Annotated in this window: 51 protein-coding genes and 2 pseudogenes (2 of these 53 only partly in view); 29 read left to right on the top strand and 24 right to left on the bottom strand. The window is 62.2% G+C overall.

From position 1 onward, the window contains the following. The 4 genes in view from VGR99_RS08825 to VGR99_RS08810 are tightly spaced (at most 13 nt apart) and all read left to right on the top strand, a layout consistent with a single transcriptional unit that may run on beyond the window. On the top strand, window positions 1-987 hold the 3' portion of the coding sequence (locus VGR99_RS08825) for a glycosyltransferase family 4 protein (RefSeq protein WP_326897953.1). Its footprint begins 153 nt before the window's first position; only the last 987 of its 1,140 coding nucleotides appear in the window; its start codon lies beyond the left edge, outside the window; the stop codon is at window positions 985-987. After that, entirely contained in the window at window positions 953-2,191 is a 1,239-nt protein-coding gene (locus VGR99_RS08820) for an acyltransferase (RefSeq protein ID WP_326897952.1), read from the top strand. Before VGR99_RS08825 ends, VGR99_RS08820 begins: the two co-directional genes overlap by 35 nt. Window positions 2,192-2,204: 13 nt before the next feature. Beyond that, entirely contained in the window at window positions 2,205-3,320 is a 1,116-nt protein-coding gene (locus VGR99_RS08815; protein ID WP_326897951.1) for an acyltransferase, read from the top strand. Window positions 3,321-3,324: 4 nt separating this feature from the next. Beyond that, window positions 3,325-5,394, top strand: coding sequence for an acyltransferase family protein (locus VGR99_RS08810; protein WP_326897950.1), 2,070 nt, complete (start codon window positions 3,325-3,327; stop codon window positions 5,392-5,394). Between the two features lie 6 nt (window positions 5,395-5,400). Here the strand turns inward: VGR99_RS08810 and VGR99_RS08805 are convergent, their stop codons facing one another. Next, window positions 5,401-5,820 carry a hypothetical protein gene (locus VGR99_RS08805; protein ID WP_326897949.1) on the bottom strand — a complete coding sequence of 140 codons (420 nt, stop codon included), beginning with the start codon at window positions 5,818-5,820 and terminating at the stop codon, window positions 5,401-5,403. Window positions 5,821-6,016: 196 nt separating this feature from the next. Between VGR99_RS08805 and VGR99_RS08800 the strand changes: the two genes are divergently transcribed. From VGR99_RS08800 to VGR99_RS08765, 8 genes and pseudogenes are all read left to right on the top strand, one after another. Continuing rightward, a complete protein-coding gene (locus VGR99_RS08800) occupies window positions 6,017-7,342 on the top strand; it encodes an O-antigen ligase family protein (protein WP_326897948.1) in 1,326 nt (441 codons plus the stop codon). A gap of 7 nt (window positions 7,343-7,349) precedes the next feature. Beyond that, window positions 7,350-8,708, top strand: a complete 1,359-nt coding sequence (locus VGR99_RS08795; RefSeq protein ID WP_326897947.1) for a hypothetical protein — start codon at window positions 7,350-7,352, stop codon at window positions 8,706-8,708. Further along, the gene (locus tag VGR99_RS08790; protein ID WP_326897946.1) at window positions 8,705-9,721 is read left to right on the top strand and encodes a glycosyltransferase family 2 protein; all 1,017 of its coding nucleotides are present in this window, start codon (window positions 8,705-8,707) and stop codon (window positions 9,719-9,721) included. The genes VGR99_RS08795 and VGR99_RS08790 overlap by 4 nt, the downstream gene beginning before the upstream one ends. A gap of 46 nt (window positions 9,722-9,767) precedes the next feature. Further along, a complete protein-coding gene (locus tag VGR99_RS08785; protein WP_326897945.1) occupies window positions 9,768-10,841 on the top strand; it encodes a glycosyltransferase family 4 protein in 1,074 nt (357 codons plus the stop codon). Further along, window positions 10,841-12,763, top strand: a complete 1,923-nt coding sequence (locus VGR99_RS08780) for an acyltransferase family protein (RefSeq protein WP_326897944.1) — start codon at window positions 10,841-10,843, stop codon at window positions 12,761-12,763. The genes VGR99_RS08785 and VGR99_RS08780 overlap by 1 nt, the downstream gene beginning before the upstream one ends. A gap of 145 nt (window positions 12,764-12,908) precedes the next feature. Continuing rightward, on the top strand, window positions 12,909-13,166 hold the full coding sequence (locus VGR99_RS08775; protein WP_326897943.1) for a hypothetical protein: 258 nt from the start codon (window positions 12,909-12,911) through the stop codon (window positions 13,164-13,166). Between the two features lie 192 nt (window positions 13,167-13,358). Next, window positions 13,359-17,510 carry an Ig-like domain-containing protein gene (locus VGR99_RS08770; RefSeq protein ID WP_326897942.1) on the top strand — a complete coding sequence of 1,384 codons (4,152 nt, stop codon included), beginning with the start codon at window positions 13,359-13,361 and terminating at the stop codon, window positions 17,508-17,510. Window positions 17,511-17,597: 87 nt separating this feature from the next. Further along, a pseudogene (locus tag VGR99_RS08765) lies at window positions 17,598-18,523 on the top strand (IS630 family transposase). Between the two features lie 401 nt (window positions 18,524-18,924). Here the strand turns inward: VGR99_RS08765 and VGR99_RS08760 are convergent. After that, complete coding sequence (locus tag VGR99_RS08760; RefSeq protein ID WP_414645100.1) at window positions 18,925-20,133, bottom strand: polysaccharide biosynthesis/export family protein; 1,209 nt, start codon at window positions 20,131-20,133, stop codon at window positions 18,925-18,927. 187 nt (window positions 20,134-20,320) lie between these two features. Then, window positions 20,321-21,835 carry an undecaprenyl-phosphate glucose phosphotransferase gene (locus VGR99_RS08755; protein ID WP_326897940.1) on the bottom strand — a complete coding sequence of 505 codons (1,515 nt, stop codon included), beginning with the start codon at window positions 21,833-21,835 and terminating at the stop codon, window positions 20,321-20,323. 180 nt (window positions 21,836-22,015) lie between these two features. Between VGR99_RS08755 and VGR99_RS08750 the strand changes: the two genes are divergently transcribed. The 3 genes from VGR99_RS08750 (at window position 22,016) to VGR99_RS08740 (ending at window position 24,376) form a co-directional block, all read left to right on the top strand. Continuing rightward, the gene (locus tag VGR99_RS08750; protein WP_326897939.1) at window positions 22,016-22,570 is read left to right on the top strand and encodes a hypothetical protein; all 555 of its coding nucleotides are present in this window, start codon (window positions 22,016-22,018) and stop codon (window positions 22,568-22,570) included. A 92-nt stretch (window positions 22,571-22,662) separates the two neighbouring features. After that, window positions 22,663-22,965, top strand: a complete 303-nt coding sequence (locus VGR99_RS08745) for a hypothetical protein (protein ID WP_326897938.1) — start codon at window positions 22,663-22,665, stop codon at window positions 22,963-22,965. A gap of 172 nt (window positions 22,966-23,137) precedes the next feature. Next, window positions 23,138-24,376 carry a hypothetical protein gene (locus VGR99_RS08740; protein ID WP_326897937.1) on the top strand — a complete coding sequence of 413 codons (1,239 nt, stop codon included), beginning with the start codon at window positions 23,138-23,140 and terminating at the stop codon, window positions 24,374-24,376. Window positions 24,377-24,378: 2 nt separating this feature from the next. Here VGR99_RS08740 and VGR99_RS08735 read toward each other — a convergent pair whose 3' ends face one another. After that, complete coding sequence (locus VGR99_RS08735; RefSeq protein WP_326897936.1) at window positions 24,379-24,984, bottom strand: transglutaminase-like cysteine peptidase; 606 nt, start codon at window positions 24,982-24,984, stop codon at window positions 24,379-24,381. 193 nt (window positions 24,985-25,177) lie between these two features. Here VGR99_RS08735 and VGR99_RS08730 point away from each other — a divergent pair, with 193 nt between their 5' ends. The 3 genes from VGR99_RS08730 (at window position 25,178) to VGR99_RS08720 (ending at window position 26,978) form a co-directional block, all read left to right on the top strand. Next, window positions 25,178-25,918, top strand: coding sequence for a metallophosphoesterase family protein (locus tag VGR99_RS08730; protein WP_326897975.1), 741 nt, complete (start codon window positions 25,178-25,180; stop codon window positions 25,916-25,918). A gap of 42 nt (window positions 25,919-25,960) precedes the next feature. Beyond that, complete coding sequence (locus tag VGR99_RS08725) at window positions 25,961-26,581, top strand: hypothetical protein (protein WP_326897935.1); 621 nt, start codon at window positions 25,961-25,963, stop codon at window positions 26,579-26,581. A gap of 274 nt (window positions 26,582-26,855) precedes the next feature. Next, window positions 26,856-26,978 (top strand): hypothetical protein, encoded by a 123-nt coding sequence (locus VGR99_RS08720; RefSeq protein WP_326897934.1) that lies wholly within the window; start codon window positions 26,856-26,858, stop codon window positions 26,976-26,978. A gap of 143 nt (window positions 26,979-27,121) precedes the next feature. Here VGR99_RS08720 and VGR99_RS08715 read toward each other — a convergent pair whose 3' ends face one another. From VGR99_RS08715 to rfbC, 3 genes are all read right to left on the bottom strand, one after another. After that, window positions 27,122-27,541 (bottom strand): hypothetical protein, encoded by a 420-nt coding sequence (locus VGR99_RS08715; RefSeq protein WP_326897974.1) that lies wholly within the window; start codon window positions 27,539-27,541, stop codon window positions 27,122-27,124. A gap of 131 nt (window positions 27,542-27,672) precedes the next feature. After that, the gene (rfbD, locus tag VGR99_RS08710) at window positions 27,673-28,569 is read right to left on the bottom strand and encodes a dTDP-4-dehydrorhamnose reductase (RefSeq protein ID WP_326897933.1); all 897 of its coding nucleotides are present in this window, start codon (window positions 28,567-28,569) and stop codon (window positions 27,673-27,675) included. Between the two features lies 1 nt (window position 28,570). After that, entirely contained in the window at window positions 28,571-29,125 is a 555-nt protein-coding gene (gene rfbC, locus VGR99_RS08705; protein ID WP_326897932.1) for a dTDP-4-dehydrorhamnose 3,5-epimerase, read from the bottom strand. 101 nt (window positions 29,126-29,226) lie between these two features. Between rfbC and VGR99_RS08700 the strand changes: the two are divergent. Both VGR99_RS08700 and rfbB read left to right on the top strand, forming a co-directional pair. Beyond that, a pseudogene (locus tag VGR99_RS08700) lies at window positions 29,227-29,712 on the top strand (sugar nucleotidyltransferase); the annotation flags it as partial. A gap of 12 nt (window positions 29,713-29,724) precedes the next feature. Continuing rightward, a complete protein-coding gene (gene rfbB / locus VGR99_RS08695; RefSeq protein WP_326897931.1) occupies window positions 29,725-30,789 on the top strand; it encodes a dTDP-glucose 4,6-dehydratase in 1,065 nt (354 codons plus the stop codon). A gap of 597 nt (window positions 30,790-31,386) precedes the next feature. Here rfbB and VGR99_RS08690 read toward each other — a convergent pair. Continuing rightward, window positions 31,387-31,656 carry a hypothetical protein gene (locus tag VGR99_RS08690; protein ID WP_326897930.1) on the bottom strand — a complete coding sequence of 90 codons (270 nt, stop codon included), beginning with the start codon at window positions 31,654-31,656 and terminating at the stop codon, window positions 31,387-31,389. Between the two features lie 640 nt (window positions 31,657-32,296). Further along, entirely contained in the window at window positions 32,297-32,452 is a 156-nt protein-coding gene (locus VGR99_RS08685; RefSeq protein WP_326897929.1) for a hypothetical protein, read from the bottom strand. Window positions 32,453-33,400: 948 nt separating this feature from the next. On the opposite strand from VGR99_RS08685, the gene VGR99_RS08680 reads away from it, so the two are divergent. Together VGR99_RS08680 and VGR99_RS08675 are read left to right on the top strand one after the other, a co-directional pair. Then, window positions 33,401-33,574 (top strand): hypothetical protein, encoded by a 174-nt coding sequence (locus tag VGR99_RS08680; RefSeq protein WP_326897928.1) that lies wholly within the window; start codon window positions 33,401-33,403, stop codon window positions 33,572-33,574. Between the two features lie 310 nt (window positions 33,575-33,884). Further along, window positions 33,885-34,250 (top strand): VanZ family protein, encoded by a 366-nt coding sequence (locus VGR99_RS08675; RefSeq protein ID WP_326897927.1) that lies wholly within the window; start codon window positions 33,885-33,887, stop codon window positions 34,248-34,250. 110 nt (window positions 34,251-34,360) lie between these two features. On the opposite strand, the gene VGR99_RS08670 is transcribed toward VGR99_RS08675, so the two are convergent. The 12 genes from VGR99_RS08670 to VGR99_RS08615 form a co-directional block, all read right to left on the bottom strand. After that, window positions 34,361-34,645: a hypothetical protein gene (locus VGR99_RS08670; protein WP_326897926.1), complete on the bottom strand. Its 285-nt coding sequence runs from the start codon at window positions 34,643-34,645 to the stop codon at window positions 34,361-34,363. Window positions 34,646-34,771: 126 nt separating this feature from the next. Further along, window positions 34,772-35,218 (bottom strand): GrlR family regulatory protein, encoded by a 447-nt coding sequence (locus VGR99_RS08665; protein ID WP_326897925.1) that lies wholly within the window; start codon window positions 35,216-35,218, stop codon window positions 34,772-34,774. A 142-nt stretch (window positions 35,219-35,360) separates the two neighbouring features. Then, window positions 35,361-37,088, bottom strand: coding sequence for a chemotaxis protein (locus VGR99_RS08660; RefSeq protein ID WP_326897924.1), 1,728 nt, complete (start codon window positions 37,086-37,088; stop codon window positions 35,361-35,363). A gap of 6 nt (window positions 37,089-37,094) precedes the next feature. Further along, a complete protein-coding gene (locus VGR99_RS08655) occupies window positions 37,095-38,186 on the bottom strand; it encodes a chemotaxis response regulator protein-glutamate methylesterase (RefSeq protein WP_326897923.1) in 1,092 nt (363 codons plus the stop codon). 15 nt (window positions 38,187-38,201) lie between these two features. Next, window positions 38,202-39,056, bottom strand: coding sequence for a CheR family methyltransferase (locus VGR99_RS08650; protein WP_326897922.1), 855 nt, complete (start codon window positions 39,054-39,056; stop codon window positions 38,202-38,204). 138 nt (window positions 39,057-39,194) lie between these two features. Then, the gene (locus VGR99_RS08645) at window positions 39,195-40,997 is read right to left on the bottom strand and encodes a methyl-accepting chemotaxis protein (RefSeq protein WP_326897921.1); all 1,803 of its coding nucleotides are present in this window, start codon (window positions 40,995-40,997) and stop codon (window positions 39,195-39,197) included. Window positions 40,998-41,052: 55 nt separating this feature from the next. Further along, window positions 41,053-41,541: a chemotaxis protein CheW gene (locus VGR99_RS08640; RefSeq protein ID WP_326897920.1), complete on the bottom strand. Its 489-nt coding sequence runs from the start codon at window positions 41,539-41,541 to the stop codon at window positions 41,053-41,055. A gap of 66 nt (window positions 41,542-41,607) precedes the next feature. Continuing rightward, the gene (locus VGR99_RS08635; protein WP_326897919.1) at window positions 41,608-43,308 is read right to left on the bottom strand and encodes a methyl-accepting chemotaxis protein; all 1,701 of its coding nucleotides are present in this window, start codon (window positions 43,306-43,308) and stop codon (window positions 41,608-41,610) included. A 36-nt stretch (window positions 43,309-43,344) separates the two neighbouring features. Beyond that, a complete protein-coding gene (locus VGR99_RS08630) occupies window positions 43,345-43,806 on the bottom strand; it encodes a chemotaxis protein CheW (protein WP_326897918.1) in 462 nt (153 codons plus the stop codon). Further along, window positions 43,806-45,917 (bottom strand): chemotaxis protein CheA, encoded by a 2,112-nt coding sequence (locus VGR99_RS08625; protein WP_326897917.1) that lies wholly within the window; start codon window positions 45,915-45,917, stop codon window positions 43,806-43,808. The genes VGR99_RS08630 and VGR99_RS08625 overlap by 1 nt, the downstream gene beginning before the upstream one ends. Then, entirely contained in the window at window positions 45,914-46,279 is a 366-nt protein-coding gene (locus VGR99_RS08620) for a response regulator (protein WP_027562191.1), read from the bottom strand. Before VGR99_RS08620 ends, VGR99_RS08625 begins: the two co-directional genes overlap by 4 nt. Beyond that, a complete protein-coding gene (locus VGR99_RS08615) occupies window positions 46,279-46,602 on the bottom strand; it encodes an STAS domain-containing protein (protein ID WP_326897973.1) in 324 nt (107 codons plus the stop codon). Before VGR99_RS08615 ends, VGR99_RS08620 begins: the two co-directional genes overlap by 1 nt. A 287-nt stretch (window positions 46,603-46,889) precedes the next feature. On the opposite strand from VGR99_RS08615, the gene VGR99_RS08610 reads away from it, so the two are divergent. The 3 genes from VGR99_RS08610 (at window position 46,890) to VGR99_RS08600 (ending at window position 51,054) form a co-directional block, all read left to right on the top strand. Further along, on the top strand, window positions 46,890-48,029 hold the full coding sequence (locus VGR99_RS08610) for an HD domain-containing phosphohydrolase (protein ID WP_326897916.1): 1,140 nt from the start codon (window positions 46,890-46,892) through the stop codon (window positions 48,027-48,029). A 183-nt stretch (window positions 48,030-48,212) separates the two neighbouring features. Next, window positions 48,213-48,884 (top strand): hypothetical protein, encoded by a 672-nt coding sequence (locus VGR99_RS08605; protein ID WP_326897915.1) that lies wholly within the window; start codon window positions 48,213-48,215, stop codon window positions 48,882-48,884. 19 nt (window positions 48,885-48,903) lie between these two features. Next, on the top strand, window positions 48,904-51,054 hold the full coding sequence (locus VGR99_RS08600) for an adenylate/guanylate cyclase domain-containing protein (RefSeq protein ID WP_326897914.1): 2,151 nt from the start codon (window positions 48,904-48,906) through the stop codon (window positions 51,052-51,054). Between the two features lie 30 nt (window positions 51,055-51,084). On the opposite strand, the gene pobA is transcribed toward VGR99_RS08600, so the two are convergent. Beyond that, on the bottom strand, window positions 51,085-52,257 hold the full coding sequence (pobA, locus tag VGR99_RS08595) for a 4-hydroxybenzoate 3-monooxygenase (protein WP_326897913.1): 1,173 nt from the start codon (window positions 52,255-52,257) through the stop codon (window positions 51,085-51,087). A gap of 50 nt (window positions 52,258-52,307) precedes the next feature. Between pobA and VGR99_RS08590 the strand changes: the two genes are divergently transcribed. Together VGR99_RS08590 and VGR99_RS08585 are read left to right on the top strand one after the other, a co-directional pair. Continuing rightward, entirely contained in the window at window positions 52,308-53,213 is a 906-nt protein-coding gene (locus VGR99_RS08590) for a helix-turn-helix domain-containing protein (RefSeq protein WP_326897912.1), read from the top strand. 354 nt (window positions 53,214-53,567) lie between these two features. Then, the gene (locus VGR99_RS08585) at window positions 53,568-54,179 is read left to right on the top strand and encodes an NYN domain-containing protein (RefSeq protein WP_326897911.1); all 612 of its coding nucleotides are present in this window, start codon (window positions 53,568-53,570) and stop codon (window positions 54,177-54,179) included. A 24-nt stretch (window positions 54,180-54,203) separates the two neighbouring features. Here the strand turns inward: VGR99_RS08585 and pcaG are convergent, their stop codons facing one another. Together pcaG and pcaH are read right to left on the bottom strand one after the other, a co-directional pair. Continuing rightward, window positions 54,204-54,830: a protocatechuate 3,4-dioxygenase subunit alpha gene (pcaG, locus tag VGR99_RS08580; RefSeq protein WP_326897910.1), complete on the bottom strand. Its 627-nt coding sequence runs from the start codon at window positions 54,828-54,830 to the stop codon at window positions 54,204-54,206. A gap of 5 nt (window positions 54,831-54,835) precedes the next feature. Then, window positions 54,836-55,624, bottom strand: a complete 789-nt coding sequence (gene pcaH / locus VGR99_RS08575; RefSeq protein ID WP_326897909.1) for a protocatechuate 3,4-dioxygenase subunit beta — start codon at window positions 55,622-55,624, stop codon at window positions 54,836-54,838. A gap of 99 nt (window positions 55,625-55,723) precedes the next feature. On the opposite strand from pcaH, the gene VGR99_RS08570 reads away from it, so the two are divergent. Both VGR99_RS08570 and pncB read left to right on the top strand, forming a co-directional pair. Next, window positions 55,724-56,644: a LysR family transcriptional regulator gene (locus tag VGR99_RS08570; RefSeq protein WP_326897908.1), complete on the top strand. Its 921-nt coding sequence runs from the start codon at window positions 55,724-55,726 to the stop codon at window positions 56,642-56,644. Between the two features lie 218 nt (window positions 56,645-56,862). Then, window positions 56,863-57,671, top strand: the 5' portion of a protein-coding gene (pncB, locus tag VGR99_RS08565) for a nicotinate phosphoribosyltransferase (protein ID WP_326897907.1). The gene runs 496 nt beyond the window's last position; the window shows 809 of its 1,305 coding nt (coding positions 1-809); its start codon is at window positions 56,863-56,865; the stop codon falls past the right edge of the window.

Here is a 57,671-nt window from a genome sequence, read left to right as displayed (position 1 = left end):
TCTCCCCATCTGCCCTGGCAATACGTCATCTCCCACCGGCCGACGGCGATCGGCGCGCAGATCAAGATGCTGATATCGCTGGTGACCATGCTGCGCAAGAATGCGCCGGACATGATTTTCACGGCGATGCCGGCGGCCAATGTCCTTGCTCCGATCGCGGCAAGGCTCGCGGGCGCATCGACGCGAATAGTCATCTCGCATCACTCTCCCGTGGGCACTCACAGCCGGATACTCAACACAATCGACGGCTGGGTCGGCTCGTGGCCGAACGTACAGACGGTCGTGACCGTCTCGGATGCAGTCGGAGCATCGCTTAGCGGCAAGCCGAGCGCCTATGTCGCCAAGCGGCGAACCATCCACAACGCGCTCCCGCCGGAGATCGAAACGCTGCTCACGACGCTTTCCACCGTACGCGAGCGCAAGGTGGCGCGCGGACGGCGCGTCGTGGCAACGGGACGCCTGTTTCCACAAAAGAATTATCCCGTGCTAGTGCGTGCAGCCGCGTACATGCCGGACGTCAAGATCGTCATTGTCGGCACCGGTCCCGAGGAGGCCATGCTGAAGTCGCTCGCAGCCGAGCTCGGTGTGACGGACCGCATCGATTTTGTCGGGCATCGCTCCCGAAAGGAAGCGCTCGAATTGCTCTCGGAAGGCGATGTCTTCGTGCAGCCGAGCTGGTTCGAAGGACACAGCCTCGGATTGATCGAGGCCGCGAAGCTACAATTGCCATTGGTCGTTTCCAACGTTCCCGTTCAGATCGAGGGCATCACTGCCGCGGACGGAACGGCGTGCGGCATTGCCGTCGATCCCAGCGACGACAAGGCACTCGCCCGGGAGATCCTGCGACTGCTCGACGAGCCGGCTCATTATTCGGCGTGGACCGATCGCGCACGCCATCTCGCTAACGCGATCACTTATGAAGGCATGATTTTAAAGTACGAGGAGTTAGTACATGACGATAGCGATCAGGGGGGTAAGACCGGCTGACGCCGCCGCGTCCAAGCCCAGAACGACAATTCTTTCGGTTCAAGTGATGCGCGGCCTGGCTGCGGTAGCAGTTGCGATATTTCACGCACAGGTAATTCTGGCACGCTCCGAATACGGCAGTTTCACCGTCCTGCCAAGCATCGCCACAAAGGGCTGGCTCGGCGTGAACTTCTTCTTCGTCCTCAGCGGCTTCATCATCATGTTTGCACACGCAAACGATGTGGGCCGACCGGATCGCATAGCCAATTACGTCTGGAAGAGATTCTCCCGGGTCTATCCTGTCTATTGGATATTCCTGACCTTCTTCCTGGCCGCCGCGTATCGGGGAATAGGCCATCCCAATTTCTCATGGGATCACGCCAACATTTTGACTGCGTATGCGCTCATGAAGCTTAGCGATCAGTTCAGCCTTCCGCTCCAGGTTGCATGGACGCTGTTCTACGAAGTGACGTTCTACGCGGTGTTCATCGTGCTGTTGGTGAACCGCACGGTCGGCATCGCGGTGCTGTCGGCGTGGATGCTCTGCGTCACGTTCAGCAGTCTGGTTCTCGGAAACGTCGAATGGGGGCTCCTGAACATCTGGAATGCCTATTTTGTGGTCGGCATGCTCACTTATCTGCTCTATCGCAAGATGGGCGGACGCTGGGCGCTACCGCTCCTGATCATGGGCACGCTGTTGCTGCTCGTGATGCTTCGCGGCTATATCGAGGACATGGGGTACGCACAGATGCATCCGTGGATGATGATCTCGATTGCGCTACCGTTCGCAATGATCCTACTTGGGTGCGTTCTGGCGGAGCAGCGCTATGGCTGGAAGCCTCCGCGCTTGCTGCTTAATCTCGGAGACGCGACCTATGCCATCTATTTGGTACATTCTCCCGCTATCACGATGCTCGCTTTGCTGAACTACAAGTTCACAGCAGGGGTGATACCGCCGATGGCGCTGTTTGTATTCACGTGCGTGGGTTCCGTCGCCGCCGGCGTCCTGGCGCACGTCTTCGTGGAACGCCCGATTCTCGGGTTCTTGAAGGGCCTCGAGACGCGCGACGTCGGCACGAAGGTTGCAGCAATGGGCAGATGGCTGGGCGCAGCGGCGGTCCAGTCCGCTCGAGGCCTCGCGCAGAGCCGTTACATCGCGCGCGGGCATCATGTCGAACTTGGAACCGCCGGCATATCCCGTTCCGACTTGATCAAGCCGGCGTGACAGGAGTGGAATTTTGACGCCAGAAGAGTCTGCCGGAAGTGACAAACCGTTGCATCCGGCAAGGAAGTCGCTCCAGTCCGTACAGGTCATGCGCGGGCTGGCGGCTGTCGCCGTTGCAATTTATCATACGCATCTGATCCTGACGCAACCCGAACATGGCAGTGTCAGCCTGTTCGGCGCCGTGGCTTCGAAGGGATGGCTGGGCGTCAACTTCTTCTTCGTCCTGAGCGGGTTCATCATCATGTTTGCTCACGTCAAGGACGTGGGCAAACCCGCCAGACTCGGAAACTATCTATGGAAGAGATTTGTACGGGTTTATCCGGTCTACTGGATATTCCTCACTCTCTTCCTGATCGCCGCCTACCGCGGCATCGGACATCCCAGCTTCTCGTGGAATGCGGCAAACCTGCTCTCGGCCTATGCGCTCGTTGAACTCGCCGAGCCGCTCAGCCTGCCGCTGCAAGTGGCATGGACGCTGTTCTATGAAATGGCGTTCTATGCCGTTTTCTGCACGCTGATCCTGAACAGGCTGCTGGGCACCGTGGTGCTCGTCGCCTGGGCCGTTTCGATTCTGGTCAACAGCCTCGTCCTGGGCCACGAGCCAGGATTGCTCCAGATGTGGAACGACATGTGGTGCGCCTATTTTCTCATCGGCGTCTGCACCTATTTCGCGTTTACCGTCATGGACGAAGGGTGGGGCGCGCCGCTGCTGACCCTGGGTCTGGCGCTTCTGGTCCTGACTGCCTCGACCCTGGCCGGTGGCCGGATCGGCGCCACCCAGAAGGATCCGCTTGTCCTGCTGGCACTTGCGGCGCCCTTTGCCCTGATCTTGCTGGGCGGCGCCCTGGGCGAGCGGAAGCATAACTGGAGCTTCTCGCCGATCCTGCTCAAGATCGGCGACGCGACCTATTCCATCTATCTGGTGCACTCACCCGTGATCACTGTCGTCGCGCTGCTCAATGCTCGCTTTACGTCGCACTGGATACCCTCGATTCCACTTTTTCTGTCGACCGCAATCATCTCAGTCATCGCCGGTGTGCTCGCCCACATTTTCGTCGAGAAACCGGTGCTTCGTGCTCTGCGAGACCTTCGCGCTGGCCGTCGCGCCTTGAGCCAGGCCGCAGAGTAGGATCATGAGCGCAAAAGCAAGATATTTTCCCGGCATCGACGGGCTCCGGGCCGTCGCCGTCCTCTCGGTGCTTCTCTATCACCTGCACGAAAGCTTTCTGCCGGGTGGCTATTTCGGCGTCGACATCTTCTTCGTCATCTCGGGCTTCGTCGTCACTGGATCGGTCGCCGGGGCGCGGTTCGACAGCTTGTTCCAATTCCAGGGGTATTTCTACGCGCGACGCATTGTGCGCATCATGCCGGCGCTGGCGTTCTGCCTGGTCGTCACCGCCGTTGTGGGAACGCTGTTCATTCCCTCGTCGTGGCTAAGCAACATGCTGGCCAAGACCGGTCTCGCCGCCTTCTTCGGCGGCAGCAATATCGTGCTTGCGCTGAACAACGACGAGTATTTCTCACCCAGGGCGGCCTTCAACCCGTTCGTCCATACATGGTCTCTCGGGGTCGAAGAGCAATTCTATCTCCTGTTTCCGATCCTGATCTACTTCTTCCATCACGAGCGGCCCGGTGCCAGGTCAACGCGCGCGGTCGCGGTGATATCGGCCCTCTCGGTCATTTCGTTCGCCTTGTGCGGACTAATGACGTGGTATCGCTGGGAGTACGCGTTCTACCTCATCCCGGCGCGCTTCTGGGAGTTGGGCGCCGGCGTCGTGCTATATTTGTCGATGAACGCGTGGGCGCCGCACATCAGGGCGCTGAGCCCGCAGAAATACAATTTCGGGTTTATCACCGGATTGCTGCTGGTCGCCGTTTCTTTCGCAATTCCGGCCACGATATTCTCGCCGTTTCCGGCGGCCCTCGTTCCCGTTGCTGGCACGGCCTGCCTGATTGCGTTCATCGTAGCGCAACCCGAGCGTGCATTGGCGGTGCGGTTTGCCAAGCCTGCTCCCGTCTTCGTCGGAAAGATCTCCTATTCGCTCTACCTGTGGCACTGGCCGACCTTCGTCCTATTTCGTTGGACGGTCGGACTGGACCAGATCCAGACCTGTCTCGCGGCCGTCGCGATCGCCGTGGCTCTGGCGGTCGCCTCCTACGAGATCATCGAGCAACCCGCACGAAAATTTCAATGGCAAAGGCGCCTGTCCGTCGCGAAGTTCATTCCCGCCTCGCTTGCCGTCGTTCTGGTGATCACGGGAGCGACGGCCGCGGTATTCAAGTATAAATCGAAGCTGACGCTCAGCGTCACCGGCAATACCGACGTCTGGTATCCGCTGGCCCGCAAGAGCGTGGTCTCCGCGAAGGACTGCAGGATCGTTCGATCCGACGTCGTAGAAGGCGGCGTCCCGCTGACGGTCTGGAAACCGACCGAGTGTCAAGGAGCGACCTCGACCGGCATCGTCTATGTCGTTGGCGACTCCCATGCCAGCGCCTACACCACGATGGTACGTCAATTCGCGCTCGATACCGGCACCGCCGTCAAGGTCTACTCACACGAGGGCTGCGCCTTCATTCCGCTGGACCGGCCGATCGCCGAACACGACAGCGGTTGCAGGAAGTCTCATCAGGCAATCGCGCAATATCTGAAGGATGCGATCAAGCCGCACGACCTCGTCTTCCTTCCCAGCCTGCGGCTCCCGCGGTTCGGCAATCAGTGGGGCGATATCGATGGTGAGAGCAAGCCATCCACCCCGGCTGCCCAGAACCGGGCAGCGGTCGTGGCGGAAGCGATGCAGCTCCTGGCTCCGATTACCCAACTCGGCGCGCGCGTTGAATTCGAGGCGCCCAAGCCGATCTTCCGCAGCCCTCCATTCCGTTGTTCCGATTGGTTCAACCGGGACAATGCCGTCTGCGCGCCAGGCTTCAATATGAGCCGTCAGGATCTCGAGAAGCTGCGGACACCGATTCTGGCTGCGATGACCGAGCTCGCCGCCAAGAATTCGAAGATATCGGTCTGGGATCCCTTCCCGTTGCTGTGCCCTGATCAGACCTGCACATCTTTCCGCGACGGAAAGCCGCTATTCTTCGATGCGGATCATCTCAGCGGCTTCGGCAACGACCTGTTGTATGGAAACTTTTCCAAGAACACGCTTGCCTTGATGGGCTCGACCCAGAGCGCCAACGCGGAACCCTCGAAGTAGGAACTATCAATGCGCTACCGGCTCCCAGCGGCGCTCCCGGGTCGGCGCATCGCTGACCTGAACCGTGGCTTCGATCGTCGTCTCCCCGGGGACACGGAGTGCGCTTCCCTTCACCAGCAACTGGAAGGTGTCGGATTCCTTCGAAGGGCCGGCAATGTAGTGAAATGACGGACCATTGATCGCGATGCGGCCGAATTTCGGCTGACTCATGACTACAACTTGATCAATGAGAAGAGTCGACCAACGCAGTCCCTGGACGCATTCCGCGCCAGGGCGCAGTTCAATGGCCCAGTTTACAACGTCCGAGCGAAGCCGGATCGGCTCCGGACGGAGGATGCAGGTGCCACCCGCCTGCGCAGGTGCCCGACCGGTAAGCATTATGAACAGGATGACCAGGAGAACGAAGCGAGCAGTCTGGCTGGGCATGGTAAAGGCCACTTGGCGGAGCCCCCCAAAGGCAACGCGTAAACTGTAGCGGCAACCATATTAGTGCCGACATTGCACCGCAACAAACATCGCGGTAGTATCGATTAAAGCTGCCCGCCTTACGCACGGTTGCGACGATCAGGCGGCCTTCGCTTTCAATATTGCCAGTCCACACGCGAACCAACCTCCGGCAGGAATGACCATTCAATCCGTACGAAGCGCTTCGATTGCTCTTCACCGCAGACCTGCGCCGCCCTCGGTGCCGATCGCCAGCCTGACGATGTACACGCTGCTCGGTTTGATGGTGGCCGGTCCATACCTGACGCTGAAGACTCTCCCCTACACGGGTGAGGGAAGCGTTCTCAGACAACTTGCCTTCAGCGGTGTCTATGTCGCGGCCATGGTCGCGGCGCGCGTCGCGGCCAATCCGCGCCGCCTCTTCCCGCTCCCGTTGAGCCTCGGACTGACGCTGCTGTGGTTTTGGTTGAGCCTGACCTGGGCGGTCGATCCCGACATCGCCATGCGCCGCCTCCTGCTCACGACGATGATCGTGCTCACCGTCTTCAGCATGGTCGACATATTGGGTTATGCGAGGACCATTCTCATCTTCCGGGAGATGATGATTGTGATTCTCATCATCAATTTCCTGTCCGTCATTCTGTTGCCGTCGGTCGGTATTCACCAGCAGCTGGACGTCGAGGGATTTGGTCTCGATCCGGAACTGGTCGGAAACTGGAAGGGAGTTCTGACGCAGAAGAACTTCGCGGGCGCGGTCTGTGCGCTCACCATCACGGTATTCCTGTTTGACGCTCGTTCGATCAAGACCTGGGTTCGCTGGGCTGTCATCCTGGGCAGCGCGTTTTTCCTGTACAAGACGCATGCAAAAACCTCGATGGGCATGATCATCATGTCCCTTGCAGCCGGGTGGGCGTTCCAGGCCTACAATCCGAGATTTCGACCGCTGCTCCTGCCGGCCTTGCTGGGTACGCTCCTGGTGATCGTCGGCTTGGCGATTGCATATTGGAGCAACATCCAAGCGATATTCAGCCGACCGGACGCATTTACGGGACGTGTGCATATCTGGTCGACGCTGCTCGCGTATTGGAAAGACCATTGGCTCCTGGGCTCGGGTTATGGATCGTTCTGGAATATCGGCGGCAACAGAAGTCCCCTGTACCATTATGTCAGAGAGACCGACTGGGTCGCGCTCGTCGCGATCGGACACAACGGCTTCATCGACCTGCTCTGCCAGACCGGACTTCCGGGACTCGTCCTGGTGATCCTGTCGACTGTGATCATTCCGCTCGCAAACCTGGGGGGCGGATCAATCCCCCGCAGCCAGCGCGGCCTGCTCGCATGCTTCTTGATCTTCTGCGTCGGTCACAATCTTACGGAAACGAGCGTGCTGGATCGTGACTCCATCGTGGGAATCCTCCTGATGTTCACGATCGCATTGATTCTGGCCTCCGCACGCGCCGCGCAGCCCGCCCCCGGGGCTGCGGCGCCCAGCCTGCATGGTTGATCGACTTTTGAGCGAGGGCAGCAGACAACACTCCGGACTTGAAAAGGCGCTCCGGTACGGCCTGGCAGCGGTCGGACCGATCGCGACGGCCGGCAGCCAGTTCATTCTTTCGCTGCAGCTTCTGCATGTGCTCGACATCAAGTCGTTCGGCAGTTTCGCCTTCCTGCTGGTCACGTCCCAGTTCAGCAGCGGGGTCTGGAGCGCATTGTTCTGCGCGCCGCTTCCCGTGCTGGTCACACAGGGCTCCGCGGAGCAACGGCAAACGATGTTGCGTTGCCTTTTCGCGACCAACCTCGTGCTTGCAGCGGCTGCGTTCTTGGTATTCTGGGCCCTGGGCGAGGCGCTTGGCGTCGCGCATGGTGCGGCCGCGCTGTTCGCCGGATATGGCGCTTTCGCGCTCCTGCGCTGGTTCGGCCGGGCCTACGCATACGTTACCGGACGGCAGATCAGGGCGACCATGTCGGATCTGCTGTACAGCCTCGCGCTGCTCGCGGGCCTCGGGGCCATCTACCTCACGAAATCGTCCGACCTTTATCTGCCGAACGCAGCGCTTATGGTCAGCGCCATATTGAGCCTGATTCCATTTGGAAGCTCCTATCTGGTCCAGCAATTCGTCAAACTCTCCTTCCGCGACATTCCCCACTATCGCGAAGTCTGGCGCCGGCATTCGAGCTGGTCGCTGACCGGCGTGGTGACCACAGAGGCCACGGCCAATGCGCACGCCTATATCGTCACCTTCTTTCTCGGTCCGACTGCGTTCGCTCCCTTGTCGGCGAGCGCATTGCTGATCCGTCCGATCAGCGTCGTCATGAATGCGCTGACCGACTTCGAACGTCCGCAGATGGCGCGTCAGCTCGACGCCGGCCGCTTCGACGGTGCGTTGCATTCTCTGCGCACTTTCCGCGTTGCCATGATCGGAATCTGGGCGTTGACCGCACTGGCCGCCGCAACTCTCATCGCGTTCGCTCCGCGCCTGGTCTTTCCGGAGCGCTATGCGATCAACTACCTGGCCGTCGCGACCACGTTGTGGATGGCAGTCGCGGGCATGCGATCGTTGCGAACCGCCGACAGCGTCCTGCTCCAGGCGGGCGGCGTATTTCGGCAGCTCGCCTACGCGAGCATGATCTCGTCAGGCGTATCGGTGCTTGCGGTCGTCGCACTGCTGGTCTGGGGCGGGCCTCTCTGGTCGATCGCGGGAATTCTGATCGGCGAGGCGGTTTATGCCGCCTGGATCTGGCGCGAGGCAGCTATCTGGCGACGTCGCCAGCTCGCCGCCAGCTCCGATTCCGCCGCCCCGATCGCAACTTCGTCCGATGCCGCTCGAACACAACAACGCGACCGTGTCGAGGAGGAGCAGGCTTCATGAAGGTCTCCGTCGGCATCAAGGCCCTGAATGAGGAAAGCCACATCGCCGCATCGGTAGCGAGCGCTGTCGAAGCCGTTCGGCCTTTCGGCGGCGAGGTCATCCTGGCCGACAGCGGCTCGACTGACCGCACGATAGAGATTGCAAAGCAGTTTCCCGTAAGGATCTATCAACTCGCAACTCCGTCGGAGCGCTCGTGCGGCATCGGCGCGCAGCTCGCCTTTCAGCATGCCGAAGGTGATTATTTCTACCTGCTGGACGGAGACATGGTGCTCGATCCGGCATTCCTCCCCGCAGGGATCTCCTTTCTTGAATCCAATTCCGGATTCGCGGCAGTCGGCGGTCGCGTTCGCGAAGTCAACACCGATACCGAGGAATACAGAATCCGCGCCAACACGGTGCAGGCCGACGCCAACTGGCGGCCGGGAACGGTCGATCGGCTGGATTGTGGTGGCCTCTACCGCATGTCCGCGCTCAAGGAGCTCGGCTACTTCGCTGACCGCAATCTGCACGCCTTCGAGGAATTCGAGCTCGGCGCGCGATTGCGCGAGCGAGGCTGGCAACTCGCCCGGATCGATGTTCCGGCCGTCGATCACCACGGTCATACGATGGGAAGCTTCAAGCTGCTGTGGCGGCGGTTGAAATCAGGCTACGCGGCGGCGCATGGCGAGGTCTTGCGCGGCGCGATCGGCAAGCCGCATCTGTCCCTGGTCGTCCGGCACCTTAGCCATATCAGGAACAGCATCGCCGTGATCGCCTGGTGGGCCGCGCTGATTATACTCGGCTTCCTGTATCCGCTCCTCGCCCTGCTCCTCCTCGTCCTGCCTTTGCTGCTGCTGGTCGTGCGCAGAAAGTCGCTTCGGCTCGGTCTCTACTCGTTCACGATGTGGAACACCTATGCCTGGGGGCTTCTTGCCGGACTGTTCAGCTCCCGCACGCCGCCCGAGCGGAAGATCGATTCGGTCGAGCTTGCGGCACAACTTCCCGAGAAGGCGCAGGCCGCCCACCAGCGATGACAACTCGCTTCCGACGTTTGCAAATGATTTCCAGCAGAGCAGCTCGATGAAACGCATATCGGTGATTGCGCCGCATTTCCAGGAGTACTCGCTGCTCTTTGCCAACGCGCTGTCGCGTCATGCTCCCGTCATGCTGTTTATCGATCTGAAGCGACTGAAGAGCGAATTCAGCGACCGCCAGATGCCCGTCGCCGCCAACGTCACCATACAGCACGTCGGGCTTAATTCGATCCTCGATGTATTCCGAATTCTGTTCGGGATGCTTCGATCCCGCCCCAACGAATTGTTCGTTCAAGAAGCTTCCGGCCTGCTCAAGTCGATCATCTGCGCCTGCGTGGTCACCGTCGCCAGGCCGTTCTGCAAGATTGTCCTGACTGTGCATGATCCGGTGCCGCATTCGGGACGCGATGCGGCGATCGCTGGCCGGCTTGATCGCTTTCGTCGCTATGTCCGCGGGCGGGCTCATGTCGTTCTGGTGCACGGACGATATTGTTACGACGAGTACGTCGCGAACCACAGCTTTCCCGGACAGAAGGTTCATATCACGGAGCATGGCGTCATCCTGTCCGACGGGGATGCCACCAAGATTCCTTCCGCTCCATTCAGCATCCTGTTCTTCGGCCGCATGGAAGAATACAAGGGCGTGGATGTGCTGTGCGAGGCCACCGAGATCCTGAGGGACGAGAAAGTCGACTTCAGGCTCCGGATCGCCGGCCGGGGACCCGAGATCGATCGTTTCCAGCAACGCTACGAGAGCATTCCCGGCGTCGAAGTGCTCAACACGTTCGTTCCTGCAAAGGGACTGGTCGAAGCGATCGTTGATGCCGATTGCGTCGTCTTGCCGTATTTGAGCGCGACGCAGAGCGGCGTTCTGGCGGGCGCCTTCGCCAATGGCCGCTTCGTGATTGCGAGCCGGGTTGGCGGTATTCCCGACATCGTCACGCACATGGAGGACGGAATTCTCGTGCCGCCGAACGATGCTCGGGCATTGGCGGACGCGCTGAAGCTCGCCGCATCCGACCGGGAACTCCGCCAGCGTTTGAAAGCCGGCGCGCGTCACACCACTGACACACGGCTTCGCTGGGACAGGATCGTCGATAACCTGCGCTCGGTCTGTTGATGTCGTCGTCCGAGGTCCGCTACCGCCCAGACATCGACGGCCTGCGGGCCGTCGCCGTCGTTGGCGTGCTGATCTTTCACGTTGCCCAATCGTTTCTTCGCGGAGGCTATGTCGGCGTCGACGTCTTTTTCGTGATTTCCGGCTATCTGATCAGCTCGAACATCCTTGCGCAGGCCGAGCAGGGAAAGTTCAGCATCGCGCGATTCTACGAGCACCGGCTGCGACGGATATTTCCGGCCTATGCCGTCGTGCTGGCTTTCACCACCGCGGCGGTCGTCTGGAAATTCGTCCCAAGCGAGATCAGCGCCTATGCGAAGGCGCTTGGGGCTGCGATCGCATCCATCACAAATATCTACTTCTGGGCCACATCGGACTATTTCGCGGTTACAGCCGAAGAACTGCCCCTGCTGCACACCTGGTCGCTTGCGGTCGAAGAGCAGTTCTATCTTCTGTTTCCATTTCTGGTCGTTGCCATCCATCGATGGTGTCCCGGACGGCACGCCGTGGCCGTGCTCGCGATCTTTCTCGTCTCATTGGCCGTCAGCATATGGGGCGCCTACGCCGCTCCGATCGCCACCTTTTATCTTCTTCCGACGCGCGCCTGGGAGCTTCTCCTCGGGACTTTACTTGCGCTCAAGATCGGACCATCGCCTCGAACCGAACTGCAGCGAAACCTGACGGCCGGCGCGGGGCTCGCGCTGATCGCGCTGCCCATGATTCTGTATTGGCCGTACACGCGCTTTCCGGGACTGGCAGCTGTTCCCCCCTGTCTGGGCGCCGCCCTGATCATGCTGGCCGGCGAGACCGGCGGCAGCCTGGTCGGACGGCTATTGTCGATGCGTCCCGTCGTGTTCGTCGGGCTGATCTCATACTCGCTCTATCTGTGGCACTGGCCTCTCATGGTGCTTCAGCGCACCGACTTCCTGCTGGTCCATAGCGACTCCCGTCTCGTCACCCGCGGAGCCGTCTTCGTCGCATCGTTTATCTGCGCTTTTCTGTCCTGGTGGATCGTCGAACGGAGTACGCGAAATCGCCGGCTCGTTTCTTCCAAAACCATCGTCCTGGGTTCCGGTGTTGCAGCATTGGCACTGCTGCTGGCAGCCGGGGTGCTGGGCTATACCGGCGGCCTCCAGCAGCGTCTCTCGCCCGAAGCTTTGGCCGTCGCGCGTTATCTCGACTACGATGAAAAGAAGCAGTTTCGCGAGGGCAGCTGTTTTCTGGACCGCGACACGCCGTTTCAGCGCTTCGACCGGACGGCCTGTCTTCCAGACGTTCCGGGCCGCCCGAACTATCTCCTGATCGGCGACAGCCATGCTGCCGCCCTCTCCTCCGGACTGCGTCAGGCTTTTTCCGACGCGAACGTCCTTCAGCTCTCGGGCGTCGGCTGTCCGCCGACGATCAAGCTTCAGCCTGCTGCGAGCGAGGCGTGCAGCGGACTGAATCGTCTTGCTTTCGAGGAGATCCCAAACACGCGCAAGATCACCAAGGCCTGGCTGGTGGCGCGATGGAACGTCGGACGACTCGGCCAAGGGCCCGGCTGGAACAGCGATTGGCTGGCGGATCTGCTGCAGACCGTGGAGGAGCTGCGGCGGCATGGGATCAATCCCATCGTCATCGGTCCGATGCCCGAATATGCGGCGCGCTTGCCGAGGTTGCTGGCGAAGTCTATCGAGGCCCGCGACCCCGGTCTTGTCGCCCGTTCCGTGGCGTCCGACTCGCTCGCGCTGGATCGCCAGATGGCCGACTTCTCCCGCCAGCATGGCATCGCCTATGTATCTCTGGCCGAAGCCGTTTGCTCCGGCTCCGACAGAAGCTGCATGACCTACGCAGCCCCCGGAGTGCCGCTTCTGTTCGATAGCGACCATCTGACGGACATCGGCGCAGCGCTTGTCGCGGAGAAGATCTCACCGCAGCTTCGGTGATTGCACATGACCATCCGCTGCATCCGCGTCGCGTCATGACGTATCACGATCGGCATCTCACGGGCGCTCTCCCGTATTACTACGGAAATCGAAAACAGAATAAGACCGTCTCGCTCGTAGTTTCTTCATCTCGTTCGATGAAAACGTGAATCAGCTGATCGAGAGAAAACGCGTCTCGATAGCGGGTCCACCGCATATTTTTTTGGCGGACAGCCGACGCGTCTTCGTGTCGCGGCTCTCAATCGCCTCATTCAAACGAACGAGGCTGCAGCGGAACACATTCCGCGATCATCCGATCGATCAACGCGCGAAACTCCCCATTTTCGCGAGAAAACGCGGCATTATCTCCAGTCGCACCGACAAGAATGCGGAATCGCAAGCTGCTTGCGCGACAGCTTTGTGACGAAACGTTTCATTCACCGTGTTGTCTGCGCGAGCGACATGCTCATTATTTGCGCCTGCAAGAACCGTCGACGCCAAATTCTGAACAGATTATTGACCGAAGTAGCGCCTACCAAGGTTGAGCGCGACGATTCATATTTGGACTATTTGTTGTAAATCTTGAGGGTCACACGAAGCTGAAATTTGCAAATGAGTGGCTTTTTGCGCCGAGGAATTCAAGGAGAGGCGCATGGCTACCTACGTTACTGCGAACGGATTGGTGCTCCCAATCTCTCAGACGCCAGACAACTGGCCCGCAGGCACGACAGCTTCGGAAACGCAAATCGGCACTTCCGGAAATGATCAGTTCCAAGGCGCGGGCGGCGATCTTCTGATCGGCGGCGCTGGCGACGACACGTATTTTCTCTGGGATTCGGTATCCTCGATCACGGAGCAGGCTGGCCAGGGAGTAGACACCGTCTACGCCGAATATTGGGGTGCGGCCACCCTTTCCGACAATGTCGAAAATCTGTTCCTGATGTCCGACGGTTCGACTTCGGGAACAGGCAACGCATTGAACAACATCATCGTGGCTGGCGCGATTGGTGCAACGCTAGACGGCGGCGTAGGCGATGACGTTCTGGTTGGCGGCGCAGGAGCCGATATCTTCAAGGTCACAGCAGGCAACGGCTCTGATGCGATCGTGAATTTCAAGCCGAGCAGCGACGTCGTCAAACTGAACGGCTACGGCATATCGAGCTTCGATCAATTGATGTCGCTCGCGACGCAGAACGGTTCCGACGTGCAATTTTCCTTCGCCAATGGCGAGAAGCTCGTCCTGCGCGACGTCAACCTTTCCGATTTGAGCGCCTACGACTTCGGTCTGCCCGCCCCGGTCTCGGCGCTGCAGCCCGGCTATAGCCAGTTGGTCGGATCGGGCGAGATCGCCGTCGCGAACGGCTGGGTGATCTTCAACAATGTCTGGAATCCGGGGAACCTCGGATCCACGGACTATTCGATCACCGGCTCCTACAAGGCCGCCGACCTCACCGACCACACGACGTTCACCTGGTCGTTTCCGCTCGTCACCGAAGCCGTCTCGACCGTTCGCGCCTATCCCGAAATCAGCTTCGGACCGAACCCTCTCAGCGACGTTCAGACCCCGGCCCCCGGCGCCGTCTTCCCGGTCCAACTGAGCGCCCTGTCCGGTCTCACCGCGAGTTTCGACCTTTCCTACCAGGGAAACATGGACGGCTTCGACGTCTCCTTTGACGTCTGGCTGACCAGCGTACCGAACGGTGGAGTATCGACCATTACAAACGAGGTGATGGTCTGGCTGCACAAGGGCGACGTCAAGCCGTACGGCGATCTGATCGGGACCTATCAGGACGGCACCATCTCCGCCAAGATCTATCATGGCGACAACAATGGTCGCCCCTACACCGCCGTCGTCCTCGATACGGACCTGCCCGCAGGCAGCATCGACTTCGGCGCGATTCTGAACAAGCTCCAGAGCCTTGGCATCGTATCTTCCAGCGAATATCTGGCTTCGATCGAACTTGGTGCCGAGGTCGTTTCCGGCGCGGGCTCGCTGACCATCAACGATCTCAATTTCGCCGTCAAAACCAAAGACGCGCTCGGAGCCGTAACGTCGACCACGATTACCGGCACCGACGTCTCAAGCACCGTGACTTCGCCCGGCACGACCTCGGTGCCGGTAATCGGCTCGTTCTCACCCGACACCAACGTGGTCGGGGACGGCCTCACCAGCGCCAACAAGATCACCTTGAACGGAGGCGCAGCGGTCGTCGGCAGCACCATCGAGATCTATGATGGCGGCACCAAGATCGGAACGGCGATCACGGGAGCGGATAATTCCTGGTCGTTCACGACTTCGACGCTGTCGGATGGCACCCACGTCTTCACCAGCAAGATGGTCGACTCCGCTGGCAACGTCAGCGCGTCTTCGACAGCGCTGAACGTGACGGTTGACACGACTGCGCCAAATGCGCCGACCTTGCTATCGATCACTCCGGACAGCAACATCGTGGGCGACGGCATCACCAGCGCCAATCAGATCACCCTGCACGGCGCGGCAGCGGCCGGCATTACCGTGCAGATATACGAGAGTGGCAACCTCATCGGGAGTGCCGTTGCAGGCAGCGACGGTCTGTGGTCGTTCGCGACAGCGACGCTGTCGGACGGCAAGTACAGCTTCAGCAGCAAGGCGATCGACGCGGCGGGCAATGTCAGCGCAACGTCCGCCTCGTACGGCGTGACGGTCGATACTGTCGCACCGAACAAGCCTGCGTTCTCCGGGACCGCGCCTGACGGACACGTGGTGACCAATGGAGCCACCAATGTCAATCACATCACGCTGAACGGAGCTGCGCTGCCGAACAGCACGATCAAGATTTTCGACGGGAGCACCCAGATCGGAACCGCCACCGTCGACGGCAACGGTATCTGGACTTTCGTCACTGCGGCCCTGGCCGACGGCAGTCACACGCTGACCGCCAAGACCATGGACGCAGCAGGCAATCTCAGCGCCGCATCGACCGCCCTGAGCATCACGGTGGATACCGTTGCGCCCGATGCGCCGGTCCTGTTGTCGTTCTCGCCTGACAGCAATGTCGCCGGCGACGGCATCACCAGCGCCAACCACATCACGCTGAACGGCGCCGCAGCGACCGGCAGTACCATAAAGATCTATGATGGCGGCACCTTGATCGGTACTGCCGTCGCCGACAGCAGCGGGCTCTGGTCATATGCGACCAGCACGCTGTCGGACGGTACTCATTCGTTCACCAGCAAAGTGGTCGATACGGCCGGCAATTTCAGCGCGGCGTCCTCCGCGATGAAAGTGACAATCGATACGGTGGCGCCGAACAAGCCCGGCTTCTCCGCATTTGCTCCCGATGGCCACCTCGTTACCAGTGGTGCCGTTAACGTCAACCACATCACCATGAACGGCGGCGCAGCGGCCAACACCACCGTCAAGATATTCGACGGAACCACGCAAATCGGAACCGCGTCGGTAGACAGCACCGGCGTATGGTCCTTTACGACCGCCACACTGGCCGACGGCAACCACACTCTCACCGCCAAAACCATGGATGCGGCGGGCAATCTCAGCGCGGCATCAACCGCCCTGAGCATCACGGTGGACATCGTTGCGCCCGATGCACCCGCCCTGCAGTCGTTCTCTCCCGACAGCAACGTCGTCGGTGACGGCATCACGAGCGCCAATCAGATTACCCTGAATGGCGCGGCAGCAGTCGGCGCGACCATCAAGATCTACGACGGCAGCATTCTGATCGGCACCGCCGTCGCGGACAGCAGCGGGCTCTGGTCATACGCGACGGCCGCGCTGTCGGACGGCTCGCACACCTTCACCAGCAAGGCAGTCGATACGGCGGGCAATTACAGCGTGACGTCCTCGGCCCTGAAGGTCACGGTCGACACCGTGGCTCCCAACAAGCCGGGTTTCTCCGCCTTCGCGCCCGACGGCCACCTTATCACCAGCGGAGCCACGAATGCCAACCACATCATGCTCGACGGTGGCGCTGCGGCCAACAGCACCGTCAAGATCTATGACGGAACCACGCAGATCGGAACCGCATCGGTCGACGGCAACGGCGTATGGTCGTTCACGACCGCAACGCTGACCGACGGCAATCACACGCTCACCGCCAAGGCCATGGACGCGGCCGGCAATCTCAGCGCAGCCTCGACTGCTCTGAACGTCGCGGTCGATACCGTTGCGCCCGATGCACCGGCCGTGCTGTCGTTCTCCCCTGACAGCAATGTCGTTGGCGACGGCATTACGAATGCCAAACAGATCACGCTGACAGGCGCGGCGACAGCAGGTCTCACCGTCAAGATCTATGACGGCACCACGCAGATCGGCAGCACGACCGCGGGAAGCGATGGCGCCTGGTCCTTTGCCACGGCGGCACTGTCCGACGGCACCCATAACTTCACGAGCAAGGCGGTCGACACAGCCGGCAATGTCAGTGCGGCTTCTTCTGCCCTGAAGGTAATCGTCGACACGGTCGCGCCGAACGCGCCCAACTTCACGACCTACGACACGAGTGGCCATGCGATTAGCAACGGCGCGTCGACCAATGTCGATCAGTTCACCCTGAAGGGCGGTGCCGCAGCCAACATGACGATCGAGATATTCGACGGCTCGACACGGATCGGCACGACGACGACCAATAGCAGCGGCGCCTGGTCGTTTACGACCGCCGCCCTCAGCGACGGCAGTCACGCGATTACCGGAGATGCAGTGGACGCCGCCGGGAATCACAGCGCGGTGTCGGCCGCGCTGAACGTGACAGTCTGGCACGACCTCGTCGTCTAGAGCATGTTGTTTTTGACTGGAATCGGGATTCCCAGCAAGTGGGATTTCTGATTCAACATCCATGCTGGAGGGCGAAGGCCAGCATGGATGATGCGACCCTATTCTGAAGACATCCGTGAACGAGCTTTGGCGCGAGCTGACGCGGGCGAGACGGTTCGTTCGATTGCAGAGGCGCTACAGATCAGCCCCTCCTGCGTGACGAAGTGAAAGAATCTGAGACGGGATACCGGAGGCCTGTCACCCGGTCAGATCGGCGGCCACAAGAAGCGGGTTCTGTCGGATGCCAACGCCGACTGGCTGCGCAAGCGCATTCGCTCGGGGCCAATCACCTTGCGCAAGCTGACGTAGAAACTGGCTGCACGCGGGATTAAGACAGACGTGCGGGCGGTGTGGACTTTTGTTCACACTGAGGGGCTCAGCTTCAAAAAAACACTTCTACCAGCCGAGCAGGATCGCCCCGACGTCGCCCGTAAGCGGCCCGCTGGAAAGCCCATCAAGGCAGGATCGATGTCGCGTGGTTGATTTTTATCGGCGAGACGTGGATTAAAACCGATATGGCGCCGTTACGCGGCTGGGGACCCTGTGGGCAGCGCCTCCAGGCCTCTGCGCCCACTGGAAGACCATGACCTTTATCGCAGCGCTGCGTCACGATCGGATCAGCGCACCTTGGGTGATTGATGGTCCTATCAAAGGCGAGCTCTTCACGCTGTATGTCGAAAAGGTGCTGGCACCCACCCTTGCACCGGGCGAGATCTTCATTCTCGACAATCTTGGCAGTCACAAGGGCAAAGCGGCTCGCCAAGCCATTCGCGCCAGAGGCGACCTTCCTGCCGGCCTATAGCCCCGACCTCCATCCGATCGAGTAGGTCTTCGCCAAACTCAAACACCTCATGCCAGCTGCAGAACCTCGTGACGTGGAGCCAACCTGGCGAAAGGTCGGTGAACTCCTCGATCTCTTCTCCGAGGAGGAGTGCACCAACTACTTCAAAAACTCAGGCTATGTTTCCGTGTAAAAACAGCATGCTCTAGCTGTGGAGCACGCGGACCGACCGGGCGACCCAAGCTGCTGGAAGCAGCCTGGGTCGCCCGGCCGGTCCGCCGGTGGCGGTCTTCGCCGATAGAGGATGCCCCGGCCAGAGACGGTCTTGGCACGACGCTGCACCGGCACTCCGAACAGCCCACCGGCTCAGGCTGCAGCCTCCCAAACCGAAGCAAATTTCTTTTCGCTGATAACGAATCCCGCACGTCTGAAAGCCGACGATATCGCACGCACAGCGCATATCACCGTCCGCCAAGACCGCGCTTGTTGGCCGCACGGTTCATATCCTGCAACGAGCGCAGAGCTTAGACCTTGACCAACTCGCCGACCGACGTCGAACGACTGAGCACGGTCAAACCGTGCTCAGTCCGCGATTTAGTTGGTGTTCAGGGCGGTCCCGTTCTTGAGGTTAAGCCTCAGGATATTGGCATTGTTGGTCGTGACGATCGTGTCGTCTGCCGTAGCGACCACAGTCCGGACGAACTGCAGGAATTTCGCCGTGTCCACCGTCGCTGCGTTGGCCGCAAAGAGTACGTCCTTGTCGCGCATGTCGAACTTGGTCGCGAGGAAATATCCGGCCGGATCGCGGAAGTCCACGTTGTAGACGATCGGGACGAGAGGCCCGACGTACTTCGAACCGTCGACACCAAGACGTTCGGCGAGCTCGCGCGGCTCACGGCGGTAGACATAGACGCCGGCCGGCTCGGCCTGGGCGTCAAGCAGACCGCCCGCCTTGGCCATCGCCTGCGCCATCGTGATCTTCCACATATCGAACGGAAATTGTCCCTGTTGCCCCGAGGCGCCGAAAGCCAGGAAGACCTGAGGCTCGCGGTAGACATAGATGGTGTCGCCCGGATGCACCCACACGTTGTTCATCGGCGAGAAGACCAGCGCACCAAACGGCACGGTCGCACGCTTGCCGTTTCGTTCAAGAGTGACCCACGTCTCCCAACCCGGCCCCTTCGGACCACCTGCTCGCGTGATCGCGTCCAGAACGTGCTCACCCGCGGCATTCGCCGGGAAACGGTTCGGCTGATTGACCTCGCCAAGAACGCTGATCAGAGACGTATTCTGAGTGATCAACGCAACCACAACCTGCGGTTCGATGGCGCGATTTCCGATGGACTTGACGATATCCTGCTGCACCTCGGCCGGCGTACGGCCGACTGTGCGTACCGCGCCAGCATAGGGCACGGTGATATTGCCGGCGGAATCGACATTCTGGTTGGGCAGCGACACGAAGTTACCGGGGCGCACACCAGCCTCGGCCGGAATGAACAGGCCGCCCGCAGCCGCCTCGAAAATGGTCACAGACACCACGTCGCCGATGCCGAACTTGATGGTGTCCGGCCGCCTCTTGTCGGGGAACGATCCCGCCAAGGCGCCCGGGCCGTATTCCTGAAGGATGCCGACAACCTCCGGCGTCAACTTCACCAAGGCATAACGTGGACCGGAGTTGGTCTGCTCGGACTTGACCTGGAAGTCTTGGGGACCAGAACTCGGCATGATCGAACAACCTGCGCAAAACAGCAGGAGGCCGGCTAGCGCGGCGCGCTGAAAATACTCAAACTTCAAGCTTACCATCCCCAATTGACGATGCACGATTGCGGGAAAACCGTAGCTGAGTCAATCAGCCTCTGGGCCTTCGCGCCGTTTTGCGAAGCATGTTGCGCGTCCGCTACACGCTGGCGGCCATATGACAAATAAAAGGCACCGGCGACGTCATGCGTTCCCGCATGCGTCACCGATGCCGTTCGGTTGTGAACGTGCGTTAGTAAACGTTCCTGTTATGAACGACCTCGAAGCAGGTCATCATGATGATCTTGATATCCAGGGTGAGCGTCCAGTTATTGATATACCAGATGTCGCAGTCGACCCTGCCCTTCATTTGCTCGACCTTGGCCGTCTCACCTCGATAACCCTTGACCTGGGCCCAACCGGTGATTCCAGGCTTCACATGATGCCGGAACGCGTACTCGGAAAGCAGGTCACCGTAGTGATCGTCGTGCGCGAGAGCGTGGGGGCGCGGGCCGACAAGCGACATATCGCCCAGAAGCACGTTCAAGAGCTGCGGGATCTCATCAATGCTGGAGCGACGAAGAACCCTGCCGACCCGCGTCACGCGCGGATCGAACCGCTGCGCCTGCGTGACCACCGCGCCATCTTCCATGACGGTCATGGAGCGGAATTTGAAGATCGAGAACTGCTTCGCGTTGAAACCGTTTCTCTTCTGACGGAAGAAAACCGGCCCCGGCGAGTCGAGTTTGACAGCCACGGCGGTGAGAATCATCAGCGGAGCCAGAATGAGCAGGCCAATGCTGGCCCCGATGACATCGACGACGCGCTTGGCGAACTGCTCCCACTGCGAGAGAGGCCCTCTCTGAACTTCGACGGACAGAGACTTTCCCAAACGGTAAGACGGATTCGAAGCGACGGAGCGGATACGCCGGTCCGGCAAAAGACGAACCGGCAATGGAGAGACCCTGAGGCGATCCCGGATCAATTCCAGCTTGCGCGTATCATTCCAAGGAAGAGCCAGCACGATTTCATCGACCCCGCGATCACGCGCGATCGACAACGCGTTTTCCAGGGCGGTCTCTTCGTCTTCGGTCATTGAAAAACCGCCGACGCCTTCGGAGGACAACGTCACACGATCAAGCTCGGCAAGGCCGAAACGCTCGAGCATTTCATCCTGCCCCAAAGCGGCGAGCTCGGAGCGCGTGCCGAGCAACACGGTCGCCCGCCCCTGGACGCGTCCCTCGCTGACGGCGCTCAGGACCAGCCGCTTGGAGAAACGTCGAGAGATGATCAGCAAGAAAAACGCGAGCGTTCCGTAGCACAGCACGGACCCCCGCGAAAAAGACGCACCCACCTTCATCAGGAACGCGAGTTGAGACAGTAGAAGGATGACGAGCGACCACTGCAGGAAGATCCGGGCAGCATCCTTGCGCTTCGAGAACACCGCTCGCAAATCGTAGAAGCCGCTGGAATGTCCCAGCAACACATAGATCAGCGCGGACATGATGCCGGCGCCAAGCAACTGCTCTGGACTCTTGAAATCGCCGTTCGCAGCAAGTTGATACAGCGCGCCCCCAGCAACGCTAGAGAACGCGATCACCGCCGCATCCACCGACATCAGCAGATACTGGAGCGCTGCGTACGGGAATTTCCGCCCTAGCGCCGGCAAGAGCCAGGATCCGTTCTTGGGCGTTTCATGAACTTGCGAACCACGAAGTCCTTTGTCCGGCAGAGCCAAGGCGTCGGTGATCGACTCCTGAGGTACCATTAATCACCTCGTATGTTCGGCAAAGCCAACAAACTTAACGGGTACTAAAATACGATCTTGCACTGCATTACAATAAATTTGCGCATCGCAATAGATCAAATTTTATGGCAGCTAATGCCAAAGAATTAATCATCTCGTCAAGACGAAATTCCACGAATTTGCAATGACAAGGCAGCAACAATGCAATACAGAATTGTTCTCCTCGCGATGCTCGGGGTTTGGTTTGTCCATGCAAGCCTGGCCACCGCTCAAGATTGTCCGAATTGCGGCAATCCCCTCGCGCAATCCCAATTCAGCCAGAGCACTACGCTCGCGGATGGATGGCGATTGGTGAAGAGCCGCAATCCGGGCGGTGGGGGCGAAATCGTCTCGGTCATGCATGCGGTCGATACAGCGAAGTCCGACGTGGGACTTGCGGGCATGAGCCTGCGATGTGGCGCAATCGGTCCAGAAGTGATTCTGATTTTACTGGATCCGGTGCAATCGGCAGGACACCCCGTGGTGACCCTGAAGGCCGGTTCGATAAAGACCCAGTTCGAAGCATCGGTGCTGCAGGACGGACGCGCCATCTTGCTGCCCGTCGCTGCAACGGCCGTCTCGAACGCGGCCAAGAGAGGAGCCACCGAGGTCTCGATAACCATCGACACGCAACCTCAGAAAATTAACGGAGTCGTACCGCTTGCCGGTCTTTCGAGTGCTTTGACTTCACTGTCTGTACACTGTTCAGGGAAGTAACCTCGCCTCGAGGAGCGATTCGACGGAGGTCTGAAGCGGAATTCACTGTCTCTTAAGTGGCGGAAAAGAAGGTGCAATCGGGGAGCTTGCTCATGTTTGCGATTGCCATCTTCTTGTTTCTTGTCTGCGCGGTGCTGGCGTGGAGCTTTCGGGTCTGGATACTCGTTCCGATCTCGGGACTCGCTGTAGCCACGCAGGTGATCTCGGATCTGATCGGCGGAGCAAGCATCGGGACGATGCTGGGGTCAGCGCTCGTCATGGCGCTCGTCCCGCAACTCGGCTTTATGCTGGGCTTGTTTACGCGCTACGTCCTGTTCGCACTGCGCGCCCCCCTGCCCTCCGGACATCCGCAGAGCACGATCGCAAAACTTTACAAGCAGAACTCGGCTTCATAAAGTGTGACCAAAGTACGTCGTGGCTCCGACACCTTGTAGGCTGCTCCACTGACGCGATAGCTCACGGCCTACTCTGCAGATCGGCAAATACTGCTGCAGTTGATGTGCCGCCCGCGAGAGGTTAGCAGGATTGTCGGCACCACTAATCTGCTTGATTCTGCTGATAACCGCGATGCCCGCCTTTGCGATAAGCAATCAAGCTCTCGGCCGGGATATCAGCCTGACCGCAGCGGCGATCATTTTGGTTTTAGTCGCGCGCGAGGCGCCCGAAAAACTCAGCTTCGTCTTGCAGCGGCTGAAATTGTTCTGGCTCGCCGCCGCCTTGCCCCTGGCGTGGCTGGCGTTTCAACTCCTTCCACTCCCGGAGGGATCGCTGACCAACCCCTTATGGTCAGCCGCACCGCCCGCACTGGCCGGGCATTGGACCAGCGGGCACATCACGATAGACATCGACGCTACGTTTCGCAGCATGATCTCCTATCTCGGTGTGCTGGCGCTGACGATTGCCGCGGCGGTCATCGGGCGCGATCGTTCTCATGCCAAGGATCTGCTGACCGCCCTCAGTGTCGGATCGACGCTCACGGCGATCCTGCTGTTGATCGCCCGGTCCAGTCCCAACATCGGCCTGCCGGCGCCGGACAGCACCGGCGGAAGCGCCATGACCGCGATGACCGCGATGGCGATCGTCGCGAACGGCGCCATCCTGGTCATGACCGCGGCTCAGAGCGACACCGGCTGGTCGTTCGACCGCCTGGGATTTACTGCCTTCGCCGCCTTTGGAATCGCGATTTCATTCGTCGCATTGGAGGTCGCCGAATCCTTCGCCCTGTCCGCTGCAGCGCTGGCCGCACTCGCCGTCCAGGGCTTTTTCGTGCTCGTACGCCGCCTCAAATTCCGGTCATGGCAGGCTTTTTCGCTCGCTCTCGTGCTGGCCGCGCTAGCGATCAGCGTCGTAGCCGCCCGAAATCCGAGCCTGATCGATCTTGCCGATCGCGCTCGTCCGGAAGATTTTGCGGACGTTCAAAGGGCCCTCTCCGAGGCGCCATGGCCGGGCTCCGGAGTTGGCACGTTCGGCTATGCCATGCAGATGTACCGAAGCTTCGGTCTGCCGCCCATGTTGATCGCACCGTCAACGGCCATCGCGGTCTCGGTTGAATGGGGGCGCGCCGCATCATGGCTCATGATCGCGTCGGTGACACTGCTCTGCTTTGCGCTGTTCTGGGCGACCTTGCGGCGGTCCCGTGACACCTATTTTCCCCTGTTCGCCGCGACAGTCCTGCTCGTGACGCTATGGGAAGCCTTCCTCGACCCGAGCCTTCGGAGCAGCGTCGTTCAGACGACCATTGCAATAGCAATCGGGGTTGGCCTGTCGCAAAAAGTGAGCGAAGGCCGCCGTTCCGGCCGAGACTGATCTCAAACCCTGCGGTCCGCGATCGTCGTCCACAGCTTGCTGCTGTTCGGCAATTGCATGCGAACCCACCGATAGGGCGCCCGGGACCACGGCCGTAGCTGTGCATTGAGATTGTCCAGGACAACGTCGCCCTCGTTGGTTCGGACCACCAACACGAGGTGGTGTTCGCCGCTGGGCACGACCACTTCGCTCAGCAAGAGCACCCGGGCCGGCCAGCCGCGCTTCAGCAGTTCGTGGCGCTTGCTGACCGCATAGTCGTTACAATCGCCCCGCGCCGGGTTGAGAACCCAGGCCTCCTCGGCCTCGTTGTCAAGCCGAGCGGCCACGATATCGCGATTGACCGCCTCGTTGACCTGCTTCAGATCCTTGAGCCGCTCGGGCGTGAGCTGGACCGGCCCTCCGCGAAACAGCGGACGGCTGCGGCATTCCGCCTCGTAGCGGTGACAGAAGCGGTTGAAGGCCATGGGGGGCAATGCAGGCGCGTCGAACTTGATGCGCTGAAGCAGGGGCCGAAGACCCATGGTGGATCCGAGCAGTCCCGCGGCCGCGGGCGCGGCAAGGCACCACGAGGCGATTGCAACGGCCAAACTTGCCGATATTCTGCGCATGTCTCTGCTCCCCACTTTCGGGAGAAGCTAAGTCGGACAGTTTGAGATTCTGGCCGCGAGTTGCGGCGAAATTGGTTCAAAAAGCAGACGTTCTATTTCGAACTTGTTAACTATACGTGGCCGACAACGTTTGGAAGTACGCTCCTGTGATTGGTTCCTCCCTTCCGGGCGGCAAGGAGCCTTGGGCTCGAAGATGTTAAGATCGCCTCGCGTCAAGAATTCGGCACCTAAACCCAGGTTGCCGGACGGTATCCGCATCTATGCGATCAGCGACGTCCACGGCTGTTCCGATTTGCTCAGAACCATGTTTGCGATCATCGATCGCGATTTGATGACAATCGGCCGGCGGCGGGCGCTTCACGTCTTCCTCGGCGACTATATCGACCGCGGGCCGGACTCCTCGGGCACGATCGACCTTCTGATCGACCGGGCCCGGCGCCACGAGTCGATCTTCCTCAAGGGCAATCATGAGGAGTTCCTGTTCGAGGTCCTGAGAGATCCCGAAATGCTGCATAACTGGAGACAATATGGCGGCCTCCAGACTCTGAGCTCCTATGGCATTCAGCCGCCGCTGAATCCGACCGCCGAGGAGCAAAAGGAGCTGATCGATCAGCTTGCATTGGCGATTCCGATGCATCACCGCATGTTCTTCCAAAGGCTCCGAACCAGTTTCACATGCGGGGATTTCTTCTTCGTCCATGCAGGCATCAAGCCGGGACGACCGCTGGCCAGTCAAACTGAGGAAGATCTTCTCTGGATTCGGGACGAATTCTTGCTCAGCGAGAAGAAGCATGAGAAATACATCATCCACGGACATACTCCGGTCCGGGAACCGGACATTCGGCCGAACCGTGCCAACATCGACACGGGCGCCTACGCTACCGGCAACCTGACGCTGCTCACGATCCAGGGCCACCGGCTGCTGGCCCTCTAACGCGACCTGCCGTTCCGAATGGTTTCAGATCCCCTGTTCCGCGTGACCCTGATCATCCTTGCCGCCGTGATCGGCTACGAGGGAATCAGCGCGATGATTTCCGATGTCGCCGACATGCGCACGTCGGTTGCAGCCAAGACCAATGCCGTCACAAGGGCGCAGCCCGACGGGCTCCCCACGCGCTCCCGATATGACCGCGAGACGGACCGCGCCGTCGCTGATGCCTTGGAAATGCTACGCCGCCCTGCTACCGGTTCGCTCCCAAGTGAGGACGTCGATCGCCTTGGAGACGCGCTCCGCCCGGCACTAGCGCGCGCGCCCCATGACGCATTTCTCTGGCTCGGCCTGGCCGCCCTGGAGACCGGTCGCGCCGCCAACAGCTCCGCCGGCGCAGAACCGCTCAAGATGGCCTATTTCACAGCCCCGAACGACGCCCAGTTGATGCCGGTGAGGCTTGAAATCGCAACGCGAATGAGCGGCCTCATCGACGTCCAACTCAAACAGCTGGCCGAGGGCGACGTGCGGCTCATGCTGATGCGTCAGCCTGACCAACGCGCAGCCGTGATTTCCGCCTATCGACGGGCGTCAAGTCAGGGGAAGACATTCCTCGAGGACGCTGTGCGAGCCACGGACCCATCATTTCTGAAGCTCTTGCGCGGTTAGGCCCCGTTTCCTCAGTGGGATATTGATCCTGCGCTGCCCAAAGACTAAGATCGCCCTCAGATCATTTAGGAAGTCTGCCATGCGATTTGGATTGGGGTTGTGTTTGGTGTCGTTTCTGACGGCATGCGCGGGCTCTGCGCTTGCTGCGGATTATGCGGTTCCCACCGAACGGCGCGTCGCGCAGATTTCCACGATCGACCGTGGACCGAATCCTTACTGCGGACCCAGATACGGCTGTCCGATCACGGTCCGAGTCAGGCACCGCAGCCTTGGCATGGGTTATCCCTCGAGCTTCGATCCCCGCACCCGGGGTGAGCCGAACTACTTCTACGGGCCGATGCGGACCTACGTGGAGTTCGTCGACCCGCTGTATCCCGAACGGGTCTCGGCCTACTGACAATCGGCGTTGGGGCGCGCGGGCGCACCTCCGCAAATTGACCGGGGCCGGGATTCCGGCCGGGCTCTTTGAGTCTCGCGGTGGGTGTTGATCTGCCTTGAGATGCCAACCTGATCGAATGGCAGCCAATCTCAGTCATTCATTCAATTGGTTGCCTGACCGGACCGATATTCCGGAAAACGGCTCAGCATCGCCGCCTTCAGGAACTTGAAGTGTGCGATCGAGGCGCCCAGCTCCTTGAGCCGGCGCTGACCATTCAGGATCTCCTTGTCGAACAGATCCTGGTGATGATTGTCGAGCGCCTCGCGCTCGAGATATTCATCATCGCCGTTGCCGATGGTCACCGCCGCGCGCGCGAGCACGTCTTCCACCCGGCGGTTGAGACCCGACTGCTCCCGCTCCGCCGCGTGAAGAGCGTCCTCGATCGCGGTCATGATGGCTTCGATGCGCGTGCGATCGGTTTCAGCGTCGCGCTCGGGCGAACGCGCGCGAAACGTCTGCTCGCCCCCGAAGCGGTCTTTCAGGAAGTTATGGGTGCGGGCCCGCAGGAAGAGCTGAAACATGCGTGCATTTTCCGGTTCGAGGCGCCAGACCAGAAAATGGGCCAAGGATGGTTAATAAACGTTAAAGGCAGCAGAAGGTTGTGCTCCGCGGCGTCCCCCGTGAGCCGCCCCAAGACGTTCAGATTGGACGTTCAGATCGTCGCCCTGAGGGCATCCAGCTCGCGATCGAGCGCCTGCTGCCAGCTCGGCGGCGTAATGCCGAACCGCTCGCGCAGCCGCGAGAGATCAAGGCGGGAATTGAACGGCCGCTTCGCCTTGACGGGAAATTCCTCCGAACGGATTGGAACAATTTCCTTCACGGCGAATTTGACGCCCCGCGATTGCAAGCCGGAAACGATCGCGGTCGCAAAGCCGTGCCAGCTGGTCTCGCCCGTGCAGACCAGATTGACGACGCCGCCTTGCTGCTCAAAAGGCTTGCGAAGGTCGTCATCGCTCCGCGGCAGCATCGCAACCACCGCTTGTGAAATCGTATTTGCTGTCGTCGGCGCGCCCATCTGGTCGGCGACGATGCGCAGCTGCTCGCGCTCTCCGGCGAGCCGCACGATCGTTTTGAGAAAATTCGCGCCGGTTGCAGCGTACACCCAGGACGTGCGCGCGATCACATGCAGGGCACCCGCCTCGGCAATGGCTTGGTCGCCCGCGAGCTTGCTTTGGCCGTACACCGAGAGAGGCGCCGGCGTGCTGTCCTCGCGCCACGGACGATCGCCCGAGCCGTCGAAGACATAATCTGTCGAAAAGTGCACCAGCGGCACGCCACGGGGCGCAGCCCATTGGGCGATCACCCTGGGAGCTTCCGCGTTGATCCGAAACGCGAGTTCTCGCTCGTCTTCCGCGCGATCGACAGCGGTGTAGGCCGCGGGGTTGATGATCAGATCCGGCTTGATCGAATCCAGCCTGCCGGCGAGCTCATCAGGCCGCGACAGATCGAAATCTTCCAGTGCCGGCGCAACGATATCGGCGCGTCCACGAAGCAGCGGAAGCAGAGCTCCGCCCACCTGCCCCGCAGAGCCCGTCAGAAGAACTTTCATGTCAGATCTCCCCGTAACGCGGGAGATTCTTCACGTCCGCGAGCAACGGCGCGTCGGCATCTTTCGGCGACAGCGAGGGTTCCGCGAGGCCCCAGTCGATGCCGATCGCCGGGTCGTTCCACCGAATGGAGATCTCATCCTTCGGGCTGTAGAGCGCGTCGCACTTATAGAAGAAATCAGCCGTCTCGGAGAGAACGGCAAAACCATGCGCGAAACCGCGAGGAACCCACAATTGCCTGCGGTTGTCCTCACTCAATTCGACAGCAATGTGACGTCCAAAATTCGGGCTGCCGATGCGCACATCGACGGCAACGTCCAAGACGCGGCCTCGAAGCGCAGTGACCAGCTTGCCCTGCGTAAGCGGATTTTGCAGGTGCAGCCCGCGCAACACTCCGTAACGCGAGCGTGACAGGTTGTCCTGAACGAACGGCTGCGCAACCCCGCTCTGCGCGTAGCGCTCGAATTGGTAGGTCTCCAAGAAAAAGCCGCGTTGATCACCAAATAGCTTCGGCTCGATGATCAAAACCTCGGGCAGATCTGTCTTGATAACGTTCATTCCCGCAACTTGTGCAGCGCACACTATCTGATATTTTCGAATTGGTAAACTAGAGGACCTATGAAGGGAATTATACTCGCCAGCAGAACAGGCTCGCGCCTTTTTCCTGTCACGTCAACTCACCCGAGCAATATGGCGTGGTCGATCTCGATAGTGACGGACGTGCTCGCTCGATCGAAGAGAAGCCCAAGCAGCCGAAGTCGAATGTGGCCGTGACCGGCCTCTATTTCTATGACAACAGCGTGGTCGATATCGCTGCGGGGATCAAACCTTCGGCGCGGGGCGAAATCGAGATCACCGACGTGAACAACGCCTACCTCGCCCGTGGCGACCTGTTCGTCGAAGTGCTCGGGCGCGGATTTGCCTGGCTCGACACCGGCACGCACGCTTCGCTGGTCGAAGCCAGCCACTTCGTCCAGATCCTGGAACAGCGCCAGGGCTTGCGCATCGCCTGTCCCGAGGAAATCGCCTTGCGGCGCGGATACATTTCTCTCGAAGCCTTCAAGAAGGTCGCAGAGAGGACCGCCAAGAGCAGCTACGGCGAGTATCTGCAATCGGTTGCCCGTTCCTTCGCCGCTCAAGACTGAGGCAGATCACATATGCGTTTCGAAGGCTCCACGATTTTCGTCACGGGCGGTGCGGGTTTCATCGGCTCCGCCGTCGTCCGTCATCTCCTCCGCGACACGCAGGCACGCGTCGTCAACATCGACAAGCTGACTTATGCGGCGAACCTCGATTCGATTCCCGACGCCGAAGCAAACCCGCGTTATGCATTCGAAAAGCAATGCATTTGCGAGGCTGCCTCGCTTCGCAAATTGTTCGAGAAGTACCAGCCGGCTGCGGTGATGAACCTGGCTGCCGAGAGCCATGTTGATCGCTCGATCGACGGCCCCGGCGAATTCATCCAGACCAACATCGTGGGCACCTTCACGCTGCTGCAGGAAGCGCTGCGGTACTGGAGGGCTCTGACCCCGGACCGCCGTTCGCAATTCCGCTTCCTCCACATCTCCACCGACGAGGTGTTCGGGTCGCTCGGCAAGGACGGTTATTTCACCGAGACCACGCCCTATTCACCGAACTCGCCCTATTCGGCGAGCAAGGCGTCGTCCGACCATCTGGTCCGCGCCTGGCGTGAGACCTACGACCTTCCGACGATGGTGACAAACTGCTCGAACAACTACGGGCCCTATCACTTCCCCGAAAAGCTCATTCCGCACATCATCATCAAAGGGCTGGCCCAGGAGGCGCTTCCCGTCTATGGCGACGGACAGAACATTCGCGACTGGCTCTACGTCGAAGATCACGCCAAGGCACTTGCGCTCGTGCTCGAGCGGGGCATGGTCGGCGAGACCTACAACGTCGGCGGACGAAACGAACGCACCAACCTCCACGTCGTGAAAAGCATTTGCGATCTGCTGGACGAACTTTCACCCAGCGGAACGGGCTCCCGGCGGAGCCTGATTTCTTTTGTTGCCGACCGCCCTGGGCACGATCGCCGCTACGCGATTGATGCTTCAAAGCTGGAGCGCGAGCTCGGATGGCGTGCCGACGAGAATTTCGAAAGTGGCTTGACCAAGACCGTTCGGTGGTTCTTCGACAATCGGATGTGGTGGGAGGCCATTCTTGATCGCGGCTATCAGCAGAAACGTATCGGCCTCGGCTAAAGCGCGATGAGATTTGGATGAATCGTCATCGCGCTTTAGGTCGTTGTTCGAGCATGATCTTTTCGGAAAACCGCTGCGCACTTTTCCGGATCATGCTTTAGCCGGCCGAGTTGGCTTTCTTCCCGACAATCTGACGATATCGACTTGCGTCGCTTTGGGAGCGGACTTGTCGCATCGAATGCGAAAGGGAATTGACGCGAAAAATGGACGAATACTACTTCGTGTGGATTCGTGGCTTCGACGGCCGCCCTAAGCCACAGATTTGGGCTGCGGATCAATTCGAGGGCCCTGATTGGAGATCTAGCCAAGTTGTTGCGCGACGCGTTCTCGATGCTGCAGAACGCGGGATGGGCCTGGATCGCCTCGCGAAGCTGTTTCCAGCACCGTCTGGTCAAGATGAGGCCAGCTAAAGCATGATCCGGAAAAGTGTGCAGCGGTTTTCCGAAAAGATCATGCTCAAACAATAACCTAAAGCGCGATGACGATTCATCCAAATCTCATCGCGATTTAGTCTGTCCCTACGACAGGGTTGCCGCTCAACGCTGATTTCGCCTCCCGCCAGCTAAGCGTCGGATGAAGTTACCCGGAGCGGTCGAATCAAGTTCTGATCTCTGCTCGGCTCCGTGCCATCCAAGCTTTCCAGGCGCCGTCGTGTTTCTCGTAGAGTTCCAGCAAGCGCTGCTCGCCGGTGGCCGGCCAAAAACCATGGGCACTCCGCGTAGCCTGCCTGCCCTCCTGAGCGGACGCCTGCTCGCTATCGAGCCGCTCGAACTCGAAGGTTTCCTCCAGCGTCAGACCGATCAGGACGCGCCGGCCCAGCGCATCCACGAAATAGCGCCGCGGCGCATTGTTCGCCGAGCTAGTCAAGGTGCCCCCTCCCCGGCGATCCACCGACCGCGCAACGGATCGAGACGGCGGCCGCAGGAACCGACAAGACGCAGAGCCTCACGAGCGGAACGATCAAGACCAGCCAGACCATCGACCACAGTCCTCAAATCCGACAACATGACAGGGGCCCATCAACGCGGGGAAGACCAGCTGACGGCCTGCAAGATCCATGCGCGATCCCGCGATCGGGAGCCAGCCGGAAGTCTCCTTAACCTAGGCAGACATGGTTACGCCGCCACCGTGTCCGGAACGCGCCGCGGCAAGACAATCGGCATCCGCCACCAAGTTGTAAATCATCAGAATACACGTATCGCCCTCGCTAACGACGCATTCTGCCGGGATACGGAGGAGCCGTAAGGCTGATAGAGCGGATGACGTACTCTGCGCCTGCGCGATCGCCACGCGCGCGTCGCATAGCCAGCACCAAAGCCCGCGAAGATCGAGATTAGAATCGCGACTACCATCATTCGGAACTCTTCCAATTGTAGGCGTGTTGTCTTTGTGATGCGCTAGTCTCATCTTCGAGTTGTGTCGAGAACATGATGAGCGCCGCTGATTTTCTTGTCATGTCAGGGATTTTTTGGGCAGCACCGTGCTTGCGATGTGGTCGGCCACGCGTTCACCCGAAGAACCACAGGAACAATCTCACCAGCAACAGCGTGATGAAATACACCCACCCTGCCATCGCAATCAGCGCAACGCCGAAAAATGCGCCTTCGAACGCCCGCTCTCTGATCTTCGTGAGAGGAAATGCCACTCGCGCTTTCTGAAGCATCTCGGCCTTCTTCTTGTTTTGTTGATTTTGATTTGTTCGTGGTCGTTTGCGCTAGACCATAGCCGAACGAATTCGACGATCTCGTGACGGCTCGTCTGAGAGACGCGCAATGCTGCTCATCGCGATCCCCGATGCAGGCATCGCGATTGAATCTATTCTCGTTCGAATCTGTTGCGATCAAGCCAAGCCGCGATTCAATTGAAATTGATCCCTCGAATCTGCGTCGTGATATCGCGACAAGTAGTTCCGGATCGCACGCAAGTGATGACGCGGGACGAAGCATTCGGCTTTGCGATGTCCGCCACGGGACGATGAGGCGCGTGGCGCCTCGCCCCGGCGACCGAGCTTCTCCGGCTCAATGTCGCCGACCACACCGAGCCGCTGCAACTGATGCTCGAGCACGGCGGGACCGGCGAGACCGACAACATCGGCGCGCGCTGCGAATGGACCAATCTCGACGTGGTCGAGCGCATCTGCGATCTACTCGATGAGATCCCACCCGGCGCCGCTGAGCGCCGCGGCCTGATCAGCTTCGTGGCCGATCGGCCCGGCCACGATCTTCGCTGCGCCATGGTCCCGGCAAGATCGAACGCGAGCTCGGCTGGCGCCCACGCGAGAGCTTCGAAAGCAGGCTTGCGAAGACCGTCCGCTGGTTCTGCGACAACCGGACGTGGTGGCAGAATATCCTCGATCGCGGCCACCAGCGCACGAATCGGCCTCGGCCAGCGAAAAACTCCGTGGTTATACGGAGCGCCGCGCACTGATTTTATCCCGGTAAGGTTGAGCGGTTAGCTTAATCCGCGTTGTGTGTTGCGAACGCCGAGGGATCGCATATCCATCTCGTCACCGGGCTCCCCCAAGCCCGGCCCCACCCAAGCAAAGCCGTCGAGCGAACGTGGGTCCGCTTGGCGGCTTTGTCGTTGTGTCGACGAGAGGATGGTTTCGGTTATGGCGCGCAGGCCCTGGTCGTTCAAGGAAGACCGCCGGCTGATGGAATTGGCCAAGTCTTCGACTTCGCTTGAAGAAGCGGCAAAAGCTCTCGGCCGCTCGCCCGATGCGGTCAAACGCATGGCCTTGCGCCTCGGGCTGTCGCTGAAATCCAAGGGCTCCAAGAAGAACTAGCGTCCGTCGCACCGGCCGCGCACGACTGCTCGTGGACGGGCGCGTCCTCCTCATCAATCGGTGATTGGAAGATGCCAATCGACGCAGCCCGATCGCCTTCAAGGCTATGCCATGCGCGTGGCTTCATGCCTGACGAAGTCGGCTTGATTCGTCGATGACGAGAATTTGGGCAGGGACTGTCGCCTGCCCATTCGCCTGAAGGCGGAACTCCCAGTTCGCCCGTGAACATGGGTTCACGCCTGTTTATGAACCTTAACGATGTTCTTGGCTTTCGAAAGCGGCGAGCCGGCCGACAGGCTATGTTGGCACCATGCGCCGCAATCATCTCATCGCCGCCGCGGGTATCTGCCTCGCGCTCATCATCTACGCCACCTTCGCCAAGCTCGCGGGCAGGCCGGCGCTGATGGGCCACGCGGAGGACTACTGGGTCGTCGTCATCGAGCGCTTCAGTGCCTACGGGCTATTGGGCTTCCTGCTGTCTTTCCTGCTGCCGGGCCGCGTCAAACTGGCCTGCGCCTTTGTGGTGGCCGTAGCCGTCGGGCTCGAGGTCTTGCAGGCGGTGACGCTGGATCGCGATCCCCGTCTCATGGATGTGTTGCAGAAGGCGGCCGGCGGCACCGTCGGCGTCCTCCTTGCCCAGACCATCCTGGCTTTCCTGCCGAGACCACCGTCCTGAAGCGCGATCGGATTGGGCTGAATCGTCTTCGCGCGTCAGGCTGATGCTTGCGCGTGATGTTTCCGGAAAACCGCTGCACGGCTTTCCGGATCATGCTCTGTGGCTGCGGCTTACGCCACGCTGCGCGAGAGGCGGGCCTGCCCGGTCGTGAGACCCCCCGACATCTGCCGATGGGCATCGCGCAGTGCCGTGATCGCCTCGTCGAGGTCGAATTCGCTCTCGCGAACGGTCTCGAAGAACCGGGCCATCAAGGCGACGTTGAGCTTGACGCGGGTGTTCCCGTCGCGGCTCTTGCGGCGATCGAGCGACAGATGCATCGCCTGCATCCTGGCATCGGCAGCACTGCAGCCGCTGAGCGTCGCGAGTTCGTCATAAGTCATCCAGATTTGAGGCATGTTCCCTGTCCGCCTTTTGTTGTGGGCGTCAACCTAGATTTCACCTCTAAAGGCCGGGTTGCCGTAGTGCCGTCGCGCCCCGTTTTCGCGACAACAGCGTCAATGCAAACCTAAGACGCCCGCGTTCTAGGACAGCGGCGCCTTGGGCGGCGTGAACGGATGGCGGGGCCGGGAACGGCCGTCGAGGCCCTTGGGCAGCTTATCGGCATTGAGCTTGACGACCGCGCATTTGGCGTCAGCCACCCGCGCATCTTCCTGGCTGTAGATCAGCGTCGCCTCAAAATTCACGTCGGGCGCTTCCTTGGCCGTTCCCGAGCAGGTCGCCACCAGGCCGTTGCACACACCCGAGAGCTTGACCTCGACCTGGTCCAGCCCGAACACGCTCGGCGGGCCGTCGGCATACCGGTTCACGGTCAGGACGGCCGAAAAGTGTCGCTCATCGACGCGGTAGGAGCCGCCATAGGTGAAGAAGCTGTCGCTCCCCGAGATCCGGCCGTCGGTCAGATCCACGACGCCAGTGCCCTGGCCGCGCGGAGTCCTGAACCAGGCAGCGTATGTACCGTCTCTCAACATGGGAAATTTCCCGACGTGAAAATTGACCTGTATTTGCGACCAACTCTGGGGCGCGACAATGGCTGAACTGCCGACCCTGCTGGGCAAGGTTAACGCCCCGAAAACTCAAACCGTCGAATTGCCGCCGTCGCCGGCGGCCACGTCAAAATAATTCTATGCCGTCATCCGCGGCCTCGACCGCCTCGACGCGCCGCGTAGCGGCGATCGAGGCAAGGCCAAGCGTCTGCAAAAATTCTCGATGGACATCGCGTTCGCGCTCCATCGTGTAGCGCGCGAAGAGATCGTCGAGCATCGCCTGGTCCTGCGTCTCGGGCCGAGGTCTTCCCGCGCCTGCGCTCGCGGTCTCGAGCCGCGCGGCAACCGCAGGCAAGGTCGCGGAGCTTTCGCCGAGCGAGGTCATCAGGCCTTGCGCCGAATTCATCAGGCCCTCGAATTCTGCACCCTCATCGACCAGCCGGCTCATCAGCTTGCCGAGCCGTTCGTTGCCGACCTCAACCTCGCGGAGCGCCTGCAGGATCTGCGGCTCGAGCTTGGCAAGCTGCGTGGGATCGCCCTGCACGCGGAGCTGCTTCAGCTCCTGCGCCGAGCGTTCGATGCCGTCGAGCACGGGCTTCAGGCGCCCTGCGCCAGCGGAGACCTGATCGGCGGTGGCCTTCAGCTCGTTGGCGATCACCACGAAGGCACTGCCGCGGCTGCCGAGATGGCTCGCCTTGAGCCCGGCATTCATACCGATCAGCGTGATGTCGACAGTCGCTTCTGCTAGCCCGGCAATCGCCTGGCGAAATTTCGCCAGGGTGTCCTCGACGATGGCCAGCGCCTCGTCGACCGCGCGGCCGGCGCTCTCGCAGGTCGCGATCAAGGTCGAGGCGTGCGCCAGCGTCTGCTTGATGCGCGACAGGAACGACGCGGAGCCGCCCTCCTCCCCGCCGAACAGCGTACGGCCGTGCCCGACGACGCTGCCTGCATCCTGCAGGATTGCCGTCAGCGCACGCACGATCTGACCGATGTCACTGCCGAACTCACGCTGGGCGTCCCTGAGCAGGGCCGCCTGCAACTGGCAGATCGCGCGCGCGCCGTCGTCGCTCGCAACCGGTCCGGGAACGAGGCTCGGCGAAGATTCCGACGCGAGGCCGAGACCATGGCAGACATGCTCGAGGCGCTGGCGCGTGCTGTCACCGGCCTGAAGCGAGACGATGGCGCCGCCGACCGCCTCGGCAATCTTTCTGGTGCTGGCACTCGCGAGGTCGGCGAGATCGCGGCTCTTGCTGCGCTGGTCGCGCAATCCGGAATAGGCTTCGCCAAGCTCGGCACTCTCGGACACGAGCTGCTTCGCGTAGCGGCTCTCGAATTCCTTCTGGCGGCCGGAGGCGGTGGCGACGGCGTCCGACAGGCGCTGTTGATCCCGTGCGCAGCCCTCGATCGAGCCCTGCACCGCCTTGCCGAGATCGTAGGCCTCCTGGGTGAAGGCGAGGAATCCCTCGCGATCGCCATCGAGCGAGGCCGCTTCGATCCGTGCGCTCCGCGCGATGATGGTGATCATCCCGATGTGCTTGAACAGCGGCTTAAGCAGCGCAGAGGCTTCCGACGTGCTGTTGCCGATCGTGGCAAGCAGCGCGCTCTCGGCCGGCAGCGCCTTCGCAAGCTCGCTGAGCCGCGCGGAAATCTCCTGCAATGCGGTCGCGGCGCCCTCGATCTCGGCGCCGGAGAGCTCTTCCGAGAGCGTCGCGAGGCCGTGGTTCAGCTCCTTGAAGATGAGATGGCCGCGGCCGAGCTCCTGGCCGACCCGCGCGAAGACGTCCTCGATCCGCGACGAGACATCCTCGATCGCTGCGGTCGCTTCAGTCAGTGTGTGAGCCGGAATGGCGGACATTTGCGATCAGCCCACTGCCGCCACATGCCCGGCCTGATACCAGAGCATGATCTCGCGCGGGATATGGTGCAGCGACACCACCTTCTCGACACCGCCATGGGCAATGGCTTCCTTCGGCATGCCGAACACCACGCAGCTTTCCTCGTCCTGCGCCCGCGTCGAGCCGCCGAGCTTGCGCATCTCCAGCATGCCGCGCGCGCCGTCGTCGCCCATTCCGGTCATGATGACGCCGAGAGCGTTGGCACCGGCATGCTGGGCGGCCGAGCGGAACAGCACGTCGACCGAGGGGCGATGCCGCGACACCGGCGGGCCATCCTTGATCGCGATCTGGTAGCGCAGCCCGATGCGCTGGAGCAGCATGTGACGGGCGCCCGGCGCGATATAAGCACAGCCCGGCAGCACCGGCTCGCCGTCCTCGGCCTCCTTGACCCGGATCTGGCAGACGCTGTCGAGCCGCCTGGCAAAGGCCGCGGTGAAGCCGGCCGGCATGTGCTGGACGATGACGATCGGCGGACAATGCACCGGCAGCATCTCGAGCACATCGTTGAGCGCCTCGGTCCCGCCCGTCGAGGCACCGATGCAGACGATGCGTTCAGTGGTCGGCCGGACCCTGCCCTGCACCGGCGGCGGGATGATCGCATCGGCCGTGAGCTTCTTCTCGATCGCGCGACGCTCGGCTCGCGGACGCACGCGCGCGCGCGCCGCCGACTTCACGGCCTCGCGCAGCCGCGTCGAGCATTCGAGCAGCGCCTGCCGCGTGTCGATCTTCGGCTTGGGTACGATATCGACCGCGCCCGCCTCGAACGCCTCGAACATGACGTTCGAGCCTTCTTCCGTGAGCGAGGAGCAGATGATCACCGGGATCGGCCGCTGCGCCATGATCTTGCGCAGGAACGTCAAGCCGTCCATGCGCGGCATTTCCAGATCGAGGATCATGACGTCGGGGATTTCGTTCTGGAGACGCCGCGCCGCGACGAACGGATCGGACGCCGTGGCCATCACCTCGATATCGGGATCGTCGTTGAGGATCGTTTGCAGGATTTGGCGCACCGACGCCGAATCGTCCACGATCAGTACGCGAACTTTCTCCCTCGGCATCTCGCGTGGCTCCAATCAGACCTGGAAAATCGTTGGCTGAACTTGCTTCAGATCCGGGACGGAACTGTGAATCATGGATTCCGAATGTCCGACCAGCAGATACCCTCCCGGCCGCAAATGGTTGCAGAGCTGCTGGACGACCTTGCGCTGGGTCGGCTTGTCGAAATAGATCAGCACGTTGCGGCAGAAGATGATGTCGACGTCCCGGTCCACCGGATAGGCTGCGTCCATCAGGTTCATCCGCATGAAATGCGTCATGCGCCGCAGTTCCGGCACCACCCGCACCTCGCCGCGCGACCTGTCCCGCGAGGACAGGAAATAGCGCTTCACGAACGGCTCCGGCACCGGCGAAAGCACGTCGCGGGTGTAGATCGCGGTCCTGGCGAGGCGGAGCACCGCGGTCGAGATGTCGGTGCCGAGGATGCGGTACTGGAAGCGCGAGCCGTTCCGCGTCATGTCGTCCAGCACCATGGCGGTGGTGTAGGCTTCCATGCCGGTGGAGCTCGCCGAGCTCCAGATCTTCAGGTTCGCGTTCCTGCGTCCATGCGACTTCAGAAGCGCGGGGACCGCGACGTCGCGCATGAAGGTGAAGTGCTGCGGCTCGCGGAAGAAATCGGTCTTGTTGGTCGTCACCACATCGATGAGATGGGTAAGCTCGGTGTCGAAATGCTCGGCCTCGAACAGGTTGTCGACATATTCGTTGAGGTCGGAGAAGTTCAGCGCGCGCACGCGCTTGTGCAGCCGCCCCTCCAGCATCAGCCGCTTGCCTTGCGGCAGCTTGATGCCGACCTGGCCCTCGATCAGTTCGGCGATGGTCCGGAAGTGGCGGTCCGACAGATGGACGGCGGTATCCTGCAAGGCAGGCATCATGGCTGAATGCCCCCAAGCGTGATGGCCGCCTGCACTGAATGTCGGGCCGAACGGGCCATCTTGAGTCCTACGCGTTTACGCTGATTGCTGAAGACGGATTGGCCCGCCGATGAGGGGCGGGCCGATCCCTAAACGGTCTTAGCGCTGGAACTCGGCGTCCCGATCGTCCTCGCCGTCGTTCATGTCGAACGCAAAGCCGCCGCCACCTGCAGCCTTCACGGCACGCGCCGGCTTGGCCTGCGGCTTCTTGGCCGGACGCTCGACGGCCGCCATGGTCGCCGCCTTGGCGCGGAGTTGATTGACGGCGCGATCGATCGGCGCGGCCGCCTGGGCACGGCCCTGCTCGATGCGGAAATAGGCGATGGTCGACTGAAGCTGCTCGGCCTGCGAGGCGAGCTCTTCCGAGGTCGAGGACACCTGCTCGGACGCGCTGGCGTTCTGCTGGCCGACCTTGTCGAGCTGCTGGATCGCCTGGTTGATCTGGGCCGAACCGACGTCCTGCTCGCGGCAGGCCGCCGTGATCTCCTCGACCAGCTCCGCCGTCCGCTTGATGTCGGGGACGAGCTTGGAGAGCATTGAGCCTGCTTCCTGCGCAACCTTGACGGTGTCGGCCGACAGCGTGCCGATCTCGGCCGCAGCCGCCTGGCTGCGCTCGGCGAGCTTGCGCACTTCGGAGGCGACCACCGCAAAACCCTTGCCGTGCTCGCCGGCGCGCGCGGCCTCGACCGCGGCATTGAGCGCGAGCAGGTCGGTCTGGCGGGCGATCTCCTGCACGATCGTGATCTTCTCGGCGATGGTCTGCATCGCGTTGACAGCACGGCCAACCGCGGCACCGCTGGCCTCGGCGTCCTTGGCCGACTGCGCCGCGATCTTCTCGGTCTGGTTGGCATTGTCGGCGTTCTGCTTCACATTCGAAGCCATCTCCTCCATCGAGGAGGACGCTTCTTCGGCGGACGAAGCCTGCTCGGTCGCGCCCTGCGAGAGCTGCTCGGCGCTGGCGGAGAGCTCCTGGCTGCCGGCCGAGACATTCTGCGCCGCGGTCAGGGCTTCCGACACGATCTGGCGCAGCTTCTCGACCATGCGCTCCAGCGCAAGGCCCAGCGTATCCTTGTCCGACAGCGGCTTGGCCTCGACGGTGAGATCGCCCTGCGCGATCTGGTTGGCGAGCGCCGCCGTCGCATTCAGGTTCACCGTCATCGCATTCAGCGACTTGATGAGGTCGCCGATCTCGTCGTTGCTGGAGGAGTTGATCTTGTGGCTGAGATCGCCGATCGCCACTGCGTCGGCAAGGCCCACGGCCTGCGCCAGCGCGCGGCTGATGCTCATGGCGATCCAGGTCGCCGCGGCCGCGGCGATCAGCAGCGAAGCAATCACCAGGCTCATCAGGATCAGTTCGGCGCGGGCGCCATCCTGCTTGGCCTGTTCGGCCTGCTCGGCCATGTTCTTCTTGACGTTCTTGATGTAACCGTCGGCCGCTTCGATCGCGTCCGCGACGACCTTGCGGCCGTCATGCATGGTGCGATCCAGCGCCTTCGGCTTGTCGGTCTTCGCGAGCTGGACCGTCTCGTCCTGATAGGCATTCAGCTTGGCGAACGCGACGTTGAAGACATCCATCAGCTTCTTGCCGCCTTCAGTGGCCGCTGCGTAGATCTCGTCCTTGGACTTGGCGACCGCCTCACGGTTCTTGAGGAGGTCGGCCCGGAACTGATCGTACTCCGCGTCGGACGCCGCCAGGATCGAGTTCTTCTCCGCGCGAACCAGGAACAGGATGCCTTCCTTCAGCTCGGCGGCCTTTTCCATCCGGCCCGCACGGCTGACCAGCGTCTCGGTGGTGCCGACCATATCGGCCAGCTTCAGATAGCCGACCGCACCGGCGATCATGGATAGCAGGATGACGACGCCGAAGGCGCTGGCAAGCTTGGCTTTGACGGTGAATCTCATGTCAGTCTCGTTGGTTCGAATTGGGGTGCTTACGCTTGACGACGCACGTGCAAACTCAGGCGGCGCGCGACGAATCCGCAGCCGCGTTCCGTCCTTGCGGGATCTCGTCATTCGCCATCAGCTTGGCGAGATCGAAGATCACGACGAATTTTTCGCCCTTGCGGCCGATACCGGCGGCATAGTCGGACTGCCATTTACCGCCGACTTCGGGGATGGGCTCGATCGCCTGCTCGTCGATGTCGGTGACCTCGAACACGCAATCGGCGACGAAGCCGACGCCGACCAGACGGTCCTTCATCGGCACGTCGAGGATGATGATGCGGGTCGCCTCGGTGGCCTCCACGGCCGGCAGGCCGAGCTTGGTCCTGAGATCGACGATCGGATAGCCGGCACCGCGCACGTCAATCATGCCGAGCAGGAAGTTCGGCGCGTGCGGAAGGCGCGAGATCGGCCGCATGTCCAGGATCTCACGAACATTGCGGATGCTGATGCCGAACGTCTCGCCGGCGAGCCCGAGCGTCAGATATTGCGAGGTTGCGGCCATGTTGCAGTCCAGGGATCCCAGGGTTGGCGAATGAGTGCGGCCCGGCACGAGGCCGGACCGTCTTGATCAGCGTTGGAACTCGGCGTCGCGGTCGTCTTCGCCGTCATTCATGTCGAAGGCGAAGCCGCCACCGCCGCCGGCGACCTTCATCGCGCGGGCGGGCTTGCGGGCGGGCGCAGGCTTCTTCGCGCCGCGATCCGCGGCCGCCATGTGGGCGGCCTTGGCGCGAAGCTGGGTGACGGCGCGATCGATCGGCGCCGGCGCCGCGCTTTCGCCGCGGCCCGCATGCTCGATACGGAAGAACGAGATGGTGGACTGGAGCTGCTCGGCCTGCGAGGCAAGCTCCTCCGAGGTCGAGGACACCTGCTCGGAGGCGCTGGCGTTCTGCTGGCCGACCTTGTCGAGTTGCTGGATCGCCTGGTTGATCTGGGCCGAGCCGACGTCTTGCTCGCGACAGGCCGCGGTGATCTCCTGGACCAGCTCGGCGGTCTTCTTGATGTCGGGCACGAGCTTGGACAGCATGTCGCCGGCTTCCTGCGCGACCTTCACCGTCTCGGTCGACAGCGTGCCGATGTCGGCGGCTGCCGCCTGGCTGCGTTCGGCGAGCTTGCGCACTTCGGAGGCAACCACCGCAAAGCCTTTGCCATGCTCGCCAGCGCGCGCGGCTTCGACCGCGGCGTTGAGCGCGAGCAGATCGGTCTGGCGCGCGATCTCCTGCACGATGGTGATCTTCTCGGCGATGGTCTGCATCGCCTGGACGGCACGGCCAACGGCAACGCCGCTGGCCTCGGCGTCCTGGGCCGATCGCGCGGCGATCTTCTCGGTCTGGTTGGCGTTGTCGGCGTTCTGCTTCACGTTCGACGCCATCTCCTCCATCGAGGAGGAGGCTTCCTCGGCGGACGAGGCCTGCTCGGTCGCGCCCTGCGAGAGCTGCTCGGCACTGGCGGAGAGCTCCTGGCTGCCGGCGGAGACGTTGCTGGCCGCGGTAAGAGCCTCCTCGACCACCTGACGAAGCTTTTCCACCATCATGTTCAGAGATTTCACGAGATCGCCGATCTCGTCATTGCTGGAGACGTTGATCGTCTGGCTGAGGTCGCCGTTCGCCACCGCACCGGCAAGGGCGACCGCGCGGCCGAGACCGCGGGAAATGCTGATGGAAATCCAGATCGCAGCGGCGAGGCCGACCACGAGCGATGCGAGCACGGCCGAGACCAGGATTACATGGGCGCGGTTGCCGTCCTCATGGGCCTGGGCGGCCTGGTCGTTCATGTTCTTCTTGACGTTGGCGACGTAGACGCCAGCGGCTTCCATGGCCTCACCGACCGCCTTGCGGACGTCGGTCTGGGAGCGTTCGGCAGCCTTCGTCTTGTCGGTCCGGGCGACCTTGAGCGCCTCGTCCTGAACCGCGTTCATCCGCGCATAGGCGGCGCCGAAATTCTCGATCAGCTTCTTGCCTTCGGGGGAGGCCGCGGTCTGGATCTCTTCCTTCAGCTTCGAGAGCGTCTCGCGCTGCTTGGCGATCTCGGCGAGGAAGCGATCCATTTCGCCTTCAGGGGCCATGATGAGGTTCTTCTCGGCGCGAACCTGAAGCAGGATACCCTTCTCGATTTCGGCCGCACGGTCCATCCGACCGGCACGCGACACCAGGCTGTCGGCCGTGTCGATCATCTCGCTCAGCTTCACATAAGCGAGGCCGCCCGCCGCCATCGAGAGCAACAAGACGACGCCGAATGCACTGGCAAGCTTTGCCTTGACCGTAAATCTCATCTTCAGCCCCTACCGATCTCGCCCCGAGACCTCATTTCAATTCAGGATGCGTTCCATGTTGGGAACGATGACGAACTCTTCACGCCACTTCGCGATGAAGCGAATGAACTCCGGCTTCCAGTGCATGCCGACGCGCGGCGTCTGCTGCACGTCGGTCTGCGAAATCTCCGTGACCTCGTAGACCTTGTCGGCGGTGACGCCGACCAGCACCGGTTCGCCGTCGAGCTGCAGCTCGATGACGACGATGCGGGTGTCGGCGGAGTCGTCGAGCTGCGGCATGCCGAAGCGGATGCGTAGATCGGCGAGCGGAATGACGTTGCCGCGCACGTTGATGACGCTGGGAACGAAAGCGCGCGCCCCCGCCACCTTGGTGACGGGGACGGGATCAATGATCTCGCGGACGAGGCCCGCATCGAGCGCGAACTTCTCCTCGCCGAGCCCGATCATCACGACCTGCATCGCGTCGGCCTGATGCTCGCCGGTCAAACCCTCGTTCATCACGCCGCCTCGCTGATGTGCTGCTTCTCGACCTTCGACTGCGCCAGCGTGACGAGCTGCGCGACGTCGAGGATCAGCGCCGCCGTGCCGTCACCCAGGATCGTCGCGCCGGAGAAGATCGTGACGTCGGAATGCAGCTTCGAGAGCGACTTGATCACGGTCTGGTGGTTGCCGATGATCTGGTCGGCGACGAGGCCCACATGGGTCTCGCCGGTCGAGATGATGATCGTCTTCTGGTGCCGATCAGGCGTGCCCGACGACGACATGATCTCACGCAGGCGGAGGAAAGGCACGAGATTGCCGCGCACGTTGAGGAAGTTGCGGCCGCGCGAGCGTTCGTCCTCGGCGGTCAGCTCGATGCATTCCTCCACGGCCGACAGCGGAATGATGTAGCGGCCTTCGCCGACGCGGATCAGCAGGCCCTCGATGATCGCCAGCGTCAGCGGCAGGCGCAATGTCACCGTGGTGCCCTGACCCGGCCGCGTCGACAGGTCGATCGTGCCGCGCATGTTCTCGATGGTGCGCTTGACCACGTCCATGCCGACGCCGCGGCCCGACAGCGCCGAGATGGTCTGTGCGGTCGAGAAACCCGGATGGAACAGGAACTGATGGATCTCGTGATCGGTCAGTACGGCACCGGCGGCAATCAGGCCCTGCTCTTCCGCCTTGGCACGGATGCGCGCGGTATTGAGGCCGCCGCCATTGTCCCTGACAGTGACGAGCACCTGCGCGCCGGAATGAACGGCGGCGAGCTCGATGCGGCCCTGCTCGGTCTTGCCGTTGGCCGCGCGGGTCGCGTTGTCCTCGATGCCGTGGTCGATGGCGTTGCGGATCAAATGCACCAGCGGATCGGCCAGGCATTCGATCATGGTCTTGTCGAGCTCGGTGTCCTCGCCCGTGGTGACGAAATCGACCGGCTTGGACAGATCGCGCGACAGGTCATGCACGAGGCGGCGGAAGCGGCCGAACAGCGAGCCGATCGGCACCATGCGCGCGCCCATCGTGGTGTCGCGCAGGGAGGACGCGAGGCGTTCGATTTCCTCGGCGATCATCTTGATCGAGAGGTCGGAGCCGGAGGCCGCGAGCTGGGTCAGGCGCGCCTGGGCAATGACGAGCTCGCCGACACGGTCCATCAATTCGTCGAGGCGTTCGGCCTGGACGCGGACGGTGGCGATGCCGCGGTCCTGCTTGGCATCCTCGCGGCGCGCGGGCGCAGCTTCACGCTTCGGTTCGGGCGCGACTTCGGCCTTGGGTTCTGCCCTTGCAACCGGCTGCTCGGCCACGGGCGCAGCAACGGGAGCCGGAGCAGCCTCAACCGCCGGCGCGGGCATCTCGGCCAGGGGAGCCGGCTCCTCGTCGAGGAGATTGAGCAGCGGCAGCGGCGCGGGCGCTTCGACATGCTCCAGCGGCGAGAGCGTCAGCTTCATCTCGTCCGAGACGAACATGAAGACGTCGTCGATCGCATCCTTGCCGCAGGCCGCATGCAGCTTGACGTCCCACTTCAGATAGCAGTCTTCCGGCTCCATCTCGTCGAGGAACGGGATGCCGTCGGTGACGGGGACGACGAAGCAGGGACCGAGCTTGCAGAGGTCTTCCAGCAGGTCGAGCGGGTTCGAGCCGTTGCGCAGGATGTGGGATTCGAATTCCAGATAGAGGTGCCAGCCGGCCTGCTTGCTCTCGACCGGGGCCAGCGGCGGCGCCGCCGCCGCGATCTCGGCCACCGGAGCAGCGGCCTGGTCGGGAAACACGAAGCGCTTGAGGTCGTCGAGGATGGCTTCGCCGATGATGTCGTCGGTCGACTGCGGGTCCTCGATCAGCGCGCGGATATAGTCCTTGGCCGCGAGCGCGACCGAGATCAGCTCCTGGGTCGGCTTGATTTCGCCCTTGCGGACGCGATCGAACGCAGTCTCGAATTCGTGGGTGAAGGAGGCGACCTTGTCGAAACCGAACATGGCGCCCGAGCCCTTGATCGTATGCAGGGCGCGGAAGGCGGAATCGACCAGCTCGCGGTCGTCGGGACGCTGGCCGAGATCGAGCAGGGCCCCTTCCAGGACCTCGAACAGCTCGCTGGCTTCCTGGCGAAAGACCTCGGTTGGGTCCATCGCGCTCATGCGCGCACCAGCTTGCCAACGACGGCGAGCAGCTGCTCGGGCTTGAAGGGCTTCGTGATCCAGCCGGTGGCGCCGGCGCTCTTGGCTTCCTGCTTCACCGCATCGTTGGATTCGGTGGTCAGGAACACGATGGGCATGCCGACCGCGCTCGGCAGCTTGCGCAGTGCCCGGATCAGCTCCAGCCCGTTCATGACAGGCATATTAAGGTCGGTGATGACGAGATCGAGCTTGCCGGCCTGCGCCTTGGCGAGACCTTGCGCGCCATCGCCGGCCTCGATCACGTTGTGACCGGCCGGCTCGAGCACGACCTTGATCATCTGGCGGATGCTGGGCGAATCGTCGACCGTGAGAATCGTGGCCATCAGGTGCCATCTTTCTTTTGCGGGAAGTGCTGATCGATCATCGCATCGCTGGCGAAGCCGGCGCGGCGAAGGGTGTTGCGCAGAGACTGGGAGAACGATGTGAGCACCACCGGGCGGCCTTGGGCCTCGCCCGTCTTGGCAGTCGACAGCAGAAGCTGGATCGAGGTCACGTCGGCCTTGTCGACGCTCGAGCAATCGATCTCGAGCCGGTCCTGCCGGCCGAAAGCTTCGCGGATCAGGTCATAGACACCGCGGATCGCAGCAATGCTGCAATCTGCAGGCAGCCGTAGGGACCACTTCGGCTCAGTGACATCAGACGACATTCGTCCCCCAAAAATTCCGGGGAGCCGCTGCACGTATGACGCGAATCCCGCAAGACGACTATTCGGGACGGAGAGTGTTCAAACCCCTAATGGAGATCACCGTACAACTACGGGTCACAAAGCCTAGAACTTCGCGCATGCATGCAAGCGTGCATGGCCCGCTCAATTCTCATGCGCTGTGCGCAGTCTTGAGTCAGTTCGTTGCAGCTCAAACGTTTGCTTCGCGTTAAATCGCAAACGCTATTCGTGAAGGTCATGCCTCGCCATCCGAACGAGTCCGGCCGCCGATGCTGACCCAAGCGCTTCTGGTTGATGACAGCCGCTCTGTCCTCAACTTCCTGAAACGTCATATCGAAGCGGAAGGCCTGGTGGAGGCCACCGCTTTCCTCGATCCGGTCGAGGCGCTGGCCTGCGCGCGCGAACGCGTCTTCGATCTCGTGCTGGTCGACTACGAGATGCCGCACATGGACGGCATCAGCTTCATCCGCGCCTTCCGCACCCTGCCCGGCTGCGCCGACGTCCCGATCGCGATGATCACATCGCGACAGACCGATGACGTGAAGATGGAAGCGCTGCAGGCCGGTGCAACCGATTTCTTACCGAAACAGCCACAGAGCGTGGAGATGACGGTGCGCCTGCGCAATCTGGTGCGCCTTGGTGCAGCCGTACGCAAGCAGAACGACCGCGCCGCCGATCTCGCAAGCGCCGTGGCCGCCGCGACCCAGAAGCTCGGGGAGCGCGAGGAGGAGATCATCCTGCGGCTCGCGCTCGCCGTCGAGTATCGCGACAACGACACCGGCGAGCACACGCTGCGGGTCGCCCGCTATAGCCGCATCATCGCCGAGCAGCTTGGCCTGCCGGCCCGGCTCTGCCGCGACATCTATCTCGCCGCGCCCCTGCACGACGTCGGCAAGGTCGCCATTCCCGACAACATCCTGCTCAAGCCCGGCAAGCTGACCGACGACGAGATGGCGGTGATCCGCACCCATGCGACGATCGGCGAAAAGATCCTGGCGGACTCGAGCTGCGAGCTGATCCAGCTCGGCGCGCAAATTGCCGCAGGCCATCACGAGCGCTGGGACGGTGCCGGCTATCCCAACGGCCTCAAGGCCGACGAGATTCCGGTCGCCGCGCGCGTGGTCGCGGTCGCCGACGTCTTCGACGCCCTGACGACGCGGCGCCCGTATAAAGAGCCGATGCCGCTCGAAATCGCCCGCAGCTATCTGGTCGAGCACCAGGGCCGGCAATTTGACCCGGCCTGCGTCGAGGCCTTCCTGTCGCGCTGGGACGAGGTCGTGGAGATCGCCGCCGGGCAGCAGACGACGCCATACCAGAAGACCGAAGCCGCGCTCGTTCCCTTTATAGAGAGTGCAGTGGAGAGCCGTCCCGTCGAGGACCGTTCGCCCGAAGCCGTCCCGGCCGCCTGATATTAGCCATCCCGCCAACAGCTTGCCGCGGCTCCGTTTTCTCGGGTCGCCGGGTTGAACCTGTTCCTGCTAAAGTGGCACCAATAATAAAGAGTGATTCTGATCACACTTGCCTGGGCGCTCCGCTGCTAAGCATCGAACCAGGACGGGGCAATACATCGGTCGAACTGGATGAGAACTCCCATGAAAAGCCTGATCGGCGCCGCTGTCGGCGCGCTCTGCCTTGCGGCCCCCGCTTTGGCGGAGACCCCGGCCGCGATCGTCGAGGACGTCCAGGGCAAGGTCGACGGCATCGCGTTCATGGACTACGTGGCGCCGGGCAAGATCATCAAGCTCGGGCCCAAGGCCAGCATCACGCTCAGCTACCTCAAATCCTGCCAGCGCGAGACCATCAGCGAAGGCGTCGTCCTGGTCGGCGCCGAGCAGAGCACCGTGCAGCTCGGCGAGGTCAAGCGGGAGAAGGTGCCCTGCGACACCAACGCGGCAAAGCTGTCGGAGCGCGAGGCCAACCAGAGCGCCGCCACCACCTTCCGCACCATGCGCTCGGACGCTAAGGGCGCCGCGCCGGCCAAGCTGCCGACGCTCTACGGCGTCTCGCCGCTGGTGCAGGCCAAGAGCGGCAGCACGCTGGTGATCGAGCGCACCGACGGCAAGGAGCCGACGATCACCGTGCCGCTCAAGACCGAGACCATGGTCAGCGGCAAATTCTATGACTTCGCCAAGGCCGGCAAGTCGCTGACCCCGGGCGGCAGCTATCTCGCCATCCTCGGCGCCAAGCGCTACGCCTTCCAGGTCGACGCCAGCGCCACGTCATCGCCGACGCCGATCGTCGGCCGGCTGCTGCGGCTCGAATAGGCAGCCTAGCGACGGGGCGATGCGGCGGATCGGTGGACGGGACATCGTAGCGGCGGTCCTGATTGCGCTCCTCGCGGGCGCGGTGTTCACGTCGCCTCCGCTTCAGACGCTGCAAGGCCTGTCGCTCGACATCCTCACGGCACTGCGCAGCAAGATCGCGCCCGACCGCCGCGATCCCGCGACATCGCCGGTCGTCGTCGTCGCGATCGACGGGGAGACGTACGAGACCCCGCCCTTCAGAGGATCGCCGACGCAGACCTGGACGCGCGAGCTCGGCCGGGTGCTCGGAAACATCACCGAGGGCGGCGCCAAGGTGATCGGCTACGACGTCATCTTTCCGAGCTCGATTGAGCGGTCGGAAATTCCCTTCGGCGATGCGCCGTTCGGCAGCCGCTTGAAGGGATTTGACCGGGACTATCTCATTGCCCTCCGAAGACTCTCCGACGGCGGCAAGCTGGTGCTCGGCGAGCGACTGAGCAACGACCATCCAGAGCGGCCCGATCGCGCCCAGCAACTGGCGGTGAGAGCCAATATCCGCGCCCTCAACGTTCACACCGACCCCGACGATGTGATCCGGCGGATGCCGCTGAGTTTTTCCATTGATGGGAAGCCGGTTCCGGCGATGGCGTTCGAGCTTGCCTCGCGCGCGCTCGGCGCAACGGCGGAGACGGCGCCATCCGGCAAGACGACGTTGGCTGGCTATGCCATCCCGAGCGCGGTGCCGAACACGCTGACGCTCAACTTCCGCAGCATGGGCCGGGATGTTCCGAGCTATTCCTTTGCCGATTTGCACGCCTGCGTCGAAAAGGGCGACACCGACTTCTTCCGCCGCGCCTTCGACGGCAAGGTCGTGTTGCTCGGCAGCATTCTCACCTTCGACGATCGCAAGCTCACGTCGATGCGCCTGTCGGGTGGATATGACGGCACACCGGGCCCGCGATGCGCCCTGCCCGCGCCGGCGAACTCCGGCCAACAAGCCCGTAGCGAGATCGCCGGTGTCTTCGTTCACGCCACGGTCGTGCGAAATCTGCTCGAGCATGATGCCATCACCGAGCTCGGCTTCCCGCTGCGAACGATCCTGACAATTGCGTTCGCGGCGATCGTTGCCGCTGCCGCCTGCCTGATCGCTCCGACCGGTGCGGCGATCACCTGGCTTGGGCTCACCGTCGCCTACGCTGCGGTCGCCGTCGGCACATTCACGCATGCCATTGCGCTGCCCCTGACCGAGCCCGTGCTCGCAGGCCTCGCAGCGCTCGCGCTTATGATCGGCTACCGCTTCGTGATCGCCGACCGTGAGGAGCGCTTCCTGCGCAAGAGCTTTGCCTTCTATCTCGCGCCCGAAGTGATCGACAGCATGGTCACCTCGGGCAAGATGCCCGCGCTCGGCGGCGAGATGCGCAACGTCACCATGTTCTTCTCCGACCTCAGCGGCTTCTCCTCGATCGCGGAGACGATGACGCCGGGCGAGCTGGTGACGCTGATGAACGAATATCTCTCGGCCATGACCGACATCATCGAAGGCCATGGCGGCTATGTCGACAAATATATCGGCGATTCCATCGTCGCCATGTTCGGTGCGCCGGCCGACGATCCCGCACACGCGCGCAACGCCGTCCACGCCGCGCTGAAGTGCCACGAGAAGCTCGCGGAGCTCAACGCTCACAATCCCGCCTTCGCCGGCCACGGGCTGTCGCACCGCATCGGCCTCAACAGCGGCGAAGCCGTGGTCGGCAATATCGGCTCGCGCCGCCGCTTCAACTACACCGTGATGAGCGACACCGTGAACGTCGCCTCGCGGCTCGAGGGCGCCAACAAATATTACGGCACCTCGATCATGGCGTCGGAAACGACCATGGCGCAAAGCGGCGACGTCTTCGCCTGGCGCGAGCTCGACGCGATCAGGGTGATGGGTCGCGGCGAGGCGATCAAGGTGTTCGAGCCGCTGGCGGAGAAGGGCGCGGAGAGCGCCGGGCAGGCGAAGGTCGCCGCGGCGTATGCGGAAGGGCTCGCCTGTTGGCGGGCAAGCGAGTTTACGAAGGCGGCTGACGCGTTCGGACAGATGGCGGAGACCGATCCGGCATCGGCGCTGTTCGCCAAGCGCGCGAAGGCCTTCACCGCAAATCCGCCGCCGACGGACTGGACGCCGGTCAATACGCTGGAAGGGAAGTAGCTCTCTTCCCCTCTCAAAGCGAGGCTGCCGCTAGAACGGCAATCCCACATAATTCTCCGCGAGCAGCCGCTGTGCCGTCTCGGACGAGAGCAGATAGTCCAGCTCCGTCTGCTGGAGCCGGTCCTCATAGTCGAGCCGGTCGGGGAAGCGATGCAGCAGCATCGTCATCCACCACGAAAAGCGCTGCGCCTTCCAGATCCGCGCCAAAGCCTTGGCGGAATATCCCGCAAGGCCGGAATCGTCGCCGCGCTGATAATGCGCGAGCATGGCGTGGTAGAGATAGTAGATGTCGGAGGCGGCGCTGTTCAGCCCGCGCGCGCCGGTCGGCGGCACGATGTGGGCGGCATCGCCGGCGAGGAACAGGCGGCCATAGCTCATCGGTTCGGCGACGAAGCTGCGCAATGGCGCGATGCTCTTTTCAATCGACGGCCCCGTGATCAGGCGGCCGGCGACCTCGTCCGGCAGACGGTGCTTCAGCTCGGCCCAGAACGCATCGTCGCTCCAGTCCTCGACCTTGTCGGTCAATGGCACCTGGATGTAGTAGCGGCTCAACACTTGCGAGCGCAGCGAACACAGCGCAAAACCGCGCTCGTGCTTCACATAGATCAGCTCGGGCGATACCGGCTTGGTGCGCGACAGCACCCCCAACCAGCCGAACGGATAGACCTTCTCGTATTCGCGCAGCACGTCCTTCGGGATCGACCTGCGGCTGACGCCGTGAAAGCCGTCGGCGCCGACGATGTAGTCGCAATCGATGCGAACGATCTCGTCGTTCGACCGGTAGGTCACGTAAGGTTGGTCCGATGTCAGATCGTGCGGCGTGACGTCCTCGGCATTGTGCACGACCTTGCCGCCAAGCCGGTCGCGCGCCTCGTAGAGATCGCGCGTCAGCTCGGTCTGGCCATAGACCAGGACCGAATTGCCGCCGGAATGCTTGTGCAGGTCGATGTGGGAGAGCATGCCGTCATGGGCGATCTCGAATCCGCCATGGATCTCGCCCTCGCGGTCCATCCGCTCGCCGCATTGCGCCTCGCGCATCAGCTTTGCAAAGCCGTGCTCCAGCACGCCGGCGCGGATCCGCGCCAGCACGTGGTCGCGGCTGTATTTCTCCAGCACGACCGTGTCGATGCCCTTCAGGTGCAGCAACTGGGACAACAGCAGCCCCGATGGCCCACCGCCGATGATGCAGACCTGAACTTTCATTTTCGCGTCCTCCCGTCGGCACTTTTTTGCAGATTCAGCCCTGCGAACCGATGGAGGCTTTCGCCTTTGTCTTGTACTATTCGAACATGAGAAGCGCAGCGGCCGCCCCGGCGATCCGGGTCTACAATCTGTTCGGCGAGTCCGGCGATCTGCCCGACGTCGTGCATTGCGAGACGATTGCGTCCCGCTCGGTGCTGCATGACTGGACGCTGGCCGTGCATCGCCATGCCCGGCTGCATCAGGTGCTGCTGATCGAGCGCGGCGGCGGCGAAGCGACGCTCGACGGGCGCCTGGTGCCGCTCAAGCCGATGCAGATCGTCAACGTGCCGGTCGGCCACGTCCACGGCTTCCGCTTCGAGCCCGATACGCAAGGCTGGGTGCTGACCATCGCCGCCGAAATCCTGGACGAGGCCCTGCTCGCGGCCGAAGGCCTGCGCGGAGCCCTGTCGCGATCGGCCGTGGTGCGCGGTACACCGCAGATCCGCACCACCATGAAGCAAATCTTTGCCGAGCACGCCGCGCGTGAGTTCGGCCGCGCCCATGTGCTCCGCGCCCTGTCGTCGGCCATGATCGGGCTCGTGGCACGCGCGCTCACCGGCGAGAGCGGCGGCAATGGCACGGTGGAAAGCGGGCTGTTCCGCCGCTTCGAGGCGCTGCTGGAGCAGCATCATCTGGAACGCTGGAGTGTTGCGGATTACGCCAAGGCGCTGTCGATCACGCCGACCCATCTCAATCGGATCACGCGGGCGGCGACCGGCGACACCGCCTCGCACCTGATCCTCAACCGCCTGATCCGCGAGGCGCGGCGCAATCTCGTCTATACCAATCTGCCGGTCTCGACGATCGCCTATGCCCTCGGCTTCGAGGACCCCGCCTATTTCAGCCGCGTCTATGCCGCGGCCACGGGACTATCGCCGCGCGACTTTCGCGCACGGCTGCATGGCGATGAAAGGTGACACATCGACGAGAGACCAGGCGCGGCGATGCTTGGAGGCTACGCCGCACGTCGCATGGCCTCCGTCGCCGGCGCGACCACTTACCTTCGTATATGGCCTCCTATCCTTTGGATAGAGGCCCTTTACCTCTGTACAATTGAGTGGGGAATGCGCGCGCCTTAGTGTGGCTGCGTTCGGCGCCCTGGCGCTGGTGGCATGGAACCTCCCTAACCTTGGCGCAAGACGGCCGCCCCTGTCAGGTCGTCTGCGCTGCTTTTTCAGCAAGCCATCGGCGCTTCAATGTTTTCCGGCCGACACGCCGCGCTTGGTGGCTGGACCGGGCAGCTTTCGCGCGGGACTGGAGATTTGTGCAGAATGTCTTCGCTTCAGAAGATCGCACTCTTTATCGATGGCTCCAACCTCTATGCCACCTCCAAGGCGCTCGGCTTCGACATCGACTACAAGCGTCTGCTCGGCGAATTTCAAAGCCGAGGCGTGCTGTTGCGCGCCTTCTACTACACCACCGTCATCGAGGATCAGGAGTATTCGTCAATCCGCCCGTTGATCGATTGGCTCGACTATAACGGCTACACCGTCGTCACCAAGTTCGCCAAGGAGTTCGTCGACGCCACCACCGGCCGCCGCAAGGTGAAGGGCAGCATGGATGTCGACCTCGCGGTGAGTGCGATGGAGCTCGCCGAGCACGTCGATCAGATCGTGTTGTTCTCGGGCGATGGGAATTTCCGTTCGCTGGTGGAAGCCCTGCAACGCCGCGGTGTCCGCGTGACGGTCGTCTCCACGCTCTCCACTCAGCCTCCCATGGTCGCCGACGATCTGCGCCGACAGGCGGACATATTCATTGATTTGGCCGAACTGAAACCAAAAGTGGGGCGCGATCCGGTCGAGCGGCCGGGATCGCGCGAGATGCGTCAGTTACCGCAATTCCTCGCGCGCGGAACGATCCATCGCGACGACCGGGTGGAGTGATCCTGCGGGACGGCCGCCGGCCTCTCAGACGTCGAAGAACACGGTCTCCTCGGGCCCCTGCAGATTGATCGTGAAGGAATACACGACCTTGCCGGCGCGCTCGCCGCGTGTGGCGATCAGCGTCTTGCGGCGCACCGCCGGCTCGACCAGATTGAGCACGGGATCGGCGGCGTTCGCGGCTTCTTCATCGGAGAAATAGAGCCGCGTGTTGAGACCGATATTGATGCCGCGCGCGACGATCCAGACATTGACGTGCGGCGCGCATCTGCGGCCGGTCTTGTCGGTGACGGCACCGGGCTTGATGGTCTCGAAGGTGACGAGGCCGCTGTCGAAATCCGAGCCCCCGCGGCCCCAGCCGCGAAAGTCCTCGTCCGGCGCGCCGGCCGAGCGATCGGCTGGGTGGTTGTAGCGGCCGCTCGCATTGGCCTGCCAGATCTCGAGCAGCACATCGCGCAGCGGCGAGCCGCTGCCGTCGAGCACCTTTCCCTCCAGCGTGATGCGTTCGCCTTGCGTGTTCGGCGTCACCAGCACGTTTGAAAAATTCTTCTCGAAGATGTCGAAGCCCGCCATGGCCGGGATCAGGCCGATATGGACGTAGGGCCCGGCGGTCTGCGAGGCGGTTTCCTTGAGATAGTTGAGCGGCTGCGGCATGAGCTTCAGTTCCCCGCGGTGCGATTTTCAAAATAGGTCGAACGCTGGCCGCGCAGCACGATGTCGAAGCGGTAGGCGAGCGAGTCGAACGGCGTCGATGCATTGAGATCGAGCGGCGCAACCAGGCGATCCAGCGCGTCCTTGTCCGGGATCGTGGTCAGGATCGGGCAGACCGGGATCAGCGGATCCCCCTCGAAATACATCTGCGTGATCAGGCGCTGCGCAAAGCCCGAGCCGAACACCGAGAAGTGGATATGGGCGGGGCGCCAGCTGTTGACGTAGTTGCGCCAGGGATAAGGGCCCGGCTTCACGGTACGGAAATAGTAGTAGCCGGTGTCGTCGGTCAGCGCGCGTCCGCAACCGCCGAAATTGGGATCGATCGGCGCCAGATACGTATCCTTCTTGTGCCGGTAGCGGCCGCCGGCATTGGCCTGCCAGAACTCGACCAGCGTGTTCGGCACGCCGCGGCCGGTCTCGTCCAGCACCCGGCCGTGGACGATGATGCGTTCGCCGACGGGATCGCCGTCCTTGGCGTAGTTGCGGATCAGATCGTTGTCGAGCGGGCCGAGATCGTTGTGGCCGAACACCGGACCCGTGATTTCGGAAACCGAATTCTCCAGCGACAGCAGCGCCTGCCGCGGCGAGCGCAGCACCGAGGATTTGTAGCCGGGCGCATGCGCCGGCGGATGGATGGAGCGGTCGCGCTGGAAGAAGCCGCCGTCGCCGAGCGGCGGCGTCAACGGCTCGGGGCGATTGAGGCGGGGATCCTGCAGGACTGGCGCCTGGGCATTCATCGTGTCTCTCCCTGGGGCGCCCGGGTCGGGGCGCGCGCTTATCGGGAGATCATGGGCCGGCCTATTCCACAGATAAATAGATCGATTATAATATATTGCATGAAGGAAATCGATCATTTGGCCCTCGACGGCCATGCTCTCGAACTGTTCCTGGCCGTGCTGGAGGAAGGCTCGGTGACGGCGGCGGCGACGCGGCTCGGCCTGACGCAGTCGGCCGTGAGCCACGGGCTGAACAAGCTGCGGCGCATCGCCGGCGATCCGCTGTTCGCGAAGTCCGGCCGCGGCATCGTCGCCACCGCGCATGCGCAGGCCCTTGCAACGAAGGCGCGCGCCCTGATCGACGAGATGCGCAGCTTTGCCGGCGGCGTCAGCTTCGTGCCGGAGCAGGCCCAGCTCTCGTTGACCATCGCCGCCAACGACTTCCAGCGCGACCTGCTGTTGCCGCGTTTCTTCGGCCATGTCGCCGGACAGGTGAAGAGCCTGAACCTGCGGGTGATCCCCTCGCAATCGCCTTCGCCCGCGATGCTGCGGGAGAACCGCTGCGATCTCCTGGTCACGCCGCTGCCGCCGTCCGGTGTCGACATCGTGCAGAAGCGCCTGCTGCAGGATCATTACGTCTGCTACTACGACGCCAAGGCGCGCGCCGCGCCGTCCGGCCGCGCCGCCTATCTTGCCGCGCGTCACATCACGGTCGTCTACACCGACAATGAGCGGCTCGACTTCGATCGCCGGCTGGCGGCGAACGGATTTCACCGCGACATCGCGATCTCGGTTCCGAGCTTCTCCGGCGTGCCGTCGTTCCTGCGCGGCTCGCAGATGCTCGCGAGCATGCCGAGCCTGCTGGCCTCCGGCGTGATGGGAGGATTCGCACATGAGCGAATTCCGCTGGCTTCGCGCACGCGGACGCTGGCCGAACTGCCGATGTTCATGGTCTGGCACCAGCGCTATCAGAAAGATCCTGCCCATCGCTGGATCAGGAACCAGCTCGAGGCTGTCGCGACGACGGCGGCGCGCGGCTGAACGCATCGACTGCGTCCGATCGGCCACACCGGAGTCCGGAAATACGTCACCGAGCTCGATGACCACGCACGGCCCGCGCGTCACGCTGACCGGACAGTTCGACGCGATGGAGGGCGTGCCGGATCGCGCACCTCCACGTTCGGGACTGCCAACCGGCGATGCCCTGCCCCGCCCGAAACCCACTGGTTGCGCGAGGGCCGCCACGCTAGAATTCGGCCATGACAGTGACCGATATTGCGAGCCGGACCTACAATCACAGCTGGCGGCTGGACCCCATCATCCGCAGCCTGCTTGATACCGACTTCTACAAGCTATTGATGTTGCAGATGATTCGGGAGGACTACCCGAGTCAGCAGGTGACCTTCTCGGTCATCAACCGCTCGCGCCATGTGCGGCTCGCCGAGATCATCGACGAGGCCGAGCTGCGCGCCCAACTCGACCACGCCCGCACCATTCGCTTCGGCAAGAAAGAGCTGATCTGGCTGGCCGGTAATACCTTCTACGGCAAGACCCACATGTTCTCGGCGGATTTCATCCGCTGGCTGGCCGAATTCCGGCTGCCCGAATACGAGCTGCGCAAGGTCGAAGGCCAGTACGAACTTCACTTCCACGGTCCGTGGACCCACACCACGATGTGGGAAATCCCGGCGCTCGCCATCCTCAACGAGCTGCGCTCGCGCGCGGCGATGAAGGGCCGCGGCCGCTTCGAGCTCGACGTGCTCTATGCCCGCGCCAAGGCCAAGCTGTGGACCAAGGTCGAGCGGCTGCGCAAGCTGGAGAATTTGCGGCTCTCCGATTTCGGCACCCGCCGCCGCCACGGCTTCCTCTGGCAGCGCTGGTGCGTCGAGGCCGTGAAGGAAGGCCTCGGCTCCTCCTTCATCGGCACCTCAAACGTGCTGCTCGCGATGGACAACGATCTCGAAGCCATCGGCACCAACGCGCATGAGCTGCCGATGGTCGCCGCCGCGCTCGCCAAGGACGACGAGGAATTGCGCTGGGCGCCCTATCGCATACTCGACCAGTGGCG

The sequence above is a fragment of the Bradyrhizobium sp. genome, from assembly GCF_035935975.1.
GTDB lineage: Bacteria > Pseudomonadota > Alphaproteobacteria > Rhizobiales > Xanthobacteraceae > Bradyrhizobium.
Note: the sequence above shows the minus strand (reverse complement) of the source record. Positions and strands in the feature narration are given on the sequence as shown.

Coding starts and splice junctions, on each gene's coding strand:
- VGR99_RS08820 (WP_326897952.1), top strand. CDS start 953: ATGACGATAGCGATCAGGGGGGTAAGACCGGCTGACGCCGCCGCGTCC.
- VGR99_RS08810 (WP_326897950.1), top strand. CDS start 3,325: ATGAGCGCAAAAGCAAGATATTTTCCCGGCATCGACGGGCTCCGGGCC.
- VGR99_RS08805 (WP_326897949.1), bottom strand. CDS start 5,820: ATGCCCAGCCAGACTGCTCGCTTCGTTCTCCTGGTCATCCTGTTCATA.
- VGR99_RS08800 (WP_326897948.1), top strand. CDS start 6,017: ATGACCATTCAATCCGTACGAAGCGCTTCGATTGCTCTTCACCGCAGA.
- VGR99_RS08790 (WP_326897946.1), top strand. CDS start 8,705: ATGAAGGTCTCCGTCGGCATCAAGGCCCTGAATGAGGAAAGCCACATC.
- VGR99_RS08785 (WP_326897945.1), top strand. CDS start 9,768: ATGAAACGCATATCGGTGATTGCGCCGCATTTCCAGGAGTACTCGCTG.
- VGR99_RS08780 (WP_326897944.1), top strand. CDS start 10,841: ATGTCGTCGTCCGAGGTCCGCTACCGCCCAGACATCGACGGCCTGCGG.
- VGR99_RS08760 (WP_414645100.1), bottom strand. CDS start 20,133: ATGGTAAGCTTGAAGTTTGAGTATTTTCAGCGCGCCGCGCTAGCCGGC.
- VGR99_RS08755 (WP_326897940.1), bottom strand. CDS start 21,835: ATGGTACCTCAGGAGTCGATCACCGACGCCTTGGCTCTGCCGGACAAA.
- VGR99_RS08750 (WP_326897939.1), top strand. CDS start 22,016: ATGCAATACAGAATTGTTCTCCTCGCGATGCTCGGGGTTTGGTTTGTC.
- VGR99_RS08745 (WP_326897938.1), top strand. CDS start 22,663: ATGTTTGCGATTGCCATCTTCTTGTTTCTTGTCTGCGCGGTGCTGGCG.
- VGR99_RS08740 (WP_326897937.1), top strand. CDS start 23,138: ATGCCCGCCTTTGCGATAAGCAATCAAGCTCTCGGCCGGGATATCAGC.
- VGR99_RS08735 (WP_326897936.1), bottom strand. CDS start 24,984: ATGCGCAGAATATCGGCAAGTTTGGCCGTTGCAATCGCCTCGTGGTGC.
- VGR99_RS08730 (WP_326897975.1), top strand. CDS start 25,178: ATGTTAAGATCGCCTCGCGTCAAGAATTCGGCACCTAAACCCAGGTTG.
- VGR99_RS08720 (WP_326897934.1), top strand. CDS start 26,856: ATGGGTTATCCCTCGAGCTTCGATCCCCGCACCCGGGGTGAGCCGAAC.
- VGR99_RS08715 (WP_326897974.1), bottom strand. CDS start 27,541: ATGTTTCAGCTCTTCCTGCGGGCCCGCACCCATAACTTCCTGAAAGAC.
- rfbD (WP_326897933.1), bottom strand. CDS start 28,569: ATGAAAGTTCTTCTGACGGGCTCTGCGGGGCAGGTGGGCGGAGCTCTG.
- rfbC (WP_326897932.1), bottom strand. CDS start 29,125: ATGAACGTTATCAAGACAGATCTGCCCGAGGTTTTGATCATCGAGCCG.
- rfbB (WP_326897931.1), top strand. CDS start 29,725: ATGCGTTTCGAAGGCTCCACGATTTTCGTCACGGGCGGTGCGGGTTTC.
- VGR99_RS08685 (WP_326897929.1), bottom strand. CDS start 32,452: ATGCTTCAGAAAGCGCGAGTGGCATTTCCTCTCACGAAGATCAGAGAG.
- VGR99_RS08680 (WP_326897928.1), top strand. CDS start 33,401: ATGGCGCGCAGGCCCTGGTCGTTCAAGGAAGACCGCCGGCTGATGGAA.
- VGR99_RS08675 (WP_326897927.1), top strand. CDS start 33,885: ATGCGCCGCAATCATCTCATCGCCGCCGCGGGTATCTGCCTCGCGCTC.
- VGR99_RS08670 (WP_326897926.1), bottom strand. CDS start 34,645: ATGCCTCAAATCTGGATGACTTATGACGAACTCGCGACGCTCAGCGGC.
- VGR99_RS08665 (WP_326897925.1), bottom strand. CDS start 35,218: ATGTTGAGAGACGGTACATACGCTGCCTGGTTCAGGACTCCGCGCGGC.
- VGR99_RS08660 (WP_326897924.1), bottom strand. CDS start 37,088: ATGTCCGCCATTCCGGCTCACACACTGACTGAAGCGACCGCAGCGATC.
- VGR99_RS08655 (WP_326897923.1), bottom strand. CDS start 38,186: ATGCCGAGGGAGAAAGTTCGCGTACTGATCGTGGACGATTCGGCGTCG.
- VGR99_RS08650 (WP_326897922.1), bottom strand. CDS start 39,056: ATGATGCCTGCCTTGCAGGATACCGCCGTCCATCTGTCGGACCGCCAC.
- VGR99_RS08645 (WP_326897921.1), bottom strand. CDS start 40,997: ATGAGATTCACCGTCAAAGCCAAGCTTGCCAGCGCCTTCGGCGTCGTC.
- VGR99_RS08640 (WP_326897920.1), bottom strand. CDS start 41,541: ATGGCCGCAACCTCGCAATATCTGACGCTCGGGCTCGCCGGCGAGACG.
- VGR99_RS08635 (WP_326897919.1), bottom strand. CDS start 43,308: ATGAGATTTACGGTCAAGGCAAAGCTTGCCAGTGCATTCGGCGTCGTC.
- VGR99_RS08630 (WP_326897918.1), bottom strand. CDS start 43,806: ATGAACGAGGGTTTGACCGGCGAGCATCAGGCCGACGCGATGCAGGTC.
- VGR99_RS08625 (WP_326897917.1), bottom strand. CDS start 45,917: ATGAGCGCGATGGACCCAACCGAGGTCTTTCGCCAGGAAGCCAGCGAG.
- VGR99_RS08620 (WP_027562191.1), bottom strand. CDS start 46,279: ATGGCCACGATTCTCACGGTCGACGATTCGCCCAGCATCCGCCAGATG.
- VGR99_RS08615 (WP_326897973.1), bottom strand. CDS start 46,602: ATGTCGTCTGATGTCACTGAGCCGAAGTGGTCCCTACGGCTGCCTGCA.
- VGR99_RS08610 (WP_326897916.1), top strand. CDS start 46,890: ATGCTGACCCAAGCGCTTCTGGTTGATGACAGCCGCTCTGTCCTCAAC.
- VGR99_RS08605 (WP_326897915.1), top strand. CDS start 48,213: ATGAAAAGCCTGATCGGCGCCGCTGTCGGCGCGCTCTGCCTTGCGGCC.
- VGR99_RS08600 (WP_326897914.1), top strand. CDS start 48,904: ATGCGGCGGATCGGTGGACGGGACATCGTAGCGGCGGTCCTGATTGCG.
- pobA (WP_326897913.1), bottom strand. CDS start 52,257: ATGAAAGTTCAGGTCTGCATCATCGGCGGTGGGCCATCGGGGCTGCTG.
- VGR99_RS08590 (WP_326897912.1), top strand. CDS start 52,308: ATGGAGGCTTTCGCCTTTGTCTTGTACTATTCGAACATGAGAAGCGCA.
- VGR99_RS08585 (WP_326897911.1), top strand. CDS start 53,568: ATGTCTTCGCTTCAGAAGATCGCACTCTTTATCGATGGCTCCAACCTC.
- pcaG (WP_326897910.1), bottom strand. CDS start 54,830: ATGCCGCAGCCGCTCAACTATCTCAAGGAAACCGCCTCGCAGACCGCC.
- pcaH (WP_326897909.1), bottom strand. CDS start 55,624: ATGAATGCCCAGGCGCCAGTCCTGCAGGATCCCCGCCTCAATCGCCCC.
- VGR99_RS08570 (WP_326897908.1), top strand. CDS start 55,724: ATGAAGGAAATCGATCATTTGGCCCTCGACGGCCATGCTCTCGAACTG.